The following is a 51,400-nucleotide window of genomic DNA, read 5'->3' on the forward strand; positions in this document are numbered from 1 at the left end:
AAGACATATAAGTTCGGCACGAATCTGGATATGGGCATCCATGTGCTCCACACCTTTTTTAAGGGCGAGCATGGATTCGCCTCCTCAAAACAGACCGGAAGACTGATTGAGAAAATAAAGGAATACAATCCGGATATCATCCACCTCCACAATATCCATGGCTTTTATCTGGATGTGGAGGAGCTGTTCCGGTATCTGAAAGGCTCCGGGAAGCCGGTGGTCTGGACCCTTCATGACTGCTGGAGTTTCACCGGGCACTGCGCCCATTTTGATTATATCGGCTGTATGAAGTGGAAGACAGGCTGCGGGGACTGCCCCCAGTATAAAAGCGTCTATCCCTATGCCCTGTTTAAGGACAATTCAGCCGGAAATTATAAAAGAAAGAAAAGGTCATTTACAGGCGTGCCGGATCTCACGGTGGTGACGCCATCCCGGTGGCTGGCCGGCTATGTGCGGGAATCTTATCTGGGAGAATATCCCGTGCAGGTGATTCCGAACGGAATCGCTCTGGATAAGTTCCGCCCGGTGGACAAAGGGCTGAAGAAAAAGCTGGGTTTTGAGGAGAAATATATTCTTCTGGGCGTGGCAAGCATGTGGGAGGAGAGGAAGGGCTGCGCCTATTTTGAGCAGCTGGCGGACAGGCTGGATGATTCGTATCAGATTATCCTGATCGGCCTTTCGAAGCGGAAGATGAAGACCCTTCATCCGAAGATTCACGGGGTTATGAGGACGAACAGCATGGAAGAGCTGGCGGAGTATTATTCCATGGCGGACGCCTATGTGAATACAACCCTGGAAGATACCTTCCCCACGACCAACCTGGAGGCGCTGGCCTGCGGGACGCCGGTGATTACCTTTGCGACGGGCGGCAGCGTGGAATCGGTAGACGCCTCCTGTGGAAAAATTGTGCCCAAGGGAGACACGGAAGCCCTGATAAAGGCCATAGAAGAGCTGCGCGGAGAGCCGGATAAAAAGGAGGACTGTCTCCGCAGGGCGGCCGGGTACGATAAGAATGACAGATTTCAGGATTATCTGAAGCTTTACCGAAGCCTTCTGGAGAAGCAGAAGCTGCCGGAAGCATAGAAAGAAATGGACGAAAGCAATGGAAAACAGAAAACCAAAGGTCTCGGTTATTACCGCGACCTATAATGACAAAGAGAACCTGCGGCGGATTATCCGCCAGGTAAGCTCCCAGAGCTATGAAAATATCGAGTATATCATTGTGGACGGGGGTTCTTCAGACGGGACTCTGGAGGTGATTCGGGAAGCGGAAGAGCTGTTCGGGGAACGGCTGAAATGGATTTCCGAGCCGGATAAGGGCATTTACGACGCCCTGAATAAGGGAATCCGCATGGCCTCCGGAGACATTCTGGGCTGCTGCTTTGATGAGTACGCGGGACCGGATGTGCTTGCCAGGATGGTGGACATTATGGAGCGGGAACAGACCGACGGCGTCCACGGAGATCTGTACTACATGGACGGGGAGCGGATCGTGCGCCGCTGGCATCAGGGCCAGGGAAAGATCCGGTTCGGCTGGATGCCGGGACACCCCACCCTGTATCTGAGAAAAAGCGTCTATGATACCTTTGGGCTTTACAAGACGGATTACCGGATTTCGGCCGATTATGAGTTTATGATCCGGATTCTGAAGGATGGGAAGGTGCGTCTTTCCTATCTGCCGGAGGTGCTGATCTACATGTCTCACGGAGGCACCAGCACGAACAGCCTGGGCGCGTACCTGGCAGGCATGAAGGAAGGACACAGGGCTCTGCAGGAAAACGGCGTGTCCTTTGCCTGGTTCACAGATCTTTGCCGGACCTTAAGGGTACTTGCGCAGTTTGTGAAAAAGAAGTAAGATAAAAAGAACACGAAAGTAAGGAGAACACAGATGAAGTGTCTGGTGATTATCCCGGCGTACAATGAAGAGGAAAATATTGTGCGCGTGGTAGAGAACCTGAAGAATAATTATCCCATGTATGATTATGTGGTGATCAATGACGGCTCCTCAGACGACACAGCCCGGCTCTGCAGAAGAAAGGGCTATGAGCTTGTGGATCTTCCCGTGAATCTGGGACTTGCGGGCGCTTTTCAGACCGGGCTCAAATACGCCTGGAGAAAGGGCTATGACTATGCCATCCAGTTCGACGCGGATGGACAGCACAGGGCGGAGTATATCGCCCCAATGCTGGAAAAGATACAGGAAGGATACGATATTGTCATCGGCTCCCGCTTTGTGACGGAGAAAAAGCCCCATTCCCTGCGGATGATCGGCAGCAGGCTGATTGCCGTGGCCACACGGCTTACCACGGGCAAGAAGGTGAAGGACCCTACCTCCGGCATGAGAATGTTCAATAAAAAAATGATCGCGGAGTTTGCCCTGAACCTGAATTACGGGCCTGAGCCGGATACGATCTCCTATCTTCTGAAGCAGGGAGCCACCATCGCGGAGGTTCAGGTGGAGATGGATGAGCGTATCGCGGGAGAGAGCTATCTGAATATCACCAAATCCATCATGTATATGCTGAGAATGCTGATGTCGATTCTGCTGATACAGAACTTCCGGAAACGCAGGGAGGTGAAGGTTCGATGACGCCGGTATTTCGGATTATTCTGATTGTAGTGTCCCTTTTGACCACATTTTATATTCTGAAAAAAATCCGCCAGTCCAAGCTTCAGATCGAGTACGCGATTTTCTGGATTCTGTTTGCGGGCGTGCTGATAGTGTTCAGTCTGTTCCCCTGGCTGGTGTCCATGTTTACGAGGCTGATTGGAATGCAGCTTCCCGTAAACTTTATCTTTCTGTTCTTTATCTTTGTGCTGCTGGTTAAAATGTTCCTGATGACCATTGAGCTGTCAGCGCTGGAAAACAAGGTAAAGGATCTGACTCAGGAGCTGGCTCTGGAGGAAAAGGAGCGGGTGGACGAGCAGAAAGAAAAGACAGGAACAAAGGAAAAATAAGAATACGACAGGAATAGGAACAGGAGTAAAGCAGGAGCAGGAGTAAAGGTAAGAGTAAGGAGGACGTTTTGGAAACCATTTATCGAATTACCGGACAGCTCTGGGGGAGATTCATAAGCTGGATGAAGGAAGAGAAAAACCAGCTGCGTTTTATTCTGGTATGTTTTGTCATCAGTCTGATCCCGCTGCTGGTTTTGAGTTTTTTCAACCATCCGGCTATGGACGATTTTAACTATGGAATTCTGACACGGCACGCGCTGCTGGAGAATGAGGGACTGGCAGTAATTCCCGCCGTGCTGAAGGCTGCCGTGCAGCGGGCCGTGAATCTGTGGCACAGCTGGCAGGGAACCTATACGTTTGCCATCATCGCGGCTCTGCGTCCCTCGATTATCACAGAGCGGATTACGTTTATACAGACCTTTATTCTGCTGGGAATATTTACAGTCGGATTCTGGTATTTCTGCCAGGTGATGCTGCACCGTCTGCTGGGACTGTCCAAAGCGGTGGCAGCGGTGACATCCTGTGTGGTTATGACGCTCTGCATCCAGTATGTGCCTTTCGGAGCAGAAGCCTTTTACTGGTGGAATGGAAGCGTGGGCTATACGGGGCTGTTCTCGGTCATGCTGATTCTGTTTGGCATGCTGGCAGATTCCCTGCGCAGGGGAAAGATTTCTGTCAGGAGAATGACAGCCCTTCTGGCGCTGGAGCTTCTGCTGGCGGGAGGCATGTATCCCACGGCGCTTCTCACGGCAGTGGTGCTGTTCCTGGTTATGGTGGACGGGCTGGCCGGAAAGAAGTACGGCAGGAATTTGAAGATCCAGCTGACGGTGCTCTTCCTGCTTTATCTGCCTGAATTCGGACTGAGTATTATCGCTCCCGGAAATGCCAGGCGCCAGGCCCTGTTCCAGCATCGGACTCCCTTTGAGGCTATCTACAAGTCTTATACGAAATCTCTGGAATATATGTTCACGGAAGCAACCAATGCGGTGATGATTCTGGTTATCATAGCTCTGTTCCTGTACATGTTCTGGAAGCTGAAGGATTCCAGGTTCCAGTTCCGCTGTCCGTTCATGTTCACCCTGGTCAGCTACAGCATGGTTGTAGTGATGTGGGTGCCGGGCATCTATGCGGTGCGCTATATTTCAGGAGGACGCTATTATAATATTCTTCTCTACGGCGTGGTTCTCTTTTACGCGGCCAACGCGGTTTACTATGCGGGCTGGCTGCGGCGCCAGTATGAAAAATGCGGCGCGGAAGCGATGGAGGTCCTTCAGAAGGCTGTTCCTGTAATTCTGGGAACGGCAGGAATTCTCTGTGCCGTGATCGGAGTCTGGAAAGTGGATATTGTGACGGATCTGGAAGAGATTACGACGGCATCGGCCCTGAAATCCCTGGTATATGGGGAGGCGCAGGTGTATGACCAGGAGATTCGTGCGAGGGAAGCCCTTTACAACGATCCGAACGTGAAGGAAGTCTATGTGGAAGAGGTGACTTACCGCCCAGAGCTTCTGTATTACGGAACGCTGACTGAGGACCCGGAGGACGGAAGAAATCTTGCCATGTGCGAATACTATGACAAGGACTTTATGGTAAAAATTGTAGAAGACACAGAAGAAAATACAGAAGAAAATACAGAGGAAGATACCGGTGAAGCCGGCGCGGAAGAGACGCCGGAGACCGGAGAAAATACCGGAGAGAATACTTCGGAGGAAATGGAAACTTCAGAGTAAAGGAGAAGAAAAATGAAAAAGATTATTGTGACAGGATGCAACGGCCAGCTGGGACGCGCGGTAAATCAGCAGTATGCGGGAAGCACAGAATATGAACTGGTAAACACAGACGTGGCAGAGCTGGATATCACGAAAGTGGACGAGGTTCTGAAGCTGGCCAGAGAGGTAAAGCCTTACGCTGTCATCAACTGTGCCGCTTATACAAATGTGGACAAATGCGAGACAGAGCCGGATCTGGCTTATAAAATCAATGCGGTCGGCGCGCGCAATCTGGCTATCGCGGCCTCTGATGTGGGAGCGAAGCTCATGCACATCTCCACGGACTATGTATTTCCGGGCGATGTGGCGGAACGGCCTCTGACAGAGTTTGATACGCCCAGTCCCAAGAGCATGTATGGAGCCACCAAGCTGGCGGGAGAGAATTTTGTGCGCGATTTCGCGGACCGTTATTTTATCATCCGGACGGCCTGGCTTTACGGAGACGGACATAATTTCGCCAAGACCATGCTGAAGCTTTCCGAGACCAACGATACCATCGGCGTGGTTATGGATCAGGTGGGAACGCCTACCAGCGCTGTGGAGCTGGCGAAGGCCATCAAGTACCTGCTTCCCACGGATAATTACGGACTCTTCCACGGCACCTGCGAGGGAGATACCAACTGGGCGGAGTTCGCCGCCACAGTTCTCCGCCTGGCAGGAAAGAAGACGGTAATCGAGCCCATTACCTCACAGGAGTACAAGCGGCGGTTTCCGGCTTCCGCGGATCGTCCGGCCTATTCCATTCTGGAAAATTATATGCTGAAGCTGACCACAGACTTTTCCTTTGCCTCCTGGCAGGACGCCATTGAGGTATATATGAAAGAGCTGCTGGGATAAATCCCGCAGGGATGAAGACTGCCGGGAGAAAGACTGCCGGCACGGAAAAAGGTGCCGGGAGCAGTTCCCCGCCCGTACGAAAGGAGAAGCACCTGATGACTGGAAATGATATTTTATATCTGGTAATCCCCTGCTACAATGAAGAGGCTGTTCTGCATGAGACTGCGAAGCAGCTTCTGGAGAAAATGAATTCCATGTTTGAGCGGGGCATGATATCCAGAGAGAGCAAAATCATGTTTGTCAATGACGGCTCCAAGGATAAGACCTGGGAGATCATTGAGGAGCTTCACGCTTCCAATCCCATCTACTCCGGCGTAAAGCTGTCCCGGAACAAAGGACACCAGAACGCGCTGCTGGCCGGCCTGATGACGGCGAAGGAGAAGGCGGATATGACCATTTCTCTGGACGCGGACCTGCAGGATGATGTGGACGTCATTGATCAGATGGTGGAAAAGTATTATCAGGGAAACGATGTGGTCTACGGTGTGCGCAGCGCCCGCAAGACAGATACCTTTTTCAAGAAATTTACGGCTCAGGGTTTTTATAAGCTGATGCAGGCCATGGGAGTGGAGATTGTCTACAATCACGCGGACTACCGGCTTATGAGTAAACGGGCCATGGAAGGGCTTTCGCAGTTTAAGGAAGTCAATCTGTTTCTGAGAGGAATCGTTCCGTTGATCGGCTACAAGTCAGACGTGGTGACCTATGAACGCCATGAGAGATTCGCGGGAGAATCCAAGTATCCGCTGAAGAAAATGCTGGCCTTCGCCACAGATGGAATCACTTCCTTCAGCATTAAGCCCATCCGCCTGATTACCACTTGCGGAATCCTGATCTTTGCCATCAGCCTCGTGATGCTTTTGTATTTTCTGATAGTCCATTTTATGGGACGGACTGTAGCGGGCTGGACCAGCATGATTGTCTCGATCTGGGCCATCGGCGGCCTGCAGCTTCTGGCCATCGGAATTGTGGGCGAGTATATCGGAAAGATCTATCTGGAGACGAAGGAACGGCCCAAATATATTATCGAAACTGTACTGGATGAGTAGGAGAGTTTTATGAATAAATTAACAGAAAAGCGGGAAGCCATAAAATTTGACCGGGCGGACATCCTGTATCTGGCGGCCATCACGGTCATCGGGCTGGCGATCCGCCTGATTCTGCGCGTGGTGACGACGGATGACTGGGTGATGTACTGGGACCCGTGGATTTCAGACCTGAAGGAGATGGGATTTTCCTATCTGGCCACGGACCGCTACGACTATACCCCCACCTTTGTCTATATTCTGTGGGCGATCAGCAAGCTTCCCATCAATCCCATGACAGCCTACAAAGGGCTTCACATTGCCCTTGACTTCGTGGCGGCCGTGATCATGGGTAAGATTGCGTGGAAGGTCACAGGAAGTAAGATAAAAAGTATCGCCGCTTATGGTCTGATGCTGCTGGTGCCTACGATCTGGGCCAACAGCGCTCTCTGGGCTCAGTGTGATATTATTTTCATGACCTTTCTTTTACTGTGCTTTTACTATTTCTTTGAGGACAGGCCCAACCTTGCCATGTTCTTTTACGGAATGGCCTTTGTGTTCAAGCTTCAGTCCCTGTTTATTTTCCCGTTTCTTGTGATTCTCTGGGTGAATAAAAAGGTGCAGCTTAAAGCTTTCCTGTGGATTCCGGTCCTGTATTTTCTGAGCATTGTGCCGGCCTGGATCGCGGGACGGCCGCTGATGGATCTGATCAATATCTACATGGCCCAGGGCGCTCAGGATGTGTGGTCCCTGTCCATCAAATGGCCGAATATCTATCAGATCATCGGAAATCAGTATTTCCTGCTGGAGTATGCGTCCTCGGGAACCTGGCTGATCCTTGGCATCCTGATGATCCTCATGTATGCCATGGCCCGGAAGAGATACCGGATTACCAATGAATTTATCGTGCAGATGGCGCTGTTTTTCGCGATTCTGACGCCCTATTTCCTGCCTCATATGCATGAGCGCTACGGCTGTGTGGCGGACATTCTGGCGATCATCTATGCGCTGATGAACATAAAGAAATTTTATTTCCCGCTGGCTCATATTCTGATTTCCTTTAACTGCTATATGGCCTATCTCAGCCATCTGGGCTCGGACGAGCCGGCGATTTACTATGGCGTGTGGGCCTTTGCGGAGCTGGGGCTTCTGATTCTTGTGGGTCTTGACGTCTGGAATTACCTGAAAAATCCAGACAATCAGCTTCCGGACAGCCAGCTTTCGGTCAAAGAAAAGGAGGCGGCGTAATGGACGATTTTTTAAGAGATTTTATCGTGAAAAAATGGAAAATCGGCAGCTTCACCTTTACCTTCCTGGACGCGCTTCTGGCAGTCTGCATCACGGGTACGGGAATCTTTCTGAGGCTTCCGGTGATGGACTATACTGCCACCGGGCCTGAGAAAATCGGAGCCATCGTGCTGGAATATCTGCTGGCTGTCCTGTGCGGGGCCATTGTGCACCGCTGTACGGGGAGCAGAAACCGCGCGTTTCTGACCTATACGATTCTTGTGATTTATCCCACGATCGCAGCAAATGGCGCGCTCTGGAATGTCAATGCCGTGTATTATGTGATTCTGTTTTTTGCAGGCTTTTATCTGTATATCCGCGGCTTCCGTGTTCTGGGATGGATAAGCGGGCTGGCCGGTACGGCGATTGCCCTGTACCGGATCTGGCAGTGGCAGATGGCTTTAAGTGTGGCTTATCCGGTAAGCCTGAGCCGGGGATGGCCGAATTTCTATGAAATCATCGGAAAGACAGCCTTTGTAGACCTGTTTGACAAGGTCTCTCTGCTGGTTCTGGCAGGGCTTCTTCTGACGCTTGCCTACTGTTTTGCGAAGAAAAAAGTCCGGATCACACCGGATCTGGCGCTGCAGCTGTTTCTCTTTCTGGCGGTGCTGATTCCGTATTTTGCGCCTTATATGCCTGCCTGGGCAGGATATACGGCGGACATCGCGGCCCTTCTGTACTTCATGCGCCGGAAAGACCGGTTTTATCTGCCTATGCTGCACCTGATTGTTTCCTACAGCGCCTATGCGTATATGACTAACGGAGAGACGAAGCTTCCGATGGTGGTGTTCTCTGTGATTCTGCTGGGAATTCTGGTCAATGTGGGCGTGGATCTCTACCGGGAGGCGGCCGCCCAGACTGCGCCGGCGGCAGCGGGCCTGACGGGAACGGAGCAGGCGGATGAGGCTTCTGTCCGGGAGACAGAGGCTCAGGGAGCAAAATCATGACTTCAAATATTATGCTGACTCTGGCTTTTCTGGCCGGCGTGCTGGCAGTCTACTATCTGACGCCGAAGGCGGGCAGACAGTGGATTCTGCTGGCCGCCAGCCTGCTTTTTTATCTGAGCGCGGACCCGCGCATGCTTCTCCTTTCGGGCGGAAGTGCGCTCTGGTCCTTCGCGGCAGGCATCGGCACGGAACGGGCCGGGACAAAGGGACAGAAGAAGGCCTGGCTGCTGGCGGCAGTCCTTCCGGCGCTTCTGGTTCTGTTTGTATTTAAATATTTTAATTTCTTTGTGGGTTCCGTGTGGTCTCTTGTGGGAGCCGCAGGCCTTTCCGGGAGCGCGCCCGTGCTGTCGCTGGCGCTCCCTCTGGGTATTTCCTATTATACGTTTAAGATGATCAGCTATAATGCGGATGTCTTTCTGGGGAAGCGGGAGGCCGAAAAAGGAATCTCCGGCTGCGGCGCTTACCTGACCTATGTGCTGTTCTTTCCGCAGATTGTGTCGGGACCCATTGAGCGTTCGGAGGGTTTTCTTGCGCAGCTTCATGAGGGCCCGTGCTATGACGCGGCCCTGTTTGCGGAAGGAATGCAGCGGATCGTACTGGGACTGTTCAAAAAGCTTGTGATAGCAAACCGGCTGAGCGCTTATGTGGATACGGTCTTTGGGGCTCCGGAGAGCTATCCGGGTCTGGCCTGCGTGATGGCTGCCTTTTTCTATTCCTTCCAGCTTTACTGTGATTTTTCCGGGTATTCGGATATCGCTGTGGGAATGGGGAATCTGCTGGGCATCCGCAGCAGGAAGAACTTTGACTGTCCTTATTTCTCCAGAGGGATCAAGGAGTTCTGGAGCCGCTGGCATATTTCCCTTTCCAGCTGGCTTAAAAGTTATGTCTATATTCCGCTGGGGGGAAACCGGGTATCGGCGGTCCGCCGCTGTGTCAATGTGCTGGCGGTCTTTCTGATCAGCGGCCTCTGGCATGGAGCCGGATGGACATTTCTCATCTGGGGCGCCATCCACGGCGTCTGGAATATGTTTGCGCGGAAGAAAGAGCCTGACTGCGGTCCGGTCAGAAAGATCTGGCAGACGCTGGTGACTTTTCTGGGCGTGACGCTCGGCTGGGTCTTTTTCCGGGCGGAAAGCTTTGGAGCCGCGCTGACGTTTCTGAAGCGCGCCGTGACAGGCTTTTCCCTGTCCTATCTGGATATCCAGAATTCCATCCTGCCCTTTACGGGAGACAATACCTGCGCGGCCTATTTCCTGACGGCCTGCGGTTTTCTCTTCCTGCTGTTCCTGTATGAGAGAGGAAGAGTCTACGGGAAGACCCGTGAAAAGGGAGAGGCTTACCTGTCTGTATTCTGGCTTGTACTTATGACCTTAAGCGTCGTGCTGTTCGGCGTGTTCGGCGTGTCGGGCTTCCTGTATGCGAATTTTTAACCGGACGGGAATGAAAGGAGTACCGAAAACCTTATGAAACGAATCCTGACTGCAGTGGGAAGCGCCCTGCTGGCGGCCCTTCTTCTGATTTTCGTGAAAAATGAATATGCGCGTCTCCTTCCGGTCTCTACTTATGGTATGCAGGCGGCTGTCGCGCAGGGGGAGACGGAAAACCTGTTTATCGGTTCCTCCATGTTTCGCCAGGGACTTTCCATCGACGTGCTGGAAGAGGAGCTTCCGGGAACCTCCTATATTCTCTCCTATAACGGCAATCAGCCGGCTCTGATGGCCATGGAGCTTGCGTATATGCTGGAGCAGGGCTTACAGGTGACCAACATTTATATTGATCTGTACCCCTATACGGCAGCGGCGGCCCCCTGGATCAGTGACACGAAGATTCTTCTTGATACGGATCTGGATTTCAAGATCCGGGCCTGGAGGCTGATGGCAGAGAACAGCGGCGCGGATTTTTCGGATTTTTTTGAGTTTTTTGTGACGGCCAATAACGAGCAGCTTCTGACCTATCCGATCAACAACCGCCTGGTGTCCTCCCAGTTCCGCAACGGGGGAACCCTGCTCGCCCAGGAGGGCAGTACAAGGGAGGAGCTCTATGCTCTTGGCATGCTGGGAAGCCGGGACGGGCTGAATGAGGCGCAGGTGGAGGGCTACCGCCAGCTGGCGGCTCTGGCTCAGGAATACGGCCTGAATCTGTATTTCCTGGAGACGCCCAAGTATGAACGGATGTATGCGGACGAGGATTATATGGAGCTCTATGAGCTCTGCCTGGCGGAAATCGGGGATATCGAAGAGAACTGGGAGGGGAAAGGAAGTTTTACCCTCATCTGTGCGGAGGACCTGGACTTTGACTCCTCCGACCCGGGAAATTTTCAGGATCTGATTCATCTGTCGGCGGCTGGCCGGACAGAATATACGCGGCTGCTCTGCGGCGCGGTGAAATCTGAGAGATAACGGAGGCAGAAATATGAAAAAATTAGCTTATATCGATGGTCTGAAGGGAATCGGAGCCCTGATGGTGTATTTCTGTCATTTTGTGTTCGCCTTTTATTATGCGGCCTACAGCCTGACACCGGAGTCGTCCCATACGGCTTCCCAGATTGAAATTGCCATCGGGAAGACTCCGCTGAATCTGCTGTACAGCGGAAATGCGGCGGTCTGCCTCTTTCTCGTATTCAGCGGTTTCGTGCTCTGCCTGTCCTATTTCCGGTCAGGCAGGGATAAAAAAAGGCTTGGAACCAGCGCCTGGAAGCGGTATTTCCGGCTGATGCCCATGATTCTGGCTGCCAATCTTCTGATTTTTGTGCTGATGTCTCTGGGACTTTACCGGAATGCGGAGACAGCGGCCATCACAAAATCCGAGGCCTGGTTCGCGGGCTTTAACCAGTTTGCGCCGGATTTCCTGCAGATGCTTTACGAGAGCCTGATAGGCTGTTTCCTTCAGGGCAGCAACGATTATAACGGCGTGCTCTGGACGATTCCCTATCTGTTTCTGGGAGCGCTGGTGGTGTACCTGGCGGCTTATCTGGTGGGGAAAAATCCTCTGCGCTATATCGCCTACGGGGTGATGATTCTGGTGTCTGCAGTGACGGATATCTACTTTACAGGTATATTTATGGGCTTTATCGTCTGTGATTTCTTCTGTACGCAGAAGAAGGGCATGGAGCTCTGGAGAAAATACTGGATTCTGCCGCTCCTGTCCTTTGCCGCCGGCGTATATCTGCTGTCCTATCCGTCCATTGGCGTGGATATGGCGGGAACGATCTATGCGCCTCTGCCGCCCGCCTATACGGTGATTTATCATATGGCGGGAGCTGTGGGGCTTCTGGCGGGCGTAGTGGGACTTTCCGGGCTTCAGAGATTTTTCGGCGCGAAAATTTTCTGTTTTCTCGGAGATATTTCCTACTCCCTGTACCTGCTGCATTTCCCGGTAATAGCCACCTTTTCCTGCTGGTTCTTTCTGGGGCTTCATGAGAGGCTTGGCTACCATCTGACGGTGGGGCTGGATTTTCTCTGTACGACAGCGCTGGTGCTGGGAATCGCGTACCTGAGCCGGAGATATGTGGAGCCGGTGAGCGGCCTTCTGGAGCGGGGAATTCAGAAAGCGGCTGCGGGGCGTAAGGCAGAAAGGAGTTAGAGATGGAAAAGAAGCGGGTGCTCTGGCTGGATATCGCCAAGGCTCTGGGAATTCTGGTGGTGCTTCTGGTGCATACGGGAAAGTCCTTCGGGCCGGTGAGCTTTTTCGGCGGCATGTTTTATATGCCCATTTTCTTCATACTGGCGGGAATGACTTTCCGCTATAAACCGGAAGAACGCTTCGGGAGCTTCGTAAAAAAGAAGGCGAAGCGGCTGCTTGTGCCCTATTTCGGGTATAATCTGTTCCTCTTTCTGTTTTTCTTCCTGAAAAACGATCTGCTGGCAGGGCAGGTGAGCGCGGAATCCTTTTTTCCGCTGCTGGGTATCCTCTATTCCAGAAACTGCCTGTTTCCGATGGATTCGCCGGCAAACGTGTATTTCATGCAGATCCTGAATGCGCCCACCTGGTTTCTGACAGGCATGTTCGTAAGCTATCTTCTTTTCTGGCTTATGATGAAGGCGGCGGAAGGAAAGCTGAGAACGGCGGTCTACCTGAATTTTGGAGTGCTTCTCGCAGCGGTGCTGGTCCATTATCTCTGCCCGGTGCTTCTGCCCTGGAGTCTGGACTGCGCCCTTTATGCGGTCTCCTTCCTTCTGTTCGGAAAGGCCCTGTCTGAGAAGGGGATTGTGGAAAGGCTGTACCGGAAGCCAGGGGCGGTTCTTTTGCTGGCGGCGGTCTTTGCGGTCCTGTCCTGGCTCAACGGAAGCGTGAACATGTCGGTGGCCGATTACGGACATTCCATGATTCTGAACCTGATTGTGGGCTGCGCAGGCTCCCTGCTTGTGATGGTGCTTTCCCTGTTTCTGGAGAAGCATATGGGCCTTCTGGGGAAATCTTTTGGCTTTCTGGGACGCCATACGCTGCCGGTGCTCTGCCTGCACCTGTTTGTCTATTCGCTGATCGGAACGGCGCTGCGGCTGCTGGGTCTGTAATTTCCGGTTGAGAATTCCGGAAAGCTGCGGTATGATGAAGGGAAAGATTACGTTTGATACCGCTTGGTGATGGAGGTAACGAAGATGAAATATTATGTAGATGAACATATAAAAAATACGGTCCGCGTTTTTCCGGAACAGGGAAGATACGGATACCATCGTTATGATATGAATGAAAATCCGGAAGGCCTGCCGAAGGAATTTGTGGACGAGGTGCTCAAAGAGATCACGCCGGAATTTCTTGCCATCTATCCTGAGCCGGACCGGTTCCTTCATAAGTATGCGGATTTCATCGGGGCCGCGTACGAGAATGTGCTGACCACGAACGGTTCCGATATGGCGATCCGCTATCTTCTGGAGACTTTTGGAGAGAAGGGGAAGGAAGTGGTGACAGTCTCTCCCTCCTTTGAGATGTACTGGGTGAACTGCAGCATTCTTGGCCTGAAGCACGTTCCGGTGGCCTATGAGCCGGACCTGACCATCAAAATAGAGAAGATTCTGGAGGCCATCAGCGGGGATACGAGAGTGGTGGTGCTTCTGAATCCCAATAACCCGGTGGGAAATGTGTATACAGAGGAAGAGCTGGAACGCGTGATTGAACGGGCGAAGGAAGTGGGAGCCGTGGTCATTGTGGACGAGGCTTACCATTATTTCTACGACAGAACGTTCCTTCCCTATGCGCTGAACGGGGAAAATGTGATTGTGCTGCGAACCTTCTCCAAGCTCTTTTCCCTGGCGGCCTGCCGTCTGGGAGTGATCATCAGCAATCCGGAAATCATTCATTATGTGAAGAATGCCCGGCTGACCTTTGATGTAAATGCCATAGCTCTTCTGTTCGGAGAGCGGATTCTGGACCGGCCTGAGCTGATCAGAGAGCTGATCCGGATCGAAAAAGAAGGAAAGGCCTGGATTCTGCAGGCTCTGGAGAAGGAAGGTTATGAGTGCCGGGACTGCCGCGGAAACTTTATCTTTGTAAAGCCGAAACACTCTGCCCGTGAGGTGGCAAATCGGCTGGAGACAGAGAAAAAGGTTCTCGTCCATCCTTACGGTAATGAGCTTCTGAAGGACTGTCTGCGTGTGTCTGTGGGCTCAAAGGAAGCCATGGAGCTGTTCCTCGAGGCATTTCTGGAGGTGGACAGACAGTAAAAGCCGCAGCGGCTCCGAGGAGAGGAAAAGGCTGCGCAAACGGAAAAAGGAGAGATGCCGGATGGTAAGAGTCATCACATACGGAACCTATGATTTGCTGCATTACGGCCATATCCGGCTGCTGGAGCGGGCCAAAGCGCTGGGAGATTATCTGATCGTCGGTGTGACGGGGGATGATTACGACAAATCCCGGGGAAAGATCAACGTTCAGCAGTCCCTGATGGAACGGGTGGAAGCCGTCAGGGCCACGGGACTGGCGGATGAGATTATCATTGAAGAGTATGAAGGACAGAAGATAGACGATATCAGACGCTATCATATCGATATTTTTACGGTGGGCTCCGACTGGAAGGGAAAGTTTGACTACCTGAACAAATACTGCAAGGTGGTCTATCTGGACCGGACAGAAGGCATCTCAAGCTCGGAGCTCCGTTCCCAGCGCCGGGAGATCCGCCTGGGTCTTGTGGGAACCTCTGCAGACCTTTTGAAATTCCAGAAGGAAAGCAGCTTTGTGAACGGAGTGGCGGTGGAGGGAATCTGTACGGATGAGCCGCAGAATGAGATAGAGGAACCCCTCAGACAGCTTCCCTGCGTCACAGCTTCCTACCAGGAGCTTCTGGAGCATACGGACGCCCTGTACATCCTTTCCCATCCCTCGCTGCATTATGAGCAGGTGAAAACCGCTCTGGAGGCAGGAAAGCATGTGCTCTGCGAGGCGCCTGCGGCCCTGTCCGCGGCACAGTGCAGGGAGCTTTTCGCGCTGGCAGAGGAAAAGGGGTGCGTGCTGATGGAAGGGATCAAGACAGCCTATTCCACAGCCTACTACCGCCTGCTGCTTCTGGCTAAAAGCGGCCGGATTGGAAAAATTGTGTCGGTGGACGCCACCTGTACCCGGCTGGCAGAGGAGAGCACAGGCCGTTCCGAGCAGTTTAACCGCAGCTGGAACAGCATCTGTGACTGGGGGCCCACAGCTATGCTCCCTGTCTTTCAGCTTTTGGGTACGAATTACAGGGAAAAGCAGATCATCAGCCACTTTTCAAAGGAAGATAAGACGTATGACGTATTCTCACGGATCAATTTCGTCTACCCGGAGGCGACTGCCTCCGTAAAGGTGGGAAAGGGCGCGAAGGCAGAAGGCGATCTGATTGTCTCCGGCACGAAAGGATATATCTATGTGCCGGCTCCCTGGTGGAAGACGGATTATTTTGAAATCCGCTATGAAAATCCGGCGGAAAACAAACGCTACTTCTATCAGCTGGACGGAGAAGGGCTCCGCTATGAGCTTGTAGCTTTTCTGAAATCCATCGAAAGGGGCGAAAGCAGCGCGTACTCCTACATTGAAGAAGAAGTATCCGGAGCCGTCGCCGGTGTGGTAGAGGATTTTTACAGACGGAAAGATACGACAGAAATATAGATATTGTGAAACCGGTCCGCGGGAAGCGGCCGGTCAAAAGAAAAGGAATGACTCGTGAGAATCATTCCTTTTCCTGCATTTTTTCCATAATGATGTCTGCCACAGCTTCTGAGGCGTGTCCGTCGTCGTAGAAGCCCAGCATATCGCAGAAATCCTTGCATTTCCGCCGGTAGTCCTCTTCGTCAAAGGTCCCGATCTGTTCCATCAGTTCCTCGTTGGTCAGAGCCAGAGTGAAGGGAAGATCCTTCAGATCAAAATAATAATCCTTTGTCCGCTTCATTTCCTCGTAATCTTCCGCGTACAGGAAACCGGGTTTCCCGATCATCGGAAAATCAAAGGCACAGCCGGAATAGTCGCTGATGATGACATCGCTGGCCACCAGAAGCTCCTGCATGTTTTCGTAGGGGCTGGCATTCAGAATCCGGTCCGTATAGGTCAGCGGGTAATCCTTGTAGCTCACATTGGGGTGCATGCGGACAAGCACGGCCCAGCTTCCGCCGAAGCGCTTTTCCAGAGCGGCAAGGAGCTGCTCATAATTCAGGTTATACATGTCTGTCTTACGGCTGTCCCGGTAGGTGGGAGCGTAGAGGGCAAGCTTTGTTCCCTCCGGCAGTCCGAAATGAGTGAGAACCTTCTGAATATAGGGGGCGGGGTCCTCAAAATAGATGTCGTTTTTCGGGATTCCCTTTTCCAGAATCGGCCCGTCGTACCAGAAAGCCTCCCGGTAAGATTCGCTTTCCCAGCGGCAGCAGGCCAGCAGAAGGTCCATATTCTGGGAATCGATTTTGGCGTATGCCACATATTCGGGAGAAAGGGCGGATTCGCAGTCCTTCTCCACCTTTTTCAGACCCAGGCCGCCGTGCCAGGTCTGAATGTAGAACTGCTCCGGCCTTTTTTTGAAATAGTAAAGCTTCCGGGTATCGTCCACCCAGGTGCCGGCCGTCGCCATATGCCAGGCAAAGGCGACGGTATTCGGACGGACGGGACGGATGCCTTCCGGCAGATCGTAGTCGCCCGCCGCCGTCCAGTACAGCTTCCAGCCGGCCTTCCGGCGCAGAAATTCCCGGGCGATAAAGCTTGGGTTGTCCCCGAAACCGCCGCCGTTGAAATTGCTGAAGACGATCTTTTTCCGGTCAAGGGGAAAATGGATGAACAGGTTCCAGCATATTTTCATCAGAAGCCTGTGGCTCTGAAGGTAAATCGGAAGAATGAGTTTTTTTAACACGGTAAAAACCTCCGGAAAATTTTGAGTCCGGCAGCCTTTTTTCATAAAAGCAGAGAGATCCAGCCGGCTCTCCTTATTTTAACATCAGTTTCAGCGGATGTGAAGCAATTTCAGTTTGCACAATACAGGAAAATGCGCTATAATGCAGACATAATCATTCAATCCGCCGAATCTGTCTGGCGGAATTCCCAAAAGAAAAAGAAACATACTGCCCTGTGGTTTTATGAACACGGCAGATATCAATATGAGAATCGTGAGGAGGATATGGAATGACAAGAGAACAGTATGAGTCCCTGCCGCTGGCTGAGCTGAAAGAGATCGCGAAAGCCAGGGAGCTGAAAAAGACCTCAGGGATGAAAAAAGGGGATCTCATTGATCTGATGCTGGAAAAAGACGAGGAAATGAGAATTCAGAAAGAACGGGAAGCAGCCGGGAAGAAGGAACGGACAGAATATCGGGAAAAGAGCGAGAGAGCGGAGAGATCAGAGAGATCAGAAAAAACGGAGCGGAACGAGAGATCGGAAAGAGCAGAAAGAGCAGAGTATTCAGAGCACCATGTGAAAACGGAGCGGGCAGACAGGCAGGAACGCAGAGAACGAGCGGAGAGGGCAGAGCGCCAGCCCCTTCCCGCCCAGGACGCGTCTAATCTGGACAGCGGGCAGGTGGTTACGGGAATCCTGGAAGTGCTGGGAGATGGCTACGGTTTTATCCGGAGCGACAATTATCTGCCGGGAGAAAATGACATTTACATCAATCCTGCCATGATCCGCAGATACAATCTGAAGACCGGAGATATTCTCTGCGGAAATGTGAAGGTAAAAGCCCAGACAGAAAAGTTCGCGGCCCTTCTCTATCTGAAATCCATCAACGGCTGCCGGCCGGAAGAGGCAGCCAAGAGAAGAAACTTTGAGGACCTGACGCCCATTTTCCCCAATGAGAGAATTCATCTGGAGCGGCCGGGCGGAAGCACAGCCATGCGGATCGTGGATCTGATTTCCCCTATCGGAAAGGGACAGAGAGGTATGATCGTTTCCCCGCCGAAAGCAGGAAAGACCACTCTTCTGAAGGACGTGGCAAAATCCGTCACCCGCAACCACCCGGAGATGCAGCTTCTGATCCTTCTGATCGATGAGCGGCCCGAGGAGGTTACAGATATCAAGGAAGCCATCGAGGGACCGAATGTGGAAGTGATTCATTCTACTTTCGACGAGCTGCCGGAGCATCACAAGAGAGTGTCCGAGATGGTGATTGAGCGGGCAAAGCGTCTGGTGGAGCATAAAAAGGATGTCATTATTCTTCTGGACAGCATCACCCGTCTGGCCCGGGCCTACAACCTGACGGTTCCGCCCAGCGGCCGTACTCTGTCCGGGGGTCTTGATCCGGCGGCCCTGCATATGCCGAAGCGGTTTTTCGGAGCGGCCCGGAACATGCGGGAGGGAGGCAGCCTGACGATTCTGGCCACAGCTCTCGTGGAGACCGGAAGCAAGATGGATGATGTGATTTACGAGGAGTTCAAGGGAACCGGAAACATGGAGCTGGTATTGAACCGGAAGCTCCAGGAGAAAAGAGTATTCCCGGCCATCGATATTCCAAAGTCAGGTACGCGGCGGGAGGATCTGCTGCTTACCCAGGAAGAGATGGAGGCCATGGAGATTATCCGCAAGGGCCTGAACGGCCTGAAGCCGGAGGACGCGGTGGAGAATGTGCTGAATATGTTTGACCGCACCCGGAATAATACGGAATTTGTTCAGATGGTGAAAAAGACCAGATTTATCTAAAAACACAAGTTTGGGTTGAAATTCCGATTCTTCTGTGCTATAATCTAAAAGCTGTCGTACAGGCAGCTTAACTGCAGGGACTTGCAGGGATAGCCCGGGATATCTTGCCGTGGAAACATCGGAGCGGCATTGGCCGGGAATTATAGTAACAGAAGTTCACAAAATATGAATGAAGAGGTGAAAATCATGAAGGAAGGAATCCATCCGGAGTATTATCAGGCAACCGTAACCTGCAACTGCGGCAACACATTTGTGACAGGTTCCACAAAGAAGGACATCCACGTTGAAATCTGCTCCAAATGTCACTCATTCTACACAGGACAGCAGAAGGCTGCGGCAGCTCGCGGACGTATTGATAAATTCAATCGTAAATATGGCATCACGAAATAAGAAGTGTGAGCAAGGGGTGAGGTTGGACAATCTCACCCTTTTTGTTTCACAGAAAAATCTGTGAAGGGCCGCACGGTTTTGTATCTATGCATGGAGGAAAAATATTGATGAGTACAGCGGGAAAATCTTCAGGAATCGGAGGGCAGGCCGTTCTGGAAGGCATCATGATGAAAAATCAGGATGTGTATTCCGTAGGCGTCCGCAAGCCTGACGGAGAGATAGAGGTACACTTGAGCACCTATGAGGGAATCGGAAGCAGAAAACTGAAAAAGATTCCGATTGTCCGGGGTGTGGTAAGCTTTGTGGATTCTCTGGTTCTGGGTATGAAATGCCTGACTTTTTCCGCCAGCTTCTATGACGAGGAGGAGGCGCAGCCTTCCAAGGCGGATGTGGCGGTCCAGAAGCTGTTCGGAGAGCGGGCTGAAAAGGTAGTTATGGGAATAACGGTCGCCTTTTCCATAGTGATGGCAGTGGCGATCTTTATGATACTTCCTTATTTTGCGGCGGCTCTCCTGCGCAATGTGATCGTGTCAGATACGGTGCTGGCGGTCATTGAAGGCGCGATCCGTCTGCTCTTGTTTATCGGATATGTACTCCTGATTTCTCTGATGAAGGATATCCAGAGGGTGTTTCAGTATCATGGCGCTGAACATAAATGCATCAACTGTGTGGAGAACGGCCTGGAGCTGAATGTGGAAAATGTGCGGAAAAGCTCCAAGCACCACAAGCGCTGCGGAACCAGCTTTATGCTGATTGTCATGGTAGTCAGCATTATTTTCTTTATTTTCATCCGTGTAGATTCTCCGATTCTCCGGGTGGTATTTCGTGTGGCCCTGGTGCCGGTGATTGCGGGAGTCTCCTATGAATTTATCCGGCTGGCCGGAAATACGGACAACAAGCTTGTGGGAATCTTAAGCCGTCCCGGTATGTGGCTGCAGGCTCTGACCACCAAAGAGCCGGACGACAGTATGATAGAAGTGGCGATCGCGGCTGTGGAAGCAGTTTTTGACTGGAGAGCCTGGCAGGGAAGAGAGATAGAAGAGGCACCGGAGCAGGAAAAAGAAGCTCAGAAGACAGAAGAGGAGCCGGAGCAGGAAAAAGAAGCTCAGAAGACAGAAGAGGAGCCGGAGCAGAAAAAAGAAGTTCAGGAGACAGAAGAGGCGCCAGAGCAGAAAGAAGAGCCCCGGGAGATTGGGGAGATACTGGAGCAGAAAGAAGAGCCCCGGGAGATCGAAGAGGTACTGGAGGAAAAGGCTTGACTCTCCGGGAAGCCTGCAGGGAAGGAGCGGTCCGGCTCCGGAAGGCGGGCGTGCCGGAGGCAGAGCTGGACGCCTGGTATCTTCTGGAATGGGCTTCCGGTGTGAGCAGGAGCCATTATCTGGCATATCCGGAAGAAAAGCTGGGGGAAGAGCAGGAGAGACGCTTTTCCGAAGGGCTTGCGAAGCGGGAGAAGAGAATTCCTCTGCAGTATATCACAGGAGAGCAGGAGTTTATGGGCCTGTCTTTCCTGGTGAATGATCAGGTGCTGATTCCGCGGCAGGATACGGAGATTCTGGTGGAGGAGGCTCTGAAATATCTGAAGCCGGGAATGCGTGTGCTGGATCTGTGTACCGGATCGGGGTGTATTCTGCTGAGCCTTCTGCATTTCTGTCCGGAAGCGGAAGGAACCGGGGCCGATCTGTCCCGGGGAGCCCTTGAGACGGCCGGACGGAACTGTGAGCGTCTGGGGATTCAGGCGGAGCTTGTGCAGGGAGACCTGTTTGAAAATATAGAGGGAACTTTTGATTTGATTGTGTCCAATCCTCCCTACATCAGACGGGCTGAGATTCAGGAACTGATGGAGGAGGTGCGCTGCCGGGAACCGTATATGGCTCTGGACGGCCATGAGGACGGCCTTTACTTTTACAGGCGGATAGCCGAAGAAGCGCCCCGGTATCTGAAACCCGGCGGCCTGCTCTGCCTGGAAATCGGTTTTGACCAGGCGGAGAGCGTATCCGGTCTTTTGCGGGACCGGGGATTTGACGAAATTGAGACGGTCCGGGATCTGGCCGGACTGGACCGGGTAGTCCGAGGCCGCAGAGGACCCGGAGAAACAGAAGAAAAAGAAAACTGATGCGGATATTTCCGCTTTGACTGAAATATATGATGGAGGGAAAGATATGTTTGACAAGCTGGACGATCTGCTTCTGCGCTATGAGGATCTGATGAACGAGCTGAACGAGCCTTCCGTGGTGAACGATCAGGAACGGTTCCGCAGGCTGATGAAGGAGCAGAGTGATCTGCAGCCCATTGTGGATGCGTATAAGGAATATAAAAAATGTAAGGAAACGGTGGAAGAAAGCCTTCAGATGCTGGAGGAGGAGAACGACGAGGAGATGCGTGAGATGCTGAAGGAAGAGCTTTCCGGAGCAAAGGCGCGTATCGAGGAACTGGAGCATACCCTGAAGGTGCTGCTTCTGCCGAAAGACCCCAATGACGATAAGAACGTAATCGTGGAGATCCGGGCAGGAGCGGGCGGAGACGAGGCTGCGCTCTTTGCCGCAGAAATCTACCGGATGTATGTGCATTATGCGGAAAGCCGCCGCTGGAAGGTAGAAGTGATGGAAGCGGATGAGATCGGAATCGGCGGAATGAAGAGCGTGACCTTTATGATCCAGGGACAGGGCGCGTATTCCGTAATGAAATACGAATCCGGGGTACACCGGGTTCAGCGTGTGCCTGAGACAGAGTCCGGCGGAAGAATCCACACTTCCACGGTTACAGTGGCAGTGATGCCTGAAGCGGAAGAGGTGGATGTGCAGATTGATGAGAAGGATATCCGAATCGATGTCATGCGTGCTTCCGGAAACGGCGGACAGTGCGTCAACACCACAGACTCCGCCGTCCGTCTGACCCATTATCCTACGGGAATCGTGGTATACAGCCAGACGGAGAAATCTCAGCTTCAGAACAAAGCAAAAGCCTTCGCTCTTCTGCGGGCGAAGCTGTACGATATTAAGTGCCAGAAGGCCCATGACGCTGAGGCGGAGGCCCGAAGGAGCCAGATCGGAACAGGAGACCGTTCCGAGAAGATCCGTACCTATAACTTCCCCCAGGGCCGTGTGACAGATCACAGAATCGGTTTAACCCTGTATAAACTGGATAAAATTCTGAATGGAGACATTCAGGAAATTATTGATGCCTGCATAGCTGCTGATCAGGCCGCCAAGCTTGCGAAGATGAATGAGGAGTAACCTCGCACAAAAGCGGGTGAAAAGAAGCCTATGAGTGAAAAGACAGGAGCGCGCGGGAAGCCGCGCAGCCAGACCATCGACGCCATCAAGGGCGCAGCTATTCTGCTGGTCATGGCAGGACATGTTCTGGTCTGGAACCACATGGAAGATCCGTATGTATATGATGTGATTAAAGTAGTGCAGATGCCGCTGTTCATTATGGTCAGCGGCTATTTGTGCGGAATCGGGAGACATGTGGAGAGTCTCCGGGATTATGGGAACATTCTGAAGAAAAGAGCCCTGGCCTATCTGACGCCTTTTTTCTTCTGGCTCATTCTGCTGCATCCGCGGCACCCTCTTTCCAGCGTCCGGGATACGCTGTTTGACCTGGATAACGGGCTCTGGTTTCTGATGACCCTCTTTATCCTGACAGTCATGATTTACACGGCGCAGCTGGCGGAAGGGACGGTCTCAAAATGGAAGGACGGGGCGTACAGAAAACACGCAAAGGCGGCCTTCTGGCTGGTGTATCTGGCCCTTGCGGCCTTTGTGGTTCTGGAGACCCTGCTTGGATGGGAATTTTTAAGCCCCGGCCTGACAAGGCTGTATCTGCCTTTTTACCTGGCAGGCTATCTGGCGGGAGAATACAGGGAATGGATTCGGCGGATACCGGAGAGCATGAAAAAACTGGTGTGCGCGGCTTCCCTGCTGGCGCTGATTCTAATGGCGGCCGTCTGGGATCTGCAGGATGTAAGCACTCTCTTTCTGCTGGGACGCCAGATTCTGGCCTCCTTCACTGGCTGCCTGGCGGCCGGCCTTCTGATTCGGTTCCTGAAGGAGGGGCGGTTCAAGAGGTTTCTGGCTTTCCTGGGCGGATATACGCTGGAGATCTATGTGCTGCATTTCCATTTTGCCACCGTGCTGAATCAGGGCAGGACTTATTATCTTTACACCTGGGAGGGGCTGGGATTTGCCTTTGCCTCCTTTGCGGTGATGAGTCTTATTACGGCGGCGATCATTGTGGTTACCAAGAAATTCTGGCTGCTTGATTTTCTCCTTTACGGAAAACTGAGAAAAAAAGCGGACAGATAAGCGGAGAAAATTATGGGATTTACTTCACTGGCCTTTCTGGCCTTCTTTCCAATCTTATGGCTGATATATCTGGCGCTGCCGGGCAGAGCCCGGGCAGCCTGGCTTCTTGCGGCCAGCTACGTGTTCTGCTTAAGCTTTGGAATTGAATATCTGCTGGTGCTTCTGGGTTCTACGCTTGTGACCTGGCTGGGAGCGCTGGGTCTGGAGAAGCGCAGAAACATTTCGGAAGCGCAGGGGCGGCTTCTGTTTGGAGCAGTGATTGTCTTTCATGTGGCTGCCTTAAGCTTTTTCAAATACAACCGTCTGGGGCTGCTGCTTCCTGTGGGAATTTCCTTTTACACTTTTCAGGCCATCGGTTATCTGGCGGACGTATGGAAGGGCAGGGCGGAAGCAGAGAAAAATCTGCTGAGGTTTGCTCTGTTTCAAGCTTTCTTCCCCAAGCTGGTGCAGGGACCTATCGAGCGGAGCGGTAATCTGCTGGCTCAGATTCGGGAGCTTCCGGGGAAAAATGTGCGTGATATCCAGCGTATCCGGAACGGCGGCCTCCTGATTCTCTGGGGACTCTGCGAGAAGCTTCTGATCGCGGACCGGATCGCGGTTCCGGTGAATGCGGTCTACAGTCAGTTCGGCGCCTTCGGCGGCGTGGAGATTGTTCTGACTACGGTATTGTATGCGTTTCAGATCTACTGCGATTTCGCGGGATATACGGACATTGCCAGAGGAACGGCCCAGATCCTGGGCTTCGATCTGCTGGCCAATTTCCAGCGCCCGTATCTGGCGGATTCTGTGCAGGATTTCTGGCGCCGGTGGCATCAGTCCTTAAGCTCCTGGCTGCGGGATTACCTCTATATCCCGCTGGGAGGAAGCAGAAAAGGGAAACTGCGCCGGGCTGTCAATATTATGATTACGTTTCTGGTAAGTGGGATCTGGCATGGGACGGGAACACACTTCCTTGTCTGGGGCGGTCTGCACGGCGTGGGCCAGATCATTGATATCAAGAACTGGAAGCTTCCCCGCCCGGTGAAGCAGGTTCTGGTATTTCTGTTTGTAGATCTGACCTGGATGGTGTTCCGGGTGAATTCCCTTGGAGATCTGCGGGGCATGCTTCAGATTCTTGTGACGGATTTCCGGCTCCGGGATTTCGCGGGGATGCAGCTGACAGGCTTTGAGTGGATTCTGATTCTTCTGGGAATTCTGGCGGTGATGATAAAGGATATCGCAAACGAGAAAGGAATCGGATTCCGCCAGTGGATTCTGGGACGGAACGCAGTTCTGCGCTGCCTGATTTATACGGGGCTTATTGCTGCTGTGGTGATTCTGGGTGTCTATGGCGCCGCCTATGATACGAGCCAGTTTCTGTATACACAGTTCTGATGGAAAAAGCAGTAAACCATGATGGAAAACGGAAATAGCAAAGGAACAGAGAACAGACATTCCGGGAAAGGAGAGGGGTGCCTTGAAAGAAAAAAGCGGGAAAAGCAGGAGAAGCAGAAAAAGCAGGCTTGCCGGTTTTCTGATTATGGGAGCGGCAGTCCTGGCGCTTACGGCTCTGCTTATGAAAGCCTGCAATTATCTGCTGGTGGACGACACTTCCAGCTATACGCGGCTTACGATGCATGAGCTGTATGAGACAGCGGACAGTGGAGAGAATATAGATACCCTGTTTCTTGGGAGCTCTCACTGCTTCCGGGCCTATGATCCGCAGCTTTTTACAGAGCTTACGGGGAAAAACTCCTTTAATCTCGGTTCTTCTTCCCAGAACTATGATACTTCCTATTATCTCCTGCGGGAGGCTGCCCGGTACAATGACCTGAAGACGGTGTATCTGGACATGCACTACAAGTTTCTGTTTATAGAGAAACAGGACCGGGATCTGGTGCAGGCAAATATCATCTCGGATTATATGCGCTTTTCTTTGAATAAACTGCAATTTCTGCTGACCACCTCAGAGACGGACGAGTACACCAACCGTTTTCTGCCCTTCCGCCGGAACTGGCAGCAGCTGGGCGACCTGTCCTATATCCGGAGCGTCTGGGAGAAAAAACAGGCAGAAAGCTACCGGAATTATGAGCCGGTGGCGCTGGAGGATGAATACTACGCGGGCCGGGGCTTTGTCTGGTCGGACGCGGAGCTGAATGCGGATGAGATTACCTGGTGGGATAATTTTACGGATGTGCCGGAGGATATGGCAAATGACAGCGGCGTAACCTATACGCTGGACTATATTGAGAGAATCGTGGAGTTCTGCCGGGAGGAAGGAATCCGTCTCGTCTTCGTGACAGCGCCCAGCTTTGACAGATATCTGGAGGAGATTGGTCCCTATGATCTGGCACACCAGTATATTCAGGAGCTGGCAGACAGCTACGGGATTCCATATCTGGATTTCAACCTCTGCCGGGATGAATATCTGAATCTCGGACAGGAGAGCTACATTGATGTGGATCATCTGAACGGAAAAGGGGCCGCAGCGCTTACGACGCTCCTGTCGGAACTGGATGGTTCTCTTGCGGAAGAGGGCCAGGAGCTGATTGACGAATATTTCAGCGCATGTTATGATAAAGAATAATGGCCGGATTCCTGAAATTGGAACAGAAAAGGGAATCAGCGGCGCAGGAAGTGAGGATTTCACGATGAAGATTATGGCAAACCGGATGGACCGCGGTTTTTTCCGGTATCAGCAGGAGTTTGAGTCAAAAGCTCTTGAGGTGCTTCGTTCCGGCTGGTATGTGCTGGGGAATGAAGTCAAGAGCTTTGAAGAGGAATTTGCGGCTTATACAGGAGGTAATTACTGCGTGGGTCTTGCCAGCGGGCTGGACGCTCTCTGGATCGCTTTCCGGCTTCTGGGAATCGGAAAAGGGGACGAGGTTATCGTCCAGGGCAATACTTATATTGCCAGCGTAATGGGCATTACGATCAACGGCGCCACACCGGTCTTTGTGGAACCGAACGAATACTATAATATTGACGTGTCTAAGATTGAGGAAAAGATTACGGAGCGCACAAAGGCGGTTCTGGTGGTACATCTCTACGGACAGGCTTCCAATATGGCCGCTGTAAAGGCGCTGACAGATAAATACCATCTGAAGCTGGTGGAGGACTGCGCTCAGTCTCATGGCGCCTGCTTTGACGGACAGATGACAGGCACCTTCGGAGATGTGGGCTGCTTTTCTTTCTATCCGTCGAAAAATATCGGAGCCTTCGGAGACGGGGGCGGCGTAGTTGTCAGGGACGCGGGGCTGGCGGAGGATTTCCGCGTGTTCCGGAATTATGGAAGCGAGAAACGGTATTATAATAAGGTAGTAGGCGCCAATTCCAGACTGGATGAGCTGCAGGCAGGTCTTCTCCGCGTCCGTCTGCGCCATGTACAGGAGTGTGAGGAAGAGCGCTGCCGGATAGCGGACAGGTATCTGAAGGAGATTCAGAACCCGAAGCTTCTGCTGCCGGGCATTCAGGAAGGAGCCACGGCCGTGTGGCATCAGTTTGTAGTGCGCTGTGAGCAGAGAGATGAGCTGAAGGAATATCTGGAGAAAAAAGAGATAGGAACGATCATCCACTATCCGATTCCGCCGCATCTGTCGGAGGCTTATCAGTATCTGGGCTACAGGGAAGGGGCTTTTCCGATCACGGAAAGGTACGCCCGTGAGGTTCTCTCCCTGCCCATGTATAACGGCATGACAGAGGAAGAGCAGACTTATGTAATAGATGCGCTGAATGCGTTTTAAAATTAATTCTGGCCGCCGGTTTCCCGGGAAATAGGGGAAAGCCGGAGGACAATACAGATACAGGGAGAGACAGTATGAGTATCAAAGATCAGTATAAAATCCTGGAGTTTGGCGATCTGGGAGATGAACGGGGCAAGCTGGTAGTGGTGGAAGGAGCCATGGACATACCCTTTGAAATCAAGAGAGTGTTCTATATCTATGGTTCCGACAGCAGCATCATCCGCGGGCAGCATGCCAACCGCAATTCGGAATTTGTCCTTATCAATGTGAGCGGTTCCAGCAAGGTCCGCGTGGATAACGGCTTTGAAGAGGAGATTATCGAGCTGAACAGGCCGAGAATGGGACTTTATATTCCTACCATGGTATGGAAGGACATGTATGATTTCAGCGCGGACTCGGTACTGCTGGTACTGACCAATACGCATTATGACGGAGGCGAGTATATCCGCGATTATGACGAATATCTGAAGGAAGTAGGAGGAAGCCGCAGGCGATGAGCAAGCTTTCAATTATTGTTCCCGTATACTGGAACTCAGACACTCTGATGCTGCTTTACCAGGATATGAAAGAGAAGATTCTTCATAAGCTGGAGGCGTATGAAATTGTATTTGTAGACGACGGTTCAGGAGATAATTCCTGGGAGATTATGAACCAGATCCGGGATATAGATGAAAATGTCCGGCTGGTAAAGCTGTCCCGGAATTTCGGGGAACATGCCGCGATCCTGGCGGGACTTTCCGTATGTACGGGAGACTGCGCAGTGACAAAGCAGGCGGATCTCCAGGAGGATTCCGAGCTGATTCTGCAGCTTTATGATAAATGGAAGGAAGGCAACAAGGTTGTGCTGGCAGTCCGGGCAGACCGGGATGAAGGGGCGGTGCAGAAATTCTTTGCCAACCTTTACTATACGATGATGCGCAAGCTGGTCATCAAGGACATGCCAAAGGGAGGCTTCGACTGTTATCTGCTGGACCGGCAGGTGATCGAAGTGCTTCTGATGCTGGATGAAAAGAATTCCGCTCTGACGCTCCAGGTGCTCTGGGTGGGCTTCAAGAGCGACAAGGTGTATTTCCACCGGAAGGCCCGGGAAATCGGAAAATCCCGCTGGACCCTTTCCAAGAAGATAAAACTGGTTGTGGATTCCATGATGAGTTTTTCCTACTTTCCGGTGCGGTTCATGTCCTTTCTGGGTTCGGCCTATGCGGTGGTGGCAGTGATCATGGCGGTCGTTCTGGTGGCCCAGAGGGTTTCGGGCGTAGAGGACATGCCGGGCTGGACATCCCTGATGGTCGTCATGCTCTTTTCCTTCGGCGTGATTATGGTAATGCTGGGACTGCTGGGCGAATACATCTGGAGAGCGCTGGATGCTTCCAGAAACAGGCCTCCGTTCCTGATTGATGAGACAAAGGGATTTGACGAGAAGAAGAAAGCACAGTAAAGAGTAATAGGAGCTGCGTATGGACAGGATCTCAGTGATCGTTCCCTGCTATAACGAGCAGGAAGCAATTCCGATCTTTTATAATGAAATCTCAAAGACGGCGGACAGCTTACGTCAGAAGGCGGAGATTCAGATTCTCTTCGTCAATGACGGTTCCAAAGATGCCAGTCTGGCGGAAATGAAAAAGCTGGCAGAGCAGGATTCGAGAGTAAAATATGTGAGCTTTTCCCGGAATTTCGGAAAGGAAGCAGCCATGTATGCCGGTCTTTCCTATGCGGATGGGGATTATGTGGCTATTATGGATGTGGATCTTCAGGACCCGCCTTCCCTGCTGCCCGAGATGTACCGGATCATTACAGAAGAGCCCTATGACAGTGTGGCGACGCGGAGGGTGACCCGTAAAGGAGAGCCCCCGATCCGCTCCTTTTTTGCCAGGCGCTTTTATGCTATGATGCACCGGCTTTCCAAGACGGATATCGTGGATGGAGCCAGAGATTACCGCCTGATGACCCGGCAGTTTGTGAACGAGCTTCTGCGTCTGGGAGAGTACAACCGGTTCTCCAAGGGGCTTTTCGGGTGGGTAGGCTTTGAGACGAAATGGCTGGAGTATGAGAACGTGGAGCGCAGCGCGGGAGAGACCAAATGGTCCTTCTGGAAGCTGCTGTTATACAGTGTGGAAGGAATCGTGGGATTTACTACAGCCCCCCTGGCTATGGCGGCTTTTTTGGGAATCTTTTTCTGCCTTGTGGCCTTCCTGGCGCTCTGCTTTATCATTGTACGGACGCTGATGTTCGGAGATCCGGTGTCAGGCTGGCCTTCTATGACCTGTATTATCATATTTATCGGAGGGATTCAGCTGTTTTGTATCGGAATTCTGGGCGAGTATCTGGCGAAAACCTACATGGAGACCAAGCACCGTCCCATTTTTATCTGCAAGGAGACAAATGTGGAACAGGCCGGGGAGGAGAAGAAATGATAAAAAAATACAGAAAGCTTCTTCTGGCTGTGGTGGTTCTTCTTTTCGCGGGACTGCTCGGGTGGAATATCTATCTGCAGCGAGAGCTGTACAAATATAAACCTCAGGTGGAGGCCTATCTGCCGGAGGACATCTATGTGGCGGTAGGCAGCACCATAGAGCTGTACAACGATCAGGTGGTCTGGTCTGGTCTCCGGGATGGTTATTCCTGCAACTGGGACTGCCAGATAGGAGAGAATCTGGAAGACCGTTTTTCGGTCACGGGAAAGGAAGAACAGGTGGGAGATTACCCGCTGACGCTTACGGTCTACGACTACAATGTCAATGAGACGATAACGCTTTCCAGCACGCTCCATGTGGTGGAGCAGCTGGAAGGCGAGTATTCCATTATGAATATGGGGGACAGTCTGTCCGACGGAAAAGAGTGGTACCGCACCATCTACCATCTGTCCGGCGATCAGATTACCTTTACAGGAACAAGGGGCTGGACCCGTTACAGCCACGAGGGAAGAAGCGGTTTTTCGGCGAAAGATTATCTGGAGCCGACGGAGTTTTTTTCTGATGGTGTAAGCGAGGGGATTCAGCCTTTTTATGATCCGGTTCAGGAAATGTTCGACTGGAATTACTATAAGCTGTATACCGGAAAAGACCCGGATGTGATCCAGATTTTTCTGGGTACAAACGGTCTCAGCGACGATCCTTCCGGCACGGTGGACGCCATCGCGCAGATGGTGGACAATATCCGCCGTCATGACAAAGACATCCCCATATACATTGTGAATACGATCTACTGGGGAGATCAGGAGAAAATCGGAACCATGGTGCGCCAGGACGGCACAGCCTTCCTTCAGGGAGAGTTCAAGAACCGTTCTGACAAGCGGATCATGGATCTGATGCAGGCCATGGCGAAGAAGTTCGAAGGAAAAAGAAATGTGGAGCTGATTCCCCTGGCCCTGATGCACAACAGCGCGGAGAATTTTGAGGACGGCGACGCTCTGCACCCGGGCGCGGCGGGTTACGACCAGTTTGCGGCTGTGATGTACAGCGTATACTGCGGCACGCTGCCCTCCATGATGGAAAATGGCGGCTGATTCCGGTCAGAAGCGGCGGGAAAAGAAACGTGTTCCCATAAGCTCATCTGCGGAGACAAACACCGGGAGGAAAAACAAGATGCCAAAAGCAGAAAAATTTGCGGAGGCTCCTGTACGGCTTTACAGGGGGCTTCTGCGTCTGTTTGAAAAATATTACTGGGTATTTTTTGCGGCGGCCTGTCTGACGCTGGCCTTTTTCTGTTTCCGCTGTCTGGATGTACAGTATGTGGATTCCTGGGATGAGGCGCGCCACGGGGTCAATGCCTATGAAATGATTCAGAATGGCGACTATATCCGCCATACCTATAATTATCAGACGGATGACTGGAACCTGAAACCTTCCATCAGTTACTGGGGAATTATTCTGGGCTTCCGCCTGTTTGGTTACAGCGTGCTGGGGCTCCGCTTTGCCTCCGCACTGGCCTATCTGCTCACAGGAATTGCCTGCGCCTTATTCGCGAAGCGGTACAGCAGAGAGGCCTCGATCCTGGTCCTGGGCTTTTTCTGTGCCAACGAGCGCCCGCTTTCCGCCCATCTTGCCCGGGCAGGTGACGCGGACGCCCTTTATATGCTGTTTTTCACCCTGGCAGTCCTTGCGGTGCTGCGGGTCCGGGAAAACCATAAAAGGCTGTACCTCTGCGGCCTGCTGTTCTCCCTGGCTTTTCTGACGAAAAGCTGGCATGCGGGAATGATAGCGGCTGTCTGCGGCCTGTATCTGCTGGGAACGGGAGAACTGTTCCGGCTCAAGGCAAAGGAGTGGGGGCTTTTTCTGCTTTCTGTCTTTGCGCCCCTTCTGCTGTGGTTCGGCTGGCGTTATACGAAAGACGGCTTTTCCTTTTTGAGGCAGATGGTGGAAGTGGATCTTCTGGCCCGGACCGGAAGTTCCAATTTCGAAGGTCATGAGTTTCCGTTTTCCTTTTACTATGATACCGTGTTCGGAGCGGAAGGCTTTATCTACAGATGGCTCCTTCTGATCTGCATCGCGGGTCTTGCGGCGGGAGCTTTCTGGTTCTGGAGAAAACGCGGCTGGAAGGACGCCTGGGAAAACGGAAGCCTCAAGGACGCGTTTGGATATCTGTTCTGGTTCCTGATTCCGTTCCTTGGTTTTTCCCTGATTGGAACCAAGCTCATCTGGTACTGTTATCCCTGCACGATTCCGCTGGCCATGGGCGCGGCTGTTCTGCTGGGAAAAGCGCTGAGAGCGCCTCTGGCGGCAGGCGGACAGAGCCGGGAGAGAGGTTCCAAAACCGCCGCAGGAAAAGCGGCTGCCGGACTGGGCGTCTGGATTCTGGCGGCGGCCTGCCTTGTCATGACCGGTTATTATATGTGGAACTGTTATCTCCATGTGATTCGGGAAGCCCACGGAGATCCGTTCCAGCTGTTTATTCAGGAAAGCGCGGACCGGGATTCGGATTACGCAGGGGAAAAGGCTTATGTCTTTGTGCCCGGGGAAGATCCGGCGGATATCGGACAGTGGGATCAGAACATGCTGTTTCTGGCGGAAATCAGCGGGGACTTCCACTGTGAGGATGGAGGCGTGGAAGCCTTTCTGAATGAAAAAGAGCCGGCAGTCCTGTATATCGACGCGGCTCATTATGAAGAATATGAGCAGGAGCTGGCGGGCGCCAGCCTGCTCTATGAAAATGGAAGCTATCTGCTGCTGGAAAACTGAAGCAGGGGTATATCCTCACATACTGCATCCGGAGCTGCGCGAAAGCTAAATCTGTGTTCGTGATACGCTTCGCGGTCCCCGGAACATCTGCCGCGTGCCAACGGTGAGGGCGGCTGCGAGCAGAAGCATGCCTGCACAGAGAACTGCATACTGTTTGAGACTGAAATAGGTGGTGACCTCGTATTCGTAGACCGCGAATGCCAGGTCGCCTTTTTCTTCTTCCTGTCCGGCTGAGGTCAGGGAGCCGTCCGTGTACAGATCCCAGTTTCCTGTGTTGTAGGAGAGAAATTCCAGGCTGTTCTCTCCCTCAATGTATCCGGGAGTAATCTCCAGAGTGTAGGTCGTGGAACCGTCCGGAACGATCTCGTCCAGTACGAACTCATAGCTGTTTTCAAGCTGATCCACCAGGCCGGAGAGGAAACGGTCGTTGTCATAGATGACATTGCCGTTCTCATCGGTAATGCGGACGGTAAAGGCGGACTGATTGTAGGGCCCCACAGGATTAATGACCTGGATGGAAACCCGGTTAAAGGGCTTGTCTGTGGTAAATGTTTGTACGTAAGTCTGATCGTAGGAAGTCACATAGCCGTCATACCCGCCTGCGTACTGATACTGGTTGACAGAGTAGTCCCAGGCTTCGATGGGCGTATCTACCAGTTCCTTTTTCCCCAGAGACAGAAGCGCGGCCAGAAGGACAAAGCCTGCGGCACAGCCGATCCAGCTCTTCTTCAGCACCAGGATCATTGCCGGGCTTTCGCACAGGGAAGAAATTCCGTCCGCCAGCAGTATCAGGCAGAGAAAAGTGAAGCTGATACTGTAGAGAGGGTTCGTCTCCCAGATAAGATGAAAGGCCATGCAGCCCAGCACTGTAAGCTGAATCAGGAACAGGGGAGGGTATTCTTTATGCCGCTTCAGGCGGACAAATGCCAGAAGGGCGCAAAGCCCCATGGCAAGCATATTCAGGGCGCGGAACGCCTGGGAATACAGAGTCAGGAAACCGCTCTTGTCCCCGATAAGATAATCGTAGACCTTGCTGTAGCGGGCATAGCTGTTTTCTGCCAGATAGCTGTCCGTACCGTCCACCCAGGTATTCAGAAGCTTCCGGCCGGCCAGAGAGACAAGGCCCAGAGGACCTGCTTCTGCGATCCGCTCCTTCAGGACTTTCAGATCCGCGGCTGTTTTCTCTTCCTTTGTCTCAAAGCTGGAGGTATAGAGCTCGTCATTCTGATCAAAGGAGCCGTCCCAGCGGGCTCCCATCATGACCCAGTGAACTGTGGGGAAGCCGGTATTTTTATAATCAAAATCCACATACCGGTTTACGGCTGCGGAGAAAAGGCCGAGGGTCAGAGCGGCCGTCACCAGAAAGGCGGCGCCGGGCAGAAGCCAGGTTTTTGCTTTCAGGACCAGGGCGGAGAAAAGAGAGCATCCATTCTGCTTCTTTTGTCCCCAGAAGCGGAGCAGGGCGTCCAGAGCCACAGCGATCAGAGCGATAGCTGCTGTGGCACGCAGCTTAAAGCCCAGAATCGAGACGACGCCAAGCAGGGCGCAGAGAAAGATCCGCCGTCTGCCGGCCGGCTTTTCACTGCCGGCAGATTCTTTGCTGTCTGCGCTGCTTTTGCCTGTCCGGCATTTCCCCAGACGGAGATAGAGATACAGAATCCCCATCAGGCAGGGCATGGAGCAGGTGGCCGTATAGAAATACCCGGCCCACACATAGGAAAGGGGGCAGAGTACGCAGATTACCAGATAAAAGACAGCGAAAAGCCGCCCTTTCAGTTCCTTTGCGATCAGGTATCCCAGCCAGATGGAAAGCGTAATGCAGCCCACATTCACCAACTGGACCGCGGGCAGAAACCAGGCTTCCGCCACTCCAAGCTTTGAGAGGAGAAGCAGGAACCAGTAAGTCAGAATCGTCAGCGGATAATTGTTTGTATAGCGGGCAAAATAGCCTGTCTCATAGGTGCCGGATATTGTATGGGTGCGGAGCATCTCCACAGCCATGTCAAAGACCTTCAGCGGGTCGTAGCGAAGCTGAGGCTGAATCAGTCCCAGAAAGAGAAGCTGTCCCGCCGCCAGCAGAAAGATGCACAGAAGAGCCGTTCTCTTCAGATGCTTTTCTGAAAGCCGGGCCAGCAGACGCCGGATCAGAAGAAGGGCCGCGCATAGAAACAGGGCGAAGACCAGAACAAACAGAAGTTTTGCGGGAACCGCGTCAAGCTCTCGGAGCCAGGACGCGTCCCAGCGCCAGAAAGCGAAAATACCGATATAGAGGCTGAACAGGGCCAGCAGAAGAAGCGAAAGTGTGTACATGAAAACCTCCGAAAAATGATAGCATATTTCTTATAGAATAGCGCAAAACCGGAAGACGGTCAACCGAAGAGAAGAAGAGAAAACGGTCTTTTCTGCTTTCCATTGTGGCAGGGATCTGGTACAATACGGATAAATGCAGATTTTTGAAAATGAAAATATCCCGGAGATGGAATTTGAATATTTTTCATATAAAAAAACAAAGAGGTCAGTGGCGTAAATTAGATAATTTATTGAAAAACATAGAGCAGATTGCGCCGTTTCAGAATACACTTTCTCCCTATGAACATTTTCATGTACCTAGTGATGAGTTTATTCAGCATCCACAAACGGGAGCAAATGTAAAAACAGTTTTCTGCAGAAGATGGATTGAAAAAACAGAGCAAATTATAAGAACTAAACCATCACAGCTACCCTTTTGCAAGATAGTAGCATTGCTCTCTGTTCCGCAGTTTTGGAGTTCCCAAATTATCATTTTTTACAGCAGGAGCTATTATGATTCTTTTTGGATAAGAAATGGCCTGGAACAGTTCTGGAAGCCGATTGATAATGAAAAAGTTTCTTTTATGAAAAATAGAAACATCATAACTTTTCTGAATGAGCAGGGATTCCGTGAATGGATTTTGGGGGATGATGGCTCTGTCAGCATGTCCACTCTTTGGTTTTACGGAGATGTGCCATCCCGGTTTTAAGGAGAAAAAGAACAAAAAGGAGAACATCAGACATGAAGCCCGTACATGCACAGATTTACCTGGCGCCCATGGAGGGAATCACCACTTACATTTACCGCAATGCCCAGGCGGCCGTATACGGCCGCCTGGATAAGTACTTTACCCCGTTTCTGGAGCCGCACGAGAAGCGGAGCTTTAAGAAACGGGAACTGCAGGAGATTCTGCAGGAGAACAACAAAGGCCTCTTTGTGGTGCCTCAGATTCTGACGAACCGGGCGGAAGGCTTTCTGGAGCTTTCGGCTTCTCTTTACGATATGGGATACCGGGAAGTGAACCTGAATCTGGGCTGCCCGTCCCGGACTGTGGTGAGCAAGGGGAAGGGTTCCGGCTTTCTGGCCTTCCCGGAGGAACTGGACCGCTTTCTGGATACAGTTTTTCAGGGACTTGCAGGGAATATGCCGGGAATGCGGCTGTCGGTGAAGACGCGGCTTGGCATGGAAAGTCCGGAAGAATTTCCGGAGCTTCTGAAGATATTCGGGAAATATCCCCTGGAAGAGCTGATTGTGCATCCCCGGGTGCAGAAGGATTACTATAACCACAGACCGGACCGGGAAATGTTCCGGTATGCGCGGAAAGAGAGCCCGGCGCCGCTCTGCTATAATGGAGATCTGTTTACCGGGGAGGATGTGGAAGCCTTTCTGACAGAATTTCCGGAGACGGACAGGATGATGCTTGGGCGGGGACTGATCCGGAATCCGGGTCTGGCAGCGGGAGAGCTGACAGAAGAGGAGAGAAAGGAGCGCTTCCGGCGCTTTCACGGGCTGGTACTGAACGGGTACCGGGAATGGGATATGGGCGACCGGAATGTGCTTTTTAAGATGAAGGAGCTGTGGTTCTACCAGATCCGGCAGTTTGCGGATGCGGAGAAACTTGGAAAGAAGATCAAAAAAGCACAGACACTGGCGGAATATGAGGAGACTGCGGAACAGCTCATTTATGAGAAACATATGGTTCCGGCTTAAAGAAGTCCCGCGGGACAGTCTTATTTTACGTCCTGGACGGAAAATATGTCCGTTTTCCCGGGAAAATAGAACTTGAGTATTTTTTGCTTTTTGGTATAATAAGTCTGTAAATAGAAAGACCTTTCCGGAAAAAGAATATAAGGAATTGGGAAAGGTTTTTACTGCTGTCTGTTCTTGGGCGGCAGGATACTGGAAACAGGAAAAGAAAAGCAAGGAGTAAGAGATGGGAAAATATTTCGGAACGGATGGTTTCCGCGGTGAGGCGAATGTAAAGCTGACTGTGGAACATGCTTTCAAGGTGGGAAGATATCTGGGCTGGTATTACGGAAGAGATCACAAGGCCAAGATTGTAATCGGAAAAGACACAAGAAGAAGCAGCTATATGTTTGAGTATGCGCTTGCTGCCGGCATTACAGCTTCCGGAGCGGATGCCTACCTGCTTCACGTCACGACCACTCCCAGTGTTTCCTATGTGGTGCGTACCGAAGGGTTTGACTGCGGAATCATGATTTCAGCCAGCCACAATCCGTTTCATGATAATGGAATCAAGGTGATCAATGGACTGGGCCATAAGCTGGAAGCAGAAGTGGAAGAGAAGATTGAGGCCTATATTGACGGACTTACGGAGGAAAGACCGCTGGCGACGGGAGAGGATATCGGGCGTACCGTAGACTTTGCGGCAGGCCGGAACCGTTATATCGGTTATCTGATTTCCCTGCCTACGCGTTCCTTTAAGAATATGCGGGTGGGTCTGGACTGTGCCAACGGCAGCGCCTCTGCTATCGCAAAAAGCGTCTTTGACGCCCTGGGCGCAAAGACCTATGTGATCAACAACGAGCCGGACGGAACGAATATCAATACAAACTGTGGTTCCACACATATTGAAGTCCTTCAGAAATTTGTAAAGGAAAACGGACTGGATGTGGGCTTTGCCTATGACGGAGACGCGGACCGCTGTATCGCTGTGGATGAACACGGCGAGGTCGTGGATGGAGACCGGATCATGTATATCTGCGGAAAATACATGAAGGAGCAGGGCGTGCTCAAGGACGACACCATCGTTACCACCGTTATGTCCAACCTGGGCCTTTACAAGGCCTGCGATCAGGCGGGAATCCGTTACGAAAAGACGGCGGTAGGCGATAAATATGTGTACGAGAACATGACGAAGAACGGCTTCCAGCTGGGAGGAGAGCAGTCGGGCCACATTATTTTCAGCAAGCATGCCACCACGGGAGACGGTATCCTGACTTCTCTGAAAGTCATGGAAGTAATCCTGGAAAAGAAATCCACGCTGGGCACGCTGGCTTCTGAAGTGAAGATTTATCCCCAGCTGCTGCAGAATCTGCGGGTGCAGGATATGGATACCGTGCTGAATGCCCCTGCGGTAAAGAAAGCCATTGCGGATATCGAAGAGCGTCTGGGGTCAGAAGGCCGGGTCCTCGTGAGAAAGAGCGGCACAGAGCCTCTGCTGCGCGTCATGGTAGAGGCGCAGACCGACGAGCTCTGCGAAGAGTGCGTACTGCATATTATCAATGCAATGAAAGGCGTATCAGCCTGAAAATATAAGGAGAGAGATCATGAAAAAGACGACACTGGTAGTGATGGCCGCAGGAATCGGAAGCAGATTCGGCGGAGGGATCAAACAGCTGGAGCCGGTAGGACCGAACGGCGAAATCATCATGGATTATTCCATTCATGATGCCATGGAGGCCGGATTTAATAAGGTGGTATTCATCATCCGGAAGGATCTGGAAAAGGATTTCAGGGAAATCATCGGCAACCGGATCGAGAAGCTGATTGAGGTCGAGTACGCGTTCCAGGAGCTTGACAATCTTCCGGAGGGCTTCCGGAAGCCGGAAGGCCGGACGAAGCCCTGGGGTACAGGCCAGGCGGTCTTAAGCTGCAAGGGAATTGTAAAAGAGCCCTTCGCGGTGATCAACGCGGACGACTATTACGGTAAGGAAGCCTTTGTGAGAGTACATGATTATCTGGTGGAAGACCATGAAGACACTGGAAAATTTGACTTCTGCATGGCAGGCTTTATCCTGGGAAATACCTTAAGCGACAATGGAGCGGTGACCCGCGGCGTCTGCAAGGTAGAGAACGGCTATCTGACCGATGTGGTGGAGACCGGCGGTATTGAAAAGCTTCCGGACGGCGGCGCAGGCGTGCCGGGGCCGGATGGAAAACTGGTTCCCATCGACGCGAAGGGCTATGTGTCCATGAATATGTGGGGACTGACCCCGGATTTCCTGGATGAGGTGGAAAAGGGCTTTAAAGAATTTCTGCAGGGCCTGAAGCCGGGAGATATCAAGGCAGAGTACCTGCTTCCGTCTATCATCGGAGGACTTCTGAAAGAGGGGCGCGCCACAGTCAAGGTGCTGGAGACCCATGACAGATGGTTTGGCGTGACCTATAAAGAAGATAAGCAGTCCGTAGTAGATTCCTTTAAGAAACTGATCGCGGACGGCGTATATAAGGAGAAGCTGTTCTCCTGAAAGCAGCAAAATTTGAATTGAATCAAAAACAGTAAAAGGGAAGGGCGTCCTGAGCCCGGACGGAAAGTCCGGGGGAGAGACGTCCTTTCAAACGGGTGAAATATGAGTGAAACAAAGGTAAAGAAAACGACGATATTTTCCTATTACAAGCCCTACAAGGGACTTCTGGCGCTGGATCTGCTGTTTGCCACAGTGGGAGCCGGCACCACTCTGGTAATTCCGCTGATCGTCCGGTATATTACCAATCATGTGATTTATGAAGAAAGCCAGGCGGCCTGGCATACGATTGTGAACCTAAGCGTCCTGATGCTGGGACTGCTGGTTCTGGAGCTGGTCTGCAATTTCTATATTACCTACTGGGGCCATATGATGGGCGCCAGGATGGAATACGGCATGCGCAACGATATTTTTGAGCATTATCAGAAACTCTCCTTTACCTTTTACGACAATCAGAAGGTGGGACAGCTCATGTCCCGGGTGACAAACGATCTCTTTGATATCACGGAGCTTCTGCACCACGGGCCGGAGGACATTCTGATTTCTCTGATAAAAATTGTGGGAGCGCTGATTATCCTAAGCCGGATCAACGGACCGCTGACCCTGACTGTGACCTGTTTCCTGCCCTTTATTTTCTGCTTCGCGCTTTTCCTGAACCGGAAAATGAAGCACGCGTACCGCCAGAACCGGGTAAAGATGGCAGACATCAACGGCCAGATCGAGGACAATCTCTCCGGAATCCGTGTGGTCAAGTCTTTTGCCAATGAAGAGATAGAAATGGAAAAATTCCGAAAAGGAAATGACCGTTTTCTGGCAACGAAACGCAACAGCTATCTCTATATGGGCACCTACAATTCTGTGCTGAACGCCATGCTGACAGGTGTGACCATTGCCGTGGTGCTGGTGGGCGCGCGGCTGATTACCACAGATTCCATGGAGATTACCGACCTGATTACCTTTCTTCTGTATGTGGCCAACTTCACAGAGCCGGTGAAGAAGCTGATCAATTTCACGGAGCAGTTCCAGAATGGATATTCCGGCTACAGCCGGTTCCGGGAAATCATGGATATAGAGCCGGATATCGCGGATCGGAAAGACGCAGTACCTTTGACAGATGTGAAGGGTGAGGTGGAGTTTCGGGACGTGTCCTTCTGCTACGAGGCGAATACGGATAAGGTGCTGGATCATGTCAGCCTCCGCGTTCCGGCGGGCAGCTATGTGGCCCTTGCGGGATCATCAGGGGGCGGAAAGACCACGCTGTGCAGCCTGATTCCCCGTTTCTATGATGTGACCTCGGGCAGCGTCTGCATCGACGGAAAGGACGTCAGGGACGTGACGCTGAAGAGCCTGCGCGGCAATATCGGCATCGTGCAGCAGGACGTCTATCTCTTTGCGGGCACTGTCATGGATAATATTCTTTACGGCAGGCCGGACGCGTCCAGAGAGGAAGTGATTGAGGCGGCCAAAAAAGCCAATGCCCATGATTTCATCATGGAGCTTCCGGACGGCTACGACACGGACATCGGCCAGCGGGGCGTGAAGCTGTCCGGCGGCCAGAAGCAGCGCCTGTCCATTGCCCGGGTATTCTTAAAAGACCCGAGGATATTAATCTTTGATGAGGCTACCAGCGCTTTGGATAACGAAAGCGAGCGTATCGTACAGGAATCCCTGGAAAGCCTCGCGAAAGAGAGGACAACCTTTGTGATTGCACACCGCCTGTCCACCATCCGCAACGCGGAACGAATTCTGGTGCTGACAGAAAAGGGCATCGAGGAGCAGGGAACCCACGAGGAATTGATGGCGATGCACGGGGTCTATGAGAGACTGTATAAGATGCGGTAAGGCTGCCAGGCTTCTTTTTGCTGAAAATTTCACAGGAAAGCAGCTTTTGACCGATCATATTTGAAAAACAATAATGGTGAAAAAATGTCCGGTTTCAGCCCGTCTGGGATGAAGTATGAGAAAAATAATAATGGGAGTTTTGCTTTTCATAATTTGTGGACTATTTCTTAGCGGTGGATATAATAAAAAGATATTTTTGAAGTGCTGGATGAAACATGTACAGAAAGAGGGGGCGCTGGGAATGGTTGATAAATTCGGGAGAATACCAGGATGTTATGATATTGGACGAAAATTTTATTGGCGTGAAGAATGAATCTGGACAATATGGTTTTATTAACAGTAATAAAGAGCTAGTGGCTGATTTCCGGGGAAAGTTATGATGAGGCTCATAGTTTTAGAGAAGGACGGAAACCAGACCGCTGGAGGCGAGTATGCCTTTGTCGATTAAGGGCAGCAGTAAAAAAGGAAAATCAATCGGCAAGCCCACTTACAAGGTGCGCGTCCATTTCAGCTAGACCAGCACCGAAACCATGAGCGATAAAATTGAGCGTATGCTCAAAAACGAGGAGATACAGCAGATGTAAAACACAGCGGGCCGGAAACCTTCAAACAGGCTTCCGACCCTTTCCATGCCAGGAGAAAAGGCGCAGAGGTTAATCCTCCACGCCTTCACTTTCGAGAAATTGTGCGACGGTCATGCACTTTGGATGTTCCATATCCAGACTTAAAAAGTCTTTATCGCCGGTGAGGATAATATCCACATCCGACACAATGGCCGCATTTAAGATTGGCTGGTCTTTTGCGTCGCGTATCAGCTTTTCCGCATGGTCTACCGCAGGAATTAACTCATAGGACATCTCTGCCAGCAGCACTTCGGCATCCGGGAGATACTTTGGCGCTTTCCGTCCGAGATATCCCGCAGCTCCGCGATGTTGCGGTCACACAGGACAATTTCGTGATTGTCTGCGATGTAGAGCAAAGCCCGCGACGGTTTGGAACGGGGAAAGACCAATGCGGAAAACAGAATGTTTGTGTCTACCAATATCCGCATTTTACCGTTCCTTTCCATAACGCACTTCGTCTATAAGCGCCTGAATATCATTCTCGCTGGATACGCCCAGTGCCTCAGCGGCCCCGGCAAAGGCGGCCTGCGCTTTTTGGATGGCCGCAGCGGAGGCGTTGCTAACAACAATCTCTCCATTCTGCTTTTGAAGGAACAGGATTTTATCGCCGGATTTCAGTCCAAGCTGCCGCCTGATTTCTACCGGCACAGTGATTTGACCGTTTGCAGAGATCTTCGCCAAATTCATACAAGTCACCCTTTCTATTCTTTAGAACTCAAGTTTTCTTTATTTCTGCTTATATTATATCCCATGCGCCGAGGGAAGTAAACTCGTCCAGGCAAAAAAGAGGCGCTCATTTGTGGCTTTTTCGTGAATTTGATTAAAAAATCCTTCACAACTCGTTTCGGGGAGTGTGAAAAATAAATGATTTTAGAAACAGAACGTCTATTTCTAAGAGAGATGCGACTAAATGATTTTCAGGATTTGGCTGAAATTTTACAAAATCCAAATGTAATGTATGCCTACGAACATGATTTTTCAGAAAAGGATAAAGTATATTCAATCATCAAAGCTGGTAATTTTGCGTCTATAAAAGTAGCTGAAAGCGTATCAGAGCCAGCGACAAGAACCTTGTGTACCGCTTCTGTACAGGTACGCTCCTGCGCCTGTTCGTGACGGTTCTCCTGCTACTGAACATAGGACAGCTCATGCGTACCGATTGGGAGCATTTCAGTTTACTAGATAATGGGTTGACGCTTTCTCCTTACAACTTTATAATCATATAGGCGTTTGCGAAACGCCAGAACCCGCATAAATACGGGATTCTTTTTCAAACAAAAGATAGCAATTCCGAAAGAGAATACAGACCTGCCACACTGGTCATTACATCCGATGATAGATTTTATTTATTGCTGGATGGGGCTTTTTATTCTTTGAAGCCATCTGACTATCCTTATGATAAGCCGCTGATTATTGATGATGATGCAGGAGCTGCCGGATAGACTGACAGAAATGATTGCGCCGATACATTAATCAGGGAAATCACACATCCCAAACTTGACATTCTGATGCCTTATGGTATGTTTATACTAAAAGACCGAAGAATGGAAAGGGGAAAAAGATGAAACTTGATATCAAGACCTGCCTGCGGGCGGGTATTACCATATTTCTGCTGTATTTGTGTATCCATTACTGGCCCGCGGTGGCCGGAGCGGCGGGGACGGTTCTGGGCGCGGCCATGCCGCTGATTCTGGGCGCGGGCATGGCATATTTTGTGAATATCCTGATGACCTTTTATGAACGCCGCATGTTCGGAGGCTCCGGGGGCGGGATCGGGAAGAAGGCAGGAAGACCTGTGTGCATGGTTCTGGCGTTTGCGACTCTGGTTATTATCGTGGTTCTACTGATGGTACTGGTGATTCCGGAGCTGGTTTCCTGTATCCGGGTGATTGTCTCGGGGGTTCCGGGCGTGATTTCGGAATTTACGGCCTGGTGCGAGAAGCAGGGAATCCTGCCGGAGACCATTGCGGATTCCCTGGCCCAGATCGACTGGAAGAGCCGCATGACGGATATTGTAAAGGTGCTGACTGCCGGAGTGGGAAGTACGGTAAATGTGATTGTCAATACGGTTACTTCGGTGGCGTCCGGATTCGTTACTTTCTTTATGGCGCTTATTTTCTCCATCTATCTGCTGCTGGGAAAAGAAAAGCTGGGCGGACAGCTGGAAAAGATTATGGGGCGTTACCTGAAAAAGGAAATCAACCGGAAAATCCGGTATGTGGTGGGTGTCATCAATGACTGTTTCCACCGGTATATTGTGGGACAGTGCACAGAGGCCGTGATACTTGGCGTCCTTTGTATGCTGGGCATGATGATTATCCGTCTGCCTTATGCGACTATGATTGGAGCTCTGATTGGCTTTACAGCTCTGATTCCCGTGGCAGGCGCTTATATCGGCGCTTTCGTGGGAGCGTTTATGATTTTGACGGTAGCTCCGGTCAAAGCGTTGATTTTCCTGGTCTTTATCGTGGTTCTTCAGCAGCTGGAAGGAAATCTGATATATCCCAGGGTGGTCGGTTCCTCTCTTGGGCTTCCGGCCATCTGGGTGCTGGCTGCGGTGACTGTAGGCGGCGGTGTGCTGGGAGTTCCGGGAATGCTGCTTGGCGTGCCGCTTACAGCGGCCGTGTACAGACTGGTCCGCAATGATGTGTACGGGATTACAGAGAATAGTGAAAAGAAAGAATCAAAAGAACAAAAGCCGATAGAACAGTGAAATGTGAAATGGTGAAACGGCAAAGCGGCAAAACGGCAGGAAGCCGGTCCGGATTTTCGGATCGGCTTCCGCCGTTTTTAGGCGCAAAATTTCAGAAAAAAGCGGACGGATATTTTGCGGAAAAAGGAAGAATATCTGTAATCTGAAGGAAAAAAAGCGTAGTACACCTATGAGGGGGTGTCTGTTTGGAAGACTGGATGATCGTCAGACTCTTATTCCAGCGGTCGGAAGAAGCTGTGGCAGAGCTGGACCGCAAATACGGAAAAATCTGCAGTGCCATTGCCTATCGTATTCTGCAGAACAGGGAAGACGCCGAGGAATGCGTAAATGACGCTTTTCTGGCAGTGTGGAATACGGTTCCTCCGGAGAAACCGGAACCGCTGCTGGCTTATGTCTGCAGGATCGTGAGAAATCTGTCTCTGAAAAAATACCATTATAATACAGCGGAAAAGCGGAACAGCCATTACCATGTGGTTCTGGAAGAGCTTTCGGACTGCCTGGAAAGCGGCAGGAATGTGGAAGATGGTATGCTGGTAAGAGAACTGGCGGAGGAGGTGAACGCGTTTCTGCGTACACTGAAAAAGAGGGAACGGGCGGAATATTCTGTGTGGGGCTGTTTTCAAAGCGGAAGCCAGCTGGTGAAAGGAAGCTGGAAGGTTGCATTTTTTCTTAATCCATGATAATCTGAATGTACGAAACAGGAAAGAAAAATCTGACTGAGAGGGGAAAATAATGAACAGAAGAAAAAAGATGACGGCAGCCTTTGCGGCTGTTCTGGCATGCGCCTGTCTGACAGGCTGCGGCATGTTCGGACAGGGAAACAGCACGGCGGAGGGAAGAATCGGTGATCCGATAGAGACAGATTTCTTTGAGTTTACGGTAAACAGCGGATATCTGTGCGACGAGTTCGAGGGAAGAGCGGCGTCCGAAGGAACCGAGCTTCTGGTAGTGGATGTGACGGTAAAGAATACCTTTAACGCGACGATTCCCATGTCCGACTGGGATTTCCAGGCGCAGTGGGGGGAGGATGACGACGACGAGGCATATGCGTTCCCGATTACCTCTGACCCGGAAACCGGCGATGAGATACCGGCAGTCAGCGAAGAGCAGCTTCCCTATGAGTATGAGCTGGGAATCGACGAGAGGCGGGAAGGGCTTCTTGTGTATGAGGTTCCGGCAGGTTATGAGGATTTTTCCATATCTACGCAGGACACATACTCGGACGGAACGATGGGAGATACTTATTTTGTATACTTTACGCCTGAGAAGCAGTAATGCCTGATACAGGAAAGCCGGACACAATAAAAACCGCTCAGTCATTTGCAGTTTAATGGCTGGGCGGTTTTTGGATTTATGCCTGGCGGAGATTCGTGGAGCAGGGATTCCCGAAGCTTTGCCGAAACTGTTTGTACAGAAAGAAGCCTGTGGAGAAGAAACGGCCTAATTTACTTTTACCTCTCCAGCCAGAATCTTTTTGTAGTCCTCATAGTTTTTGGCCAGGAGCTCCGGAGTGTTGAGCTCGTAGGGACATTTTTCCATGCACTGGCCGCAGTGCAGGCAGTCTTCGATTTTTTTCATGTTTTCCTGCCAGTATTCGTTCAGCCACTGTCCGGAGGGCGCTCTTCTTACCATCAGGGACATGCGGGCGCAGTTGTTGATCAGGATACCGGCCGGACAGGGCATGCAGTAGCCGCAGCCCCGGCAGAAGTCTCCGGTCAGTTCGGCTTTCTCTTTTTCGATGAAGCGTGAAACCTCCTCATCCAAAGCCGGAGCCTCCTTCATATAGGAAAGCCATTCCTCCAGCTCGGACATTTTCTGTATTCCCCAGATGGGAAGGACGTTGTCAAACTGAGACATGAAGGCGAAGGCAGCCCTGGAGTTGTTGATCAGGCCGCCAGCCAGGCCTTTCATGGCGATAAAGCCCATATTGTGGTCCCTGCAGAGAGTCACCAGTTCCACTTCCTTTTCAGAGGAAAGATAGCTCAGAGGATACTGAAGCGTCTCATAAAGCCCGGACTCGATGGCTTCTCTGGCGATGTGGAGCTTGTGTGAGGTGATTCCGATGTGACGGATTTTTCCGGCCTCTTTTGCTTCCAGCATACATTCATACATTCCGGTTCCGTCTCCCGGACGCCAGCAGGTATCTGCGCAGTGGAACTGGTAGATATCTATGTAATCGGTTTTCAGAAGCTTCAGCGAGGTATCCAGCTGCTCCCGGAAGGCTTCCGGCGTTTTTGCCTGGGTTTTGGTGGCGATGTAGATATTGCCGCGTTCTTCCTGAAATATTTTCTCAAATGCGTTTCCGAGCTTTTCTTCGCTGTCGCTGTAGGCGCGCGCCGTGTCGAAAAAGCGCATACCTCCCGTCCAGGCCCGCCGCAGAATCTCCACAGCAGTCTCCATATTGACCCGCTGCACGGGCAGAGCGCCGAAAGCGTTCTGGGGAACTGTGATTCCCGTGCTTCCCAGAGTTATCATTTTCATGAAGTTTTCATCTCCTTTGTATTTTTTACATGACAGATACCCCGGCAGACGCAGCCGGTATCTGATAATATTTCTGCATTTATTTTAGTTCCTCCCCCTGTCCGCCGTCAATCCCTCTTTTCCGCCGGAGCAGTAAATGAGCGCAAAACGGGCCGGTGCCGGCCTCAGAAGAAGCTGGAATTGAAAACGGGGAAATTAAGTGATAGAATGACACTACAAAATGTGTTATAAAGCTGTATTTCAGAAAGATGAGGATCATGTTATGGGATGTCTGGGAAATTTTTTATGGTTTATTTTTGGAGGAGCGGTCAGCGGCCTGAGCTGGTGCCTGGCGGGCTGCCTGTGGTGTATTACGATTGTGGGAATTCCGGTGGGAACCCAGTGTTTTAAGCTGGCGGCTCTGAGCTTTTTTCCTTTTGGAAAAGAAGTCCGCTACGGAGGCGGAGCCGGTTCGTTCCTGCTGAATATTTTATGGCTGATTTTCTCAGGGCTGGCGCTGGCCCTGGAACACGCGGCTTTGGGAGCGCTGCTATGCGTCACGATCATCGGAATTCCCTTTGGCCTGCAGCACTTCAAGCTGGCAAAGCTGGCGCTGATGCCCTTTGGAGCGGAGGTTTATTAAAGCATGATAAAGATTGATCTGATCACGGGCTTTCTGGGCTCCGGCAAGACCACTTTTCTGAAAAAATACGCGGCCTGGCTTGTGAGCAGGGGAGAGAAGATCGGGATTCTGGAAAATGACATGGGTCCCGTCAATGTGGACATGATGCTCCTGAAAAGCCTGGAAGGGGAGAACTGCGAGCTGGAGATGATCTCCGGCGGCTGCGACCGGGAGACTCACCGGAGGAGATTCCGGACCAAGCTGATCGCCATGGGGATGAGCGGTTACGACCGGGTTCTGGTGGAGCCCTCAGGAATCTATGACACGGATGAATTTTTTGACGCTCTCCACGAGGAGCCCCTGGACAGGTGGTATGAGACGGGGAGCGTGATTGCGGTGGTGGACGCGAAGCTGGAACCGGATCTGTCGGAGGCGGCGGACTACATCCTGGCTTCGGAAGCAGCGTGTGCAGGCTGTATTCTCATAAGCAGGACCCAGGAAGCCCTGGAAGGGGAGACTGCGGAGACGATCGCGCATCTGAACCGGGCGCTGGAAAAGGTACAGTGCGGCAGAAGGCTCCGGGCCGGAGAGGAGATTCTCTGCAGGAACTGGGATGATTTTACGGATGCGGATTTTGAACGGATAGCATCCTGCGGTTTTGTGCCTGCAGACTATGTGAAGAGAGGGCTGCGGGACAAGGAGCCTTTTGATTCTCTTTTTTTCATGAATAGTTCTGTGACGGAGGAGGGGCTTCGGACAGCCGCCGCACGGATTTTCGGGGACCCGGGCTGCGGCAGGGTATTCCGGATCAAAGGCTTTTTCAAAAAGGAAGGGATGGACGGCAGAGAGGACTGGAGCGAGCTGAACGCCACGCGGCATGAGACGGTGATCAGTCCCATAGAGGAAGGCCAGGAGATTCTGATCGCCATAGGAGAAGGGCTGAACAAAGAAAAGATAGAAAGGTATCTGCAAGGAGGAACGGAAGGGTGAAAAAGTATATTATGGCATTGGATGCGGGGACGACCAGCAACCGCTGCATCCTGTTTAATGAAAAGGGGGAAATGTGCAGCGTGGCTCAGAGGGAATTTCATCAGCATTTCCCGAAGCCGGGCTGGGTGGAGCACGACGCGGACGAGATCTGGGCCAGTATGCTGGGCGTGGCGGTGGAAGCCATGAGCATGATAGGGGCGGCAGCGGAGAACATAGCCGCCATCGGCATCACAAATCAGCGTGAGACTGCCATCGTTTGGGATAAGAATACAGGAGAACCGGTGTACCATGCCATTGTCTGGCAGTGCCGCCGGACGGCGCGGTATTGCGATCTGCTGAAGGAGAGAGGGCTTACAGACAGCTTCCGGAAGAAGACAGGGCTTGTGATTGACGCTTATTTCTCCGCTACGAAGATCCGCTGGATTCTGGATCATGTGCCCGGAGCCAGGGAGCGCGCCGAACGGGGAGAGCTGCTTTTCGGAACTGTGGAGACCTGGCTGATCTGGAAGCTGACGAAGGGAGCCGTTCATGTGACGGATTATTCCAATGCCTCCCGTACCATGCTGTTCAATATCAATACGCTGGAATGGGACCGGGACATTCTGGAGGTCCTGAATATTCCGGAAAGCATGCTGCCGGAGGTAAAGCCTTCCAGCTGTGTTTACGGCTGTACCGATCCTTCCTTTTTCGGCGGGCCCATTCCCATCGCTGGCGCCGCGGGCGATCAGCAGTCAGCCCTGTTCGGACAGACCTGTTTCCATCCCGGCGAGGCGAAAAATACATATGGGACAGGCTGCTTCCTGTTGATGAATACGGGAGAACGGCCTGTGTTTTCCGAGAACGGCCTGGTGACGACCATTGCCTGGGGAATCGACGGGAAAGTAACCTACGCGCTGGAGGGCTCCATTTTTGTGGCAGGAGCCGCGATTCAGTGGCTCCGGGACGAGATGAGACTGATTGATTCCTCGGAGGATTCCGAGTATATGGCGAAAAAGGTCAGCGATACCAATGGCTGCTATGTGGTGCCGGCCTTTACCGGCCTGGGAGCGCCCTACTGGGACCAGTATGCCCGGGGAACGATCGTGGGGATCACCAGAGGCGTGAACAAGTATCATATTATCCGGGCGACCCTGGAGTCCATTGCTTATCAGGTAAATGATGTCCTGGTGGCCATGGAAGCGGATTCGGGCATCCGTCTGGAAGCGTTGAAAGCGGACGGCGGCGCCAGCGCCAATGACTTTCTGATGCAGACCCAGGCAGACATTATAGGCGCTCCGGTGAATCGTCCCCGCTGTGTGGAGACCACAGCCATGGGAGCAGCTTACCTGGCTGGTCTGGCAGTGGGCTACTGGTCCGGGCCGGAGGATATACGGAAGAACTGGGCGGTTGACAGGACCTTTGAGCCGGCCATCAGCGGCGAGGAGAGAGCGGGAAAGCTCAAGGGCTGGAAGAAGGCTGTAAAATATGCCTACGGCTGGGCAAAAGAAGATTGATATAAAATTGACAATTCCTCCGATAAAAAGTATAATCAAATGGTATTTGTAACGTGAAAAAATCAGAAAGAGGAGGAAATTGGAAATGCAGGAGTTTGATGTAATCGTCGTAGGCGGCGGTCCGGCCGGATATAACTGTGCGGAATATGCGGCTCACCATGGAAAAAGCGTGCTTCTGGTGGAGAAAAAGAACCTTGGCGGCACCTGCCTGAATGTGGGCTGCATTCCCACCAAGACCTTTTTGTACGCTTCCAAGATGTACCATTACGCAGACGGAGCCGGAGCAGACTATGGCGTGACGGTAGACGGAGACGTGAGGATCGATCAGGCGGCAGTGGTCAGAAAGAAGGACGAGGTCGTAAAGACGCTGGTGCAGGGAGTGGCTGCCGGTCTGCGCCGGGCGAAGGTCAAAGTGGTGAATGGAACGGGAAAGGTCGGCCGGAAGGACGGCAGGCTGTTGGTGACGGTAGACGGAGAAGAGTACACAGCGGCGGATCTGATTCTGGCGACAGGTTCATCCCCGGTCATTCCGCCGATTGAGGGCGTAAAGGAAGGCCTGGCCGACGGTACGGTGATGACGAGCGATGAGATTCTGGATATGACAGAGGTTCCGGCCAAGCTGCTTATCGTGGGCGGCGGCGTGATTGGCTTTGAGATGGCTGCCTATTTTCAGGAGATCGGCTCCAGGGTGACTGTGATCGAAATGCTGGACAAGGTGCTGGGCCCCAATGACCGTGAAGTCAGCGCTCTGCTGCAGCAGGAGATGGAGAAAAAGGGCGTGACCTTTTATCTGTCCAGCAGTGTGAAAAAGGTGTCGGAAGGCGTAGTGACCTTTGAGAAGGACGGCAGAATTGATGTGGCTGCCTACGACAAGGCCCTCATGTGCGTGGGACGCCGGGCAAACAGCGATATCGAGGGTCTGGAAGAGCTGGGCGTGCAGGTGGAGCGAGGGGCCATCGTGACAAATGAGCATATGCAGACGAACGTTCCCCATGTCTACGCCATCGGAGATGTGAATGGAAAGGTGATGCTGGCTCATGTGGGCTACCGGGAAGGAGAGGCGGCTGTCAACCATATCCTCGGCCGGGAGGACGCCATGAGCTACGACGCCATCTGCGGAGTGGTTTATACAAATCCGGAAGCTGCTTTCGTAGGTATGTCTGAGGAACAGGCGAAGGCCTCCGGCAAACCTTATAAGGTAAAGAAGGTATCTATCAACTTCAGCGGCCGCCATGTGGCGGAAAACGGAATGAGTAACGGCCTGTGCAAGCTGATTCTTGATGCGGAGAAAAACACGCTGATTGGAGCGGCGCTGATGTCCTCCTACGCTTCGGAATATATCTATTCCCTGACGTTGATGATTGATCTGCAGGTTCCGGTGGATCGCATTCTGCGGACGGTATTTCCTCATCCGACGGTATGCGAGGTGATCCGTGAGGCGCTGCTGAGTTCATAGTTTATTTGTAGCGTCGGTGTACAAATTCAGCCATTTTTGACCGGATTGTCCCTTGGTACACCGACGCTACCCTCAGTTGACAAGAGCACACACGGTCAGGACAGGGCTGTTTCAGTGTCCTGCCGCGTTGCTTTTCTCTCCGCGTACGTCCAGTACGCGTCGTTCAAGCGCCTTGCAGGGCACTGAAACAGCCGCTGCCTGACTCTTCGA

Annotated in this window: 48 protein-coding genes and 2 pseudogenes (1 of these 50 running past the window's edge); 45 read left to right on the plus strand and 5 right to left on the minus strand. The window is 52.0% G+C overall.

Annotated features, from left to right (window positions below; all coding sequences use genetic code 11):
* The 15 genes from B5E82_RS12170 to B5E82_RS12240 form a co-directional block, all read left to right on the plus strand.
* On the plus strand, positions 1-1,083 hold the 3' portion of the coding sequence (locus tag B5E82_RS12170; RefSeq protein ID WP_087307816.1) for a glycosyltransferase. The gene continues 138 nt to the left of window position 1, outside the view; only the last 1,083 of its 1,221 coding nucleotides appear in the window; its start codon lies beyond the left edge, outside the window; it ends in the stop codon at positions 1,081-1,083.
* 19 nt (positions 1,084-1,102) lie between these two features.
* Complete coding sequence (locus B5E82_RS12175) at positions 1,103-1,855, plus strand: glycosyltransferase family 2 protein (RefSeq protein WP_087307818.1); 753 nt, start codon at positions 1,103-1,105, stop codon at positions 1,853-1,855.
* 33 nt (positions 1,856-1,888) lie between these two features.
* Positions 1,889-2,590, plus strand: a complete 702-nt coding sequence (locus tag B5E82_RS12180; protein ID WP_087307820.1) for a glycosyltransferase family 2 protein — start codon at positions 1,889-1,891, stop codon at positions 2,588-2,590.
* Positions 2,587-2,958 carry a DUF2304 domain-containing protein gene (locus B5E82_RS12185; RefSeq protein ID WP_087307822.1) on the plus strand — a complete coding sequence of 124 codons (372 nt, stop codon included), beginning with the start codon at positions 2,587-2,589 and terminating at the stop codon, positions 2,956-2,958. The genes B5E82_RS12180 and B5E82_RS12185 overlap by 4 nt, the downstream gene beginning before the upstream one ends.
* Before the next feature lie 68 nt (positions 2,959-3,026).
* Positions 3,027-4,688 (plus strand): hypothetical protein, encoded by a 1,662-nt coding sequence (locus B5E82_RS12190; RefSeq protein WP_087307824.1) that lies wholly within the window; start codon positions 3,027-3,029, stop codon positions 4,686-4,688.
* A gap of 12 nt (positions 4,689-4,700) precedes the next feature.
* The gene (gene rfbD / locus B5E82_RS12195; RefSeq protein WP_087307826.1) at positions 4,701-5,564 is read left to right on the plus strand and encodes a dTDP-4-dehydrorhamnose reductase; all 864 of its coding nucleotides are present in this window, start codon (positions 4,701-4,703) and stop codon (positions 5,562-5,564) included.
* A 95-nt stretch (positions 5,565-5,659) separates the two neighbouring features.
* Positions 5,660-6,613: a glycosyltransferase gene (locus B5E82_RS12200; RefSeq protein ID WP_087307828.1), complete on the plus strand. Its 954-nt coding sequence runs from the start codon at positions 5,660-5,662 to the stop codon at positions 6,611-6,613.
* A gap of 9 nt (positions 6,614-6,622) precedes the next feature.
* Complete coding sequence (locus B5E82_RS12205; protein WP_087307830.1) at positions 6,623-7,837, plus strand: hypothetical protein; 1,215 nt, start codon at positions 6,623-6,625, stop codon at positions 7,835-7,837.
* Entirely contained in the window at positions 7,837-8,823 is a 987-nt protein-coding gene (locus B5E82_RS12210) for a hypothetical protein (protein WP_087307832.1), read from the plus strand. The genes B5E82_RS12205 and B5E82_RS12210 overlap by 1 nt, the downstream gene beginning before the upstream one ends.
* The gene (locus tag B5E82_RS12215; protein ID WP_087307834.1) at positions 8,820-10,253 is read left to right on the plus strand and encodes an MBOAT family O-acyltransferase; all 1,434 of its coding nucleotides are present in this window, start codon (positions 8,820-8,822) and stop codon (positions 10,251-10,253) included. The genes B5E82_RS12210 and B5E82_RS12215 overlap by 4 nt, the downstream gene beginning before the upstream one ends.
* Positions 10,254-10,286: 33 nt before the next feature.
* The gene (locus B5E82_RS12220; RefSeq protein WP_087307836.1) at positions 10,287-11,222 is read left to right on the plus strand and encodes a hypothetical protein; all 936 of its coding nucleotides are present in this window, start codon (positions 10,287-10,289) and stop codon (positions 11,220-11,222) included.
* A 13-nt stretch (positions 11,223-11,235) separates the two neighbouring features.
* Entirely contained in the window at positions 11,236-12,405 is a 1,170-nt protein-coding gene (locus B5E82_RS12225; protein ID WP_087307838.1) for an acyltransferase family protein, read from the plus strand.
* Positions 12,406-12,407: 2 nt separating this feature from the next.
* Complete coding sequence (locus B5E82_RS12230) at positions 12,408-13,337, plus strand: acyltransferase family protein (RefSeq protein ID WP_087307840.1); 930 nt, start codon at positions 12,408-12,410, stop codon at positions 13,335-13,337.
* Positions 13,338-13,421: 84 nt separating this feature from the next.
* Positions 13,422-14,483, plus strand: coding sequence for a pyridoxal phosphate-dependent aminotransferase (locus tag B5E82_RS12235; protein WP_087307842.1), 1,062 nt, complete (start codon positions 13,422-13,424; stop codon positions 14,481-14,483).
* Between the two features lie 61 nt (positions 14,484-14,544).
* A complete protein-coding gene (locus B5E82_RS12240; RefSeq protein ID WP_087307844.1) occupies positions 14,545-15,897 on the plus strand; it encodes a Gfo/Idh/MocA family oxidoreductase in 1,353 nt (450 codons plus the stop codon).
* A 61-nt stretch (positions 15,898-15,958) separates the two neighbouring features.
* Here the strand turns inward: B5E82_RS12240 and B5E82_RS12245 are convergent, their stop codons facing one another.
* A complete protein-coding gene (locus tag B5E82_RS12245) occupies positions 15,959-17,122 on the minus strand; it encodes a CDP-glycerol glycerophosphotransferase family protein (protein WP_162610770.1) in 1,164 nt (387 codons plus the stop codon).
* A gap of 269 nt (positions 17,123-17,391) precedes the next feature.
* Between B5E82_RS12245 and rho the strand changes: the two genes are divergently transcribed.
* From rho to B5E82_RS12320, 14 genes are all read left to right on the plus strand, one after another.
* Entirely contained in the window at positions 17,392-18,900 is a 1,509-nt protein-coding gene (gene rho / locus B5E82_RS12255) for a transcription termination factor Rho (RefSeq protein ID WP_087307850.1), read from the plus strand.
* Between the two features lie 186 nt (positions 18,901-19,086).
* On the plus strand, positions 19,087-19,290 hold the full coding sequence (gene rpmE, locus B5E82_RS12260; protein ID WP_178038777.1) for a 50S ribosomal protein L31: 204 nt from the start codon (positions 19,087-19,089) through the stop codon (positions 19,288-19,290).
* Positions 19,291-19,397: 107 nt separating this feature from the next.
* Complete coding sequence (locus B5E82_RS12265; RefSeq protein WP_087307853.1) at positions 19,398-20,549, plus strand: DUF1385 domain-containing protein; 1,152 nt, start codon at positions 19,398-19,400, stop codon at positions 20,547-20,549.
* Positions 20,546-21,403 (plus strand): peptide chain release factor N(5)-glutamine methyltransferase, encoded by an 858-nt coding sequence (prmC, locus tag B5E82_RS12270; protein ID WP_087307854.1) that lies wholly within the window; start codon positions 20,546-20,548, stop codon positions 21,401-21,403. The genes B5E82_RS12265 and prmC overlap by 4 nt, the downstream gene beginning before the upstream one ends.
* Before the next feature lie 46 nt (positions 21,404-21,449).
* Entirely contained in the window at positions 21,450-22,523 is a 1,074-nt protein-coding gene (prfA, locus tag B5E82_RS12275; RefSeq protein WP_087307856.1) for a peptide chain release factor 1, read from the plus strand.
* Between the two features lie 30 nt (positions 22,524-22,553).
* On the plus strand, positions 22,554-23,594 hold the full coding sequence (locus B5E82_RS12280) for an acyltransferase family protein (protein WP_087307857.1): 1,041 nt from the start codon (positions 22,554-22,556) through the stop codon (positions 23,592-23,594).
* A gap of 12 nt (positions 23,595-23,606) precedes the next feature.
* Positions 23,607-24,968, plus strand: a complete 1,362-nt coding sequence (locus B5E82_RS12285; protein WP_087307859.1) for an MBOAT family O-acyltransferase — start codon at positions 23,607-23,609, stop codon at positions 24,966-24,968.
* A gap of 82 nt (positions 24,969-25,050) precedes the next feature.
* On the plus strand, positions 25,051-26,160 hold the full coding sequence (locus B5E82_RS12290; protein WP_087307861.1) for a hypothetical protein: 1,110 nt from the start codon (positions 25,051-25,053) through the stop codon (positions 26,158-26,160).
* 64 nt (positions 26,161-26,224) lie between these two features.
* Entirely contained in the window at positions 26,225-27,316 is a 1,092-nt protein-coding gene (locus B5E82_RS12295; RefSeq protein WP_087307889.1) for a DegT/DnrJ/EryC1/StrS family aminotransferase, read from the plus strand.
* Positions 27,317-27,390: 74 nt separating this feature from the next.
* Positions 27,391-27,813, plus strand: coding sequence for a sugar 3,4-ketoisomerase (locus B5E82_RS12300; protein ID WP_087307864.1), 423 nt, complete (start codon positions 27,391-27,393; stop codon positions 27,811-27,813).
* Positions 27,810-28,754, plus strand: coding sequence for a glycosyltransferase family 2 protein (locus B5E82_RS12305; RefSeq protein ID WP_087307866.1), 945 nt, complete (start codon positions 27,810-27,812; stop codon positions 28,752-28,754). The genes B5E82_RS12300 and B5E82_RS12305 overlap by 4 nt, the downstream gene beginning before the upstream one ends.
* Before the next feature lie 19 nt (positions 28,755-28,773).
* Positions 28,774-29,730 carry a glycosyltransferase family 2 protein gene (locus tag B5E82_RS12310; protein ID WP_087307868.1) on the plus strand — a complete coding sequence of 319 codons (957 nt, stop codon included), beginning with the start codon at positions 28,774-28,776 and terminating at the stop codon, positions 29,728-29,730.
* Positions 29,727-30,821, plus strand: a complete 1,095-nt coding sequence (locus B5E82_RS12315) for an SGNH/GDSL hydrolase family protein (RefSeq protein ID WP_087307870.1) — start codon at positions 29,727-29,729, stop codon at positions 30,819-30,821. The genes B5E82_RS12310 and B5E82_RS12315 overlap by 4 nt, the downstream gene beginning before the upstream one ends.
* 79 nt (positions 30,822-30,900) lie before the next feature.
* Positions 30,901-32,493, plus strand: a complete 1,593-nt coding sequence (locus B5E82_RS12320; RefSeq protein WP_162610771.1) for an ArnT family glycosyltransferase — start codon at positions 30,901-30,903, stop codon at positions 32,491-32,493.
* A gap of 45 nt (positions 32,494-32,538) precedes the next feature.
* Here the strand turns inward: B5E82_RS12320 and B5E82_RS12325 are convergent, their stop codons facing one another.
* Complete coding sequence (locus B5E82_RS12325) at positions 32,539-34,803, minus strand: hypothetical protein (protein ID WP_087307873.1); 2,265 nt, start codon at positions 34,801-34,803, stop codon at positions 32,539-32,541.
* A 173-nt stretch (positions 34,804-34,976) separates the two neighbouring features.
* Here B5E82_RS12325 and B5E82_RS12330 point away from each other — a divergent pair, with 173 nt between their 5' ends.
* The 7 genes and pseudogenes from B5E82_RS12330 to B5E82_RS17940 form a co-directional block, all read left to right on the plus strand.
* Positions 34,977-35,492: a DUF3916 domain-containing protein gene (locus tag B5E82_RS12330; RefSeq protein ID WP_162610772.1), complete on the plus strand. Its 516-nt coding sequence runs from the start codon at positions 34,977-34,979 to the stop codon at positions 35,490-35,492.
* Positions 35,493-35,524: 32 nt separating this feature from the next.
* The gene (locus tag B5E82_RS12335; protein ID WP_087307875.1) at positions 35,525-36,493 is read left to right on the plus strand and encodes a tRNA-dihydrouridine synthase family protein; all 969 of its coding nucleotides are present in this window, start codon (positions 35,525-35,527) and stop codon (positions 36,491-36,493) included.
* Positions 36,494-36,716: 223 nt separating this feature from the next.
* On the plus strand, positions 36,717-38,054 hold the full coding sequence (gene glmM / locus B5E82_RS12340) for a phosphoglucosamine mutase (RefSeq protein ID WP_087307876.1): 1,338 nt from the start codon (positions 36,717-36,719) through the stop codon (positions 38,052-38,054).
* A 19-nt stretch (positions 38,055-38,073) separates the two neighbouring features.
* Positions 38,074-38,994: a nucleotidyltransferase family protein gene (locus tag B5E82_RS12345; RefSeq protein ID WP_087307877.1), complete on the plus strand. Its 921-nt coding sequence runs from the start codon at positions 38,074-38,076 to the stop codon at positions 38,992-38,994.
* A 102-nt stretch (positions 38,995-39,096) separates the two neighbouring features.
* On the plus strand, positions 39,097-40,833 hold the full coding sequence (locus B5E82_RS12350; RefSeq protein WP_087307878.1) for an ABC transporter ATP-binding protein: 1,737 nt from the start codon (positions 39,097-39,099) through the stop codon (positions 40,831-40,833).
* A gap of 115 nt (positions 40,834-40,948) precedes the next feature.
* Complete coding sequence (locus B5E82_RS12355; protein WP_140393137.1) at positions 40,949-41,146, plus strand: hypothetical protein; 198 nt, start codon at positions 40,949-40,951, stop codon at positions 41,144-41,146.
* Between the two features lie 154 nt (positions 41,147-41,300).
* Positions 41,301-41,417 (plus strand): annotated as a pseudogene (locus tag B5E82_RS17940) (transposon-encoded TnpW family protein); the annotation flags it as partial.
* A gap of 69 nt (positions 41,418-41,486) precedes the next feature.
* Here B5E82_RS17940 and B5E82_RS18520 read toward each other — a convergent pair.
* Positions 41,487-41,705 (minus strand): hypothetical protein, encoded by a 219-nt coding sequence (locus B5E82_RS18520; RefSeq protein ID WP_242966318.1) that lies wholly within the window; start codon positions 41,703-41,705, stop codon positions 41,487-41,489.
* Between the two features lie 180 nt (positions 41,706-41,885).
* Positions 41,886-42,143 (minus strand): AbrB/MazE/SpoVT family DNA-binding domain-containing protein, encoded by a 258-nt coding sequence (locus tag B5E82_RS12365; RefSeq protein ID WP_087307880.1) that lies wholly within the window; start codon positions 42,141-42,143, stop codon positions 41,886-41,888.
* 177 nt (positions 42,144-42,320) lie between these two features.
* On the opposite strand from B5E82_RS12365, the gene B5E82_RS12370 reads away from it, so the two are divergent.
* From B5E82_RS12370 to B5E82_RS12390, 5 genes and pseudogenes are all read left to right on the plus strand, one after another.
* A complete protein-coding gene (locus B5E82_RS12370) occupies positions 42,321-42,572 on the plus strand; it encodes a GNAT family N-acetyltransferase (RefSeq protein ID WP_206415702.1) in 252 nt (83 codons plus the stop codon).
* Positions 42,506-42,679: pseudogene (locus B5E82_RS18525) on the plus strand (cell division protein FtsK); the annotation flags it as partial. The gene B5E82_RS12370 and the pseudogene B5E82_RS18525, both read left to right, overlap by 67 nt.
* Before the next feature lie 338 nt (positions 42,680-43,017).
* Positions 43,018-44,169 (plus strand): AI-2E family transporter, encoded by a 1,152-nt coding sequence (locus B5E82_RS12380; protein WP_087307881.1) that lies wholly within the window; start codon positions 43,018-43,020, stop codon positions 44,167-44,169.
* A 185-nt stretch (positions 44,170-44,354) separates the two neighbouring features.
* On the plus strand, positions 44,355-44,849 hold the full coding sequence (locus B5E82_RS12385) for an RNA polymerase sigma factor (RefSeq protein ID WP_087307882.1): 495 nt from the start codon (positions 44,355-44,357) through the stop codon (positions 44,847-44,849).
* Between the two features lie 52 nt (positions 44,850-44,901).
* Entirely contained in the window at positions 44,902-45,444 is a 543-nt protein-coding gene (locus B5E82_RS12390) for a DUF4352 domain-containing protein (RefSeq protein ID WP_087307883.1), read from the plus strand.
* Between the two features lie 165 nt (positions 45,445-45,609).
* On the opposite strand, the gene B5E82_RS12395 is transcribed toward B5E82_RS12390, so the two are convergent.
* Complete coding sequence (locus B5E82_RS12395) at positions 45,610-46,650, minus strand: aldo/keto reductase (RefSeq protein WP_087307884.1); 1,041 nt, start codon at positions 46,648-46,650, stop codon at positions 45,610-45,612.
* Between the two features lie 262 nt (positions 46,651-46,912).
* On the opposite strand from B5E82_RS12395, the gene B5E82_RS12400 reads away from it, so the two are divergent.
* The 4 genes from B5E82_RS12400 to lpdA all read left to right on the plus strand — a co-directional run bounded on the left by B5E82_RS12400 (position 46,913) and on the right by lpdA (position 51,190).
* Positions 46,913-47,272, plus strand: a complete 360-nt coding sequence (locus B5E82_RS12400; RefSeq protein WP_087307890.1) for a YccF domain-containing protein — start codon at positions 46,913-46,915, stop codon at positions 47,270-47,272.
* A gap of 3 nt (positions 47,273-47,275) precedes the next feature.
* Positions 47,276-48,241 (plus strand): GTP-binding protein, encoded by a 966-nt coding sequence (locus B5E82_RS12405; RefSeq protein ID WP_087307885.1) that lies wholly within the window; start codon positions 47,276-47,278, stop codon positions 48,239-48,241.
* Complete coding sequence (gene glpK / locus B5E82_RS12410) at positions 48,238-49,734, plus strand: glycerol kinase GlpK (RefSeq protein WP_087166239.1); 1,497 nt, start codon at positions 48,238-48,240, stop codon at positions 49,732-49,734. Before B5E82_RS12405 ends, glpK begins: the two co-directional genes overlap by 4 nt.
* An 85-nt stretch (positions 49,735-49,819) precedes the next feature.
* Entirely contained in the window at positions 49,820-51,190 is a 1,371-nt protein-coding gene (gene lpdA, locus B5E82_RS12415; RefSeq protein ID WP_087307886.1) for a dihydrolipoyl dehydrogenase, read from the plus strand.
* The last annotated feature ends 210 nt before the right edge of the window (positions 51,191-51,400 follow it).

It is taken from the genome of Lachnoclostridium sp. An138 (assembly GCF_002160765.1).
GTDB classification, from domain to species: Bacteria; Bacillota; Clostridia; order Lachnospirales; family Lachnospiraceae; genus Laedolimicola; species Laedolimicola faecalis.

Bases quoted from the DNA above. Each gene is read 5' to 3' on its own strand.
- B5E82_RS12175 (WP_087307818.1), top strand. From the start codon at position 1,103: ATGGAAAACAGAAAACCAAAGGTCTCGGTTATTACCGCGACCTATAAT.
- B5E82_RS12180 (WP_087307820.1), top strand. From the start codon at position 1,889: ATGAAGTGTCTGGTGATTATCCCGGCGTACAATGAAGAGGAAAATATT.
- B5E82_RS12185 (WP_087307822.1), top strand. From the start codon at position 2,587: ATGACGCCGGTATTTCGGATTATTCTGATTGTAGTGTCCCTTTTGACC.
- rfbD (WP_087307826.1), top strand. From the start codon at position 4,701: ATGAAAAAGATTATTGTGACAGGATGCAACGGCCAGCTGGGACGCGCG.
- B5E82_RS12200 (WP_087307828.1), top strand. From the start codon at position 5,660: ATGACTGGAAATGATATTTTATATCTGGTAATCCCCTGCTACAATGAA.
- B5E82_RS12205 (WP_087307830.1), top strand. From the start codon at position 6,623: ATGAATAAATTAACAGAAAAGCGGGAAGCCATAAAATTTGACCGGGCG.
- B5E82_RS12210 (WP_087307832.1), top strand. From the start codon at position 7,837: ATGGACGATTTTTTAAGAGATTTTATCGTGAAAAAATGGAAAATCGGC.
- B5E82_RS12215 (WP_087307834.1), top strand. From the start codon at position 8,820: ATGACTTCAAATATTATGCTGACTCTGGCTTTTCTGGCCGGCGTGCTG.
- B5E82_RS12220 (WP_087307836.1), top strand. From the start codon at position 10,287: ATGAAACGAATCCTGACTGCAGTGGGAAGCGCCCTGCTGGCGGCCCTT.
- B5E82_RS12225 (WP_087307838.1), top strand. From the start codon at position 11,236: ATGAAAAAATTAGCTTATATCGATGGTCTGAAGGGAATCGGAGCCCTG.
- B5E82_RS12230 (WP_087307840.1), top strand. From the start codon at position 12,408: ATGGAAAAGAAGCGGGTGCTCTGGCTGGATATCGCCAAGGCTCTGGGA.
- B5E82_RS12235 (WP_087307842.1), top strand. From the start codon at position 13,422: ATGAAATATTATGTAGATGAACATATAAAAAATACGGTCCGCGTTTTT.
- B5E82_RS12240 (WP_087307844.1), top strand. From the start codon at position 14,545: ATGGTAAGAGTCATCACATACGGAACCTATGATTTGCTGCATTACGGC.
- rho (WP_087307850.1), top strand. From the start codon at position 17,392: ATGACAAGAGAACAGTATGAGTCCCTGCCGCTGGCTGAGCTGAAAGAG.
- rpmE (WP_178038777.1), top strand. From the start codon at position 19,087: ATGAAGGAAGGAATCCATCCGGAGTATTATCAGGCAACCGTAACCTGC.
- B5E82_RS12265 (WP_087307853.1), top strand. From the start codon at position 19,398: ATGAGTACAGCGGGAAAATCTTCAGGAATCGGAGGGCAGGCCGTTCTG.
- prfA (WP_087307856.1), top strand. From the start codon at position 21,450: ATGTTTGACAAGCTGGACGATCTGCTTCTGCGCTATGAGGATCTGATG.
- B5E82_RS12280 (WP_087307857.1), top strand. From the start codon at position 22,554: ATGAGTGAAAAGACAGGAGCGCGCGGGAAGCCGCGCAGCCAGACCATC.
- B5E82_RS12285 (WP_087307859.1), top strand. From the start codon at position 23,607: ATGGGATTTACTTCACTGGCCTTTCTGGCCTTCTTTCCAATCTTATGG.
- B5E82_RS12295 (WP_087307889.1), top strand. From the start codon at position 26,225: ATGAAGATTATGGCAAACCGGATGGACCGCGGTTTTTTCCGGTATCAG.
- B5E82_RS12300 (WP_087307864.1), top strand. From the start codon at position 27,391: ATGAGTATCAAAGATCAGTATAAAATCCTGGAGTTTGGCGATCTGGGA.
- B5E82_RS12305 (WP_087307866.1), top strand. From the start codon at position 27,810: ATGAGCAAGCTTTCAATTATTGTTCCCGTATACTGGAACTCAGACACT.
- B5E82_RS12310 (WP_087307868.1), top strand. From the start codon at position 28,774: ATGGACAGGATCTCAGTGATCGTTCCCTGCTATAACGAGCAGGAAGCA.
- B5E82_RS12315 (WP_087307870.1), top strand. From the start codon at position 29,727: ATGATAAAAAAATACAGAAAGCTTCTTCTGGCTGTGGTGGTTCTTCTT.
- B5E82_RS12320 (WP_162610771.1), top strand. From the start codon at position 30,901: ATGCCAAAAGCAGAAAAATTTGCGGAGGCTCCTGTACGGCTTTACAGG.
- B5E82_RS12325 (WP_087307873.1), bottom strand. From the start codon at position 34,803: ATGTACACACTTTCGCTTCTTCTGCTGGCCCTGTTCAGCCTCTATATC.
- B5E82_RS12335 (WP_087307875.1), top strand. From the start codon at position 35,525: ATGAAGCCCGTACATGCACAGATTTACCTGGCGCCCATGGAGGGAATC.
- glmM (WP_087307876.1), top strand. From the start codon at position 36,717: ATGGGAAAATATTTCGGAACGGATGGTTTCCGCGGTGAGGCGAATGTA.
- B5E82_RS12345 (WP_087307877.1), top strand. From the start codon at position 38,074: ATGAAAAAGACGACACTGGTAGTGATGGCCGCAGGAATCGGAAGCAGA.
- B5E82_RS12350 (WP_087307878.1), top strand. From the start codon at position 39,097: ATGAGTGAAACAAAGGTAAAGAAAACGACGATATTTTCCTATTACAAG.
- B5E82_RS12355 (WP_140393137.1), top strand. From the start codon at position 40,949: ATGAGAAAAATAATAATGGGAGTTTTGCTTTTCATAATTTGTGGACTA.
- B5E82_RS12365 (WP_087307880.1), bottom strand. From the start codon at position 42,143: ATGAATTTGGCGAAGATCTCTGCAAACGGTCAAATCACTGTGCCGGTA.
- B5E82_RS12370 (WP_206415702.1), top strand. From the start codon at position 42,321: ATGATTTTAGAAACAGAACGTCTATTTCTAAGAGAGATGCGACTAAAT.
- B5E82_RS12380 (WP_087307881.1), top strand. From the start codon at position 43,018: ATGAAACTTGATATCAAGACCTGCCTGCGGGCGGGTATTACCATATTT.
- B5E82_RS12390 (WP_087307883.1), top strand. From the start codon at position 44,902: ATGAACAGAAGAAAAAAGATGACGGCAGCCTTTGCGGCTGTTCTGGCA.
- B5E82_RS12395 (WP_087307884.1), bottom strand. From the start codon at position 46,650: ATGAAAATGATAACTCTGGGAAGCACGGGAATCACAGTTCCCCAGAAC.
- B5E82_RS12400 (WP_087307890.1), top strand. From the start codon at position 46,913: ATGGGATGTCTGGGAAATTTTTTATGGTTTATTTTTGGAGGAGCGGTC.
- B5E82_RS12405 (WP_087307885.1), top strand. From the start codon at position 47,276: ATGATAAAGATTGATCTGATCACGGGCTTTCTGGGCTCCGGCAAGACC.
- lpdA (WP_087307886.1), top strand. From the start codon at position 49,820: ATGCAGGAGTTTGATGTAATCGTCGTAGGCGGCGGTCCGGCCGGATAT.